Here is a 57,671-nt window from a genome sequence, read left to right on the forward strand (position 1 = left end):
CGGTCCAGCAGCGTGCGCCCGGCCGGGGCGGAGTACGTCAGGAACACCCCGATCTGGCAGTTCTCCACCCGCCCGGCGGTGCCCGAATACTGGCGTGCGACCCCGGCCGAGGCGCCGCCCTTCTTGAGGAACCCGGTCTCGTCGATGATCAGTATCCCGTCGGGATCGCCCAGGTGGCGGTTGACGTAGGTGAACAGGTCATCCCGCACAGCGTCCGGATCCCAGTCGGTGGTCGAGAGCAGCCGCTGCATGCCATCCGGGGTGCCGTGCCCGGCGCGCTCAGAGAGGGTCCAGGAGTTCTTGCGTTCCTCATCCGAAAGCAGCCCACGCACGTAGCCCAAAGCGTTCTCGCGGGGCTCGGAACGGGCGAATCGGTGCCCAATAAGATCGCCAATCTCCTCCAGACCCTCGGCCCACTCTTCTACTTCCGCCACACAAATATCATCACTCACCACCAACGATTAACAGGCTCCGGACCAAAAACCCGGTTAAAACGCCGACGCGGCTAAAATTAAACGCGACTGTAGTACTAGTGTTAATGGCGTGTGAACTTATTGAATAAATCAGATTTATTCAGAAACATTTGACCCGCGCTACTTTCCATGGCACGCGCGCGGTGTAAAAATGTAAGCGCTTGCGCACATATGTCCGACATGTGGCCGATGGGCTCCCAGGCCGCTGGAAACACGAGTTGCGGCCGCATTCAGCGCGCGTCAAGCTTTGAACGGTCCCGGCAAGTCGACGTGCCAGGACCGCAGGATGGGGGCTTCCTAAGAATCCCCCTCCACCCGAGACGATGGCGTTCCTGAGGACGCCATTGGCGACACGGGGACGCCGGAGTTCGGACAAGGGCTTGCGCCCATTCCCCGTAGTCCAACCTCCGCGAGAAGAGCAAGCATGAAATCTCACTCAAACTCCAACAGGCCACGCCGCCGTCTGCGGTCGGCAGCCGCTTTTGCGGCCGCTGCCAGCGTGGCTGCCACGGTCCTCATGGCATCACCGGCAGCCCAGGCAAACCTGCCTGCCGACAAGCCGGCCACCACGATGCCGGCCCCCACGCCGGGATTCCCGCTGCCGACGGTCCACACACAGGAAGCCTTTGATCCCGCAGCAAACTTCACGTCCAAATGGACGCGGGCGGATGCCAAGCAGATCATGGCCCAAAGCAACCCGAACGTGACCCCCGGCCAGAACTCCATGAGCCCTAACGTCACCATGCCTGAGATCCCCAAGGACTTCCCGGCCATGAACGACGACGTCTGGGTCTGGGACACGTGGTCCCTGACCGACCAGAACGCCAACCAGATCAGCTACAAGGGCTGGGACGTCATCTTCTCCCTCGTCGCTGACCGCCACGCGGGTTACGGCTTCGACCAGCGCCACTGGAACGCCCGCATCGGCTACTTCTTCCGCAAGACCAACGCCGACCCCGCGAAGGACAAGTGGAACTACGGCGGACACTTGTTCCTGGACAACACCTCCATCGGCAACACCGAATGGTCCGGCTCCACGCGCCTCATGCAGGGTGACCACGTCAACGTGTTCTACACCGCCACCACGTTCTACGACCGTGCAGAGCGCAACGCGGGCGGCGGCGGGATCGCTCCGGACGCAGTCATCGCCAAGGCCCTCGGCAACATCCACGCCGACAAGAACGGCGTCACCTTCGACGGCTTCCAGCACACCAAGCTGCTCGAGCCGGACGGCAAGCTGTACCAGAACAAGGCCCAGAACGCCGGCTTCGCCTTCCGCGACCCGTACACCTTCGAAGACCCGGCCCACCCGGGCCAGACCTTCATGGTCTTTGAAGGCAACACTGCCGGAAACCGCGGCGCTTACAAGTGCACGGATTCTGACCTTGGCTACCGCCCTGGTGATCCCCACGCCGAAAACACCAATACGGTCAACACCACCACTGGCTCTTGGTTCCAGACCGCGAGCGTCGGCCTGGCTGTCGCAGACAACAAGGACTTGACCCAGTGGCACTTCCTGCCGCCGATCCTGTCCGCCAACTGCGTCAACGACCAGACCGAGCGCCCACAGATCTTCATCCAGAATGAAAACGGCCAGAACAAGTACTACCTGTTCACCATCAGCCACCAGTTCACCTACGCCGATGGCATGCGTGGTCCCGACGGCGTCTACGGCTTCGTTGGGAACGGCGTCCGTTCGGACTTCCAGCCCGTGAACAACTCGGGCCTCGCGCTCGGCTCGCCGACCGACTTGAACCTCGCGGCGAACAACCCGAGCGGGAACCAGTCGGCACAGCAGAACGGTCGTCAGTTCCAGGCGTACTCGCACTACGTCCAGCCCGGCGGCTTGGTGCAGTCATTCATCGACAATGTCGACGGAGTCCGTGGAGGGTCCCTCTCCCCCACGGTAAAGATCAACTTCGCCGGTGGCGTCACGCAGGTTGACCGCAGCTTCGGCAAGAACGGCCTCGGCCCGTTCGGCTACCTCCCCACCAACGTCCGCGTCGGAGGGGAAGGCCTCTACAAGTAGGCCACCGTCAATTCCAGCCGGGCAGGCAGAGGATTTGCTGCCTGCCCGGCAAACATGGGGCGCCCGGTTCACCCCGGGCGCCCCGCGCCACAACCCAGGAAGTCCCATGCTCCACTTTCCCCAACGCCCGCTCCGGCCCGCCCGCAAGGCGGTACTCGCCGTCGTCGCCGTCGTCCTGGCAATGTTCGCGAGCTCCTGCACCCCGACGCCGGACGCCTCGCCGTCCGCGGCGAACCAGCCTTCCGCAAGCGGCACCGCCGGCGGAACGCCCGCCCCGGCTCCGTCCGAATCGGACCCGTGGCGGCCCGCCGCGCACCTGACAGCGTCGCAAAACTGGATCAACGATCCCAACGGCCTTGTCTACGAAAACGGCACCTATCACGCGTTCTACCAGCACAATCCGCACGGCAACTTCTGGGGAGACATGTCGTGGGGCCACTCCACCAGCACCGATCTGGTTCACTGGACCCAGCAGCCGGTAGCCATGGAAGGCTCTGCCAGCGAGGAGATCTTTTCCGGCGCCATCGTTCCTGACACCAAGAACGCCTCGGGCCTGGGCACCGCTGAAGATCCGCCGCTGGTAGCCCTCTACACCAGCTCATACGGCGACGGCGGGGCTCTGCCCAAGGGTAGCCGGGCCCAGTCCGTGGCCTACAGCCTGGACCATGGGACGTCCTGGACCAAGTACAAAGGCAACCCGGTGCTCAGCCTGAAGCCGGCGTCGAACAACTTCCGGGACCCCAAGATCACCTGGTACGAGCCCGGCAAATACTGGGTCATGACCACGGTGGTAGCCGATGCCCAAGTGGTGAAACTCTTCAAGTCCACGGACTTGCTGCACTGGAACTTCCTCAGCGACTTCTCGGGGGTAGGCGCCCAGGGCGGCCTCTGGGAAGTTCCCGAGCTGCTCCAGATAGACGTCGACGGCGGCAGCGGGCTGAAGAAGTGGGTCATGATCGTGAGCATCAACCCCGGAGGCATCGCGGGAGGCTCCGGCATGCAGTACTTCGTGGGCGATTTCGACGGCACCCGGTTCACGGCGGAAAACGCGGCGAAACCAGGTGACCCGCTGACAGAGTCACAGTGGCTGGATCATGGAGCGGACTTCTACGCGGCCAACACCATCAGCGCAGCTCCCGGCGGAAAGCCGGTATTGCTCGGCTGGATGGGGAATTGGGACTTTGCGCAGTCCGTACCGAGCACCCCGTGGCGCGGATCTATGGCCATCCCCCGCCAACTCACCCTCGCAGCTACGGGAAGCCGCTTCGAACTCCATTCCACCATCGCCCAGGCTGCCGCGGATGCGCTCACGAACACCAAGACCAGTGAGGTACATAGCGAAAACCTCACCGTCACTGACTCCACGGAGTCCCTCGGCGGCGACTTTGGGTCCCGAACCCAGCTGATCGAGGCCGAAATTGACGTTGCGGGCTCCGCGGACGCCGGCATTGTGCTGCGGGGTTCACCGGACGGGAAGGCAGGCCTCCGCATCTCATACAACCGCGCAACCCAGACTCTCAAAGTGGACCGCTCGGCGGCCGGAACCTCCAACTTCTCGCCGAAATTCAGCCCCTACCACCAAGCTTCCGTGCCCATGAAGGACGGCAAGGTCCGCCTTCGCATCCTCCTCGATTCCTCGTCCGTTGAGGTGTTCACGCAAGACGGATCGGTGGTCATTTCGGACATCTTCTTCCCGCAGTGGGGCAACACGGGTGCGGCCGCCTTCAGCGCGGGAGGCACCACGAGCTTCGTACTCACGAGCACGCGGATGCAACCCTGACGCCCGGGAACCCAACTGACTCGCATTAGTTGTCGTTAAGACGCCTCATAACGACAACTAATGCGAGTCAGTTGGGGTGGGGTGGCTGTACTGTGACCGTTGACATAGCGCTTGACCTCGGCATTCATTCCCTTTGACGATAGCTTTATCCCTATGACATCGAGCGATGCCGAATTTGAAAAGCTGATATCCGACGCCGGCGAATGGGCTGCCCAGGACCCGGACCCGATCACCGCGGCAGCCCTGTCCGAACTGACCGCACTCGCCTCCAGCGGCGTCGCTGCAGCCCGGCAACAGCTTGAAGACAGCTTCAGTGGAACGTTGCAGTTCGGTACCGCGGGACTGCGGGCAGCCCTCGGTCCCGGTCCCAACAGGATGAACCGCGTGGTGGTGCGGCGGGCAGCGGCAGGTTTGGCGGCCTTCCTCCAGGACGCCGTTGAGGCGGCTTCCCCCGGAACGCGGCCGCGCGCCGTCGTCGGCTATGACGCGAGGCACAACTCGGATGTCTTCGCACTAGAGTCTGCCGCCATCTTCACGGCCGCGGGAATCGACACCTTCCTGATGCCTTCGGCGCTTCCCACCCCGCTGCTGGCTTACACGGTCCGTTCCCTTGATTGCGACGGCGGCGTCATGGTCACAGCGAGCCACAACCCGCCGCAGGACAACGGTTACAAGGTGTACCTGGGAGGCCGGGCCGTGGAGGAAAGCGGCCGGGGATCCCAGATCGTGGCACCTTACGATTCGCAGATCGCCGCAAGCATTGAAGCCGTGGGCCCCTTGGCTTCCATTGAACTCGCTGAATCCGGCTGGACTGAGCTGCCCGATTCCATCACCGGCGAGTATGAGGCCGCGATGGCCGGCCTGGCCGACGTCGAAAATTTCCCGGCCCGTGAGCTGAAGATCGTCCTGACCCCCATGCATGGCGTGGGCGGTGAAACCGCGGTCTCGGTACTCAACGCGGCGGGCTTCACGGACGTCTCGCTCGTGGAAGAGCAAGCAGCACCGGATCCGGACTTTCCCACGGTCAGTTTTCCCAATCCGGAAGAACCCGGCGCGCTCGATCTGGCTTTGGCTGCCGCAGCTCGTTCCGGTGCCGACATTGTGCTGGCCAACGACCCCGACGCCGACCGCGCGGCCGTGGCGGCAAAGGACCCCGATACGGGTGCTTGGCGGATGTTGCGGGGCGACGAAGTAGGCGCCCTGCTCGGGGCACATGTCGTGGCCCGGCATGCCGCGGACGCCCGGCAAGGCGACGCGAGCCGGGGCGTTTTTGCTAACTCAATCGTCTCGTCCCGGTTGCTTTCCCGGATCGCGGCGGCGGCAGGCTTCGTCCATGAGGAAACGTTGACGGGATTCAAGTGGATTTCCCGGGTGCCGGGACTTGTGTACGGCTACGAGGAAGCCTTGGGCTACTGCGTGGCGCCCGAACTCGTCAGGGACAAGGATGGCATTTCCGCCTCCTTGCTCATCGCCGAACTAGCGGCGGCGGCCAAGGCCGAAGGAAAGACGATCTTCGACACCTTGGACGAGATCTACCTGGTGCACGGCCTGCATGCGAGTGACCAGCTCAGCATCCGGGTGGCTGACCTTGGTTTGCTGGACGCCATGATGAACCGGCTCCGGGCCGATCCGCCCGAGTCTTTTGGTGGTTCCGCCATCGAGACCTTTGTGGATTTGGCCGAGGGAAGCGAACAACTGCCGCCGACCGACGGCCTCCTCTATCTGACCAGGGACCTTAGCCGCGTCATCATCCGGCCAAGTGGCACCGAGCCAAAGCTCAAGTGCTACCTGGAGGTCATCAAGTCGGTCGGTTCCGCGGCGGAACTCGCAGAGACCCGGCTCGCCGCGCGGACGACTTTGGACCACATACTCGCCGACGTCCGTGAAGCGCTGGGACTCTGAGCTAGAGTTCGACTTCGATGAAGCCGTCAACCACGCGGGTCTTGAATGCCGGAAGCCGGAGCCCGGGGTTTGAATAGCATTCACCGGTCTGCAGGTCGTAGACCTCCTTGTGCAACGGCGAGGCGATGGTGGGGCGTGATCCCCGGGAACCGGTGATGCCGCGGGCCATGACGTTGGCCAAGGTTGCGGGGTCCTGCTGGGCGACGGCGTAGACATTTTCGGCGTCGACACGGAAGAGCGCCACCTGCACGCCGTCGATCAACGCTGCCTCGCCCCAAGCCGGTTCCAGCTCGTCCAACGGGCATACGCGGTGCCAGCCGGACGCCGTCGGCGCGCTCGTCAGTTGTTCTTCCCGTTCCAGAATGACGGTCATGTCAACCCCTCTCGCTATGCCTGCGCCCGGACAAATGCTGTCCGTTCCTTTCAGACGTCGGCCGCCAGGCGACCATACCTTCAAGGTAGGCGGGGAGTGTTTCACCGGAACGCAGCCAATGTGTCCGGTGCGTAAAAGAGACCTCACACGTCCCGACATCCAATCGTGACCCAGAAGTTAAGACCACGAAACAAAAGGGAAACTGAAGAGAAACTGCGCGTCCGTAGTCTGAAGTGACAAGTTGCGGAGCACGTTCTGCGGCGTATGCGAAAGGCCACCAGTGACCGGACCCACTTCCACCCCAGAAAACCAGCGCCGTATTGTTGTCGCCGGCGGAGGCCCAGCGGCCCACCGTTTTGCCGATGCCATGCATACCCGCGGTCTCGAGGGCTGGCACGTCACGGTCCTGAGCGAGGAAGAGCACGTTCCGTATGACAGGGTCACGCTGAGCAAGGCCCTGACCGATGTGGACTATGACCTCACCCTGGGCGACATGTCCATGTGGGAGCACGAATCCATCTCCCTGCGCACGGGCGAGCGCGTGGTCAGGATCAACCCCGAAGCCAAGTCCGTGGAGACCGCGGCCGGCAACACGTACGACTACGACCACCTGGTGGTCGCCACCGGCTCGGACGCGGCAGAGCTCCCCTTCCCCGGCGGCGAGCTCGCCCATGTCTACCGCACCCTCGACGACGTCTGGGCCATCAACAAGGCCATTACCGAACTCACGGAGAAGCTTGGCAGGACCGTCAAGACCGTGACCATCGGCGGCGGCCTCCTCGGTTTGGAAGCAGCGGCCGGCACCATGGAGTTGGGCTCGCAGGCCACCGTCATCAACGGTTCGCGCTGGCTCATGAACGCCCAGCTGGATGAGGGCGCCGGCCAGGCATTGGGCCGACTGGTCACTGCCAAGGGACTGGAAGTTCTTACGGGAACCTACCCCGCCGAAGTATTGTCCAACGACGACGGCCAGGTCACCGGCGTCCTCATGAAGGACGGCCGCATCATCCCCGCCGATATGGTCATCGCGTCCATCGGCATCCGTCCCCGCGATGAACTGTTCCGCGCCGCCCAAGACCCCACTGATGGCGAAGAAGCGCTATTCGAAATCGGCAAGAAAGGCGGCGTGGTCATCAACGACCACTGCGCCACCCCGGTCCCCGGCATTTGGGCCATCGGTGAGGTGGCGAACTTCGAGGGCATGTGCCTGGGACTCGTGGCACCGGCAAACACGATGGCCGAGATCGTGGCCGACCGCCTGCACGGCGGGCAGGCAACCTTCCCCGGCTTCGACACCGCCACCAAGCTCAAGCTCTCCGGCGTGGACGTGGCCAGCTTCGGCGACGCGTTCGCCACAACCGAGCACTCCTTGGAGATCGTCTACGCCGACCCGGCCCGGGGTGTCTACCAGAAGATCGTCACCACCGACGACGCCAAGACCCTGCTCGGCGGCATCTTCGTCGGCGACGCCACCCCCTACATGAGCCTGCGCCCCCTGCTCGGCCGCGAACTCCCCGCCGAACCCGGCGCCTATTTGACCGCCGCCGGCGGCGGGGACGCCCCGGACACCGAACTGCCCGACGACGCGATCCTGTGCTCCTGCAACAACGTCCCCGCCGGGAACATCCGCGACGCCATCAACGGCTGCGGCTCCTGCGAGGGCAACGCCCCCGTCCGGGAACTCGGCGAACTGAAGACCTGCTCCCGGGCCGGCACCCAGTGCGGCTCCTGCGTGCCGATGCTCAAGAAACTCCTCGAAGGGGAACTGACGAAGTCCGGCATCGAGGTCTCCAAGGCGTTGTGCGAGCACTTCAGCCTCTCCCGCCAGGAACTCTTCGACGCCATCCGCGTCCTGGAACTGGACTCCTTCGAGGACATCCTGGCCAAATACGGCACCGGCGCCGGCTGCGACATCTGCAAACCCACCATCGCCTCCATCCTGGCCAGCCAGAACAGCGAATACGTCCTCGGCGCCGGCCGCGGCACCCTGCAGGACACCAACGACCGCGCCTTGGCCAACATGCAAAAGGACGGCACCTACTCCGTAGTCCCGCGCATCGCCGGCGGCGAAATCACGCCGAAGGGCCTGGGCGTGATCGCCCGCGTTGCCGAGAAGTACGGTCTCTACACGAAGATCACCGGCGGGCAGCGGATCGACATGTTCGGGGCCCGCCTCGAACAACTCCCCGAGATCTGGAAAGAACTCGTCGAGGCCGGCTTCGAGTCCGGCCAGGCGTACGGCAAGAGCCTGCGCACCGTGAAATCGTGCGTGGGCTCGACCTGGTGCCGCTTCGGCGTCCAGGACTCCGTCGCCATGGCCATCAACCTGGAAATGCGCTACCGCGGCCTGCGCAGCCCGCACAAACTCAAAATGGGCGTCTCCGGCTGCGCCCGCGAATGCGCCGAAGCCCGCGGCAAGGACGTCGGCGTCATCGCCACCGACAAAGGCTGGAACCTCTACGTCGGCGGCAACGGCGGATTCCTGCCCGCCCACGCGCAACTCCTCGCCCAGGACCTGGACGACGACACCCTGATCAAATACATCGACCGCTACCTCATGTACTACATCCGCACCGCGGACCGGCTCCAGCGCACCGCCCGCTGGCAGGAAGAACTCGACGGCGGCCTCAAACACATCGAGGACGTCATCATCCACGACTCCCTCGGCATCGCCAACGACCTCGAAACCGCCATGGCGCGCCACATCGACACCTACCAGGACGAATGGGCCGAGACCCTCAAAGACCCGGAACGGCTCCGCCGCTTCCGCTCCTTCGTCAACGCCCCCGACCAGAAAGACGAAGCCATCACCTTCGTCCCCGAACGCGGCCAGATCCGCCCCGCCACCAACGAGGAAAAGGGCGGCGTCCTCATCGCCAGCACGATTCCCGTTCGCGGCCAGGTCTAAGGAGCAAGAAGCCATGCAGCTCACCATCGACCTCACAGGCCGCGACGTTCTGGTCACAGGCTCGGCCCACGCCGCACGGCAGGCCGTCCGGCGCTACGAAGCCGCCGGCGCCGTCGTCCATCGGCTCAGCGCCCCCGACGGAGCCGACGCCGACGGCCCGCTGCCCGAACGCCCCTTCCTGGTCGCGGCCGTCGACGATGGGCAGCCCGGCTGGGAACTCCTGCTCGAACGCTGCCGGAAAGCGGGGATCCCCGTCGCCAGCGAACCGCCCGCAGGCGAGTCAGGCCAGGTCACCCTGGTTGGCGGCGGTCCCGGCGCCCTCGATCTACTGACCATGGGCGCGGTCAACGCGCTGCGGGACGCCGACGTCGTCTTTTACGACCGGCTCGCCCCCTACGCTGAACTGGCGCAATTGACGTCCGCGGAAATGGTGGACGTCGGCAAGCGCCCCGGGCACCACAAAGTAGCCCAATGCGACATCGAAAAACTCATGGTCGACGCCGCCCTGGCCGGGAAGAACGTGGTGCGGCTCAAAGGCGGTGACCCCTATGTGTTCGGCCGCGGCGGCGAAGAAGTCAGCGCGTGCGTGCAGGCGGGCGTCCCCGTACGCGTCATCTCGGGCGTCACGAGCGCCATCTCGGTCCCGGCCGCCGCGGGCATTCCCGTCACGCACCGCGAGGTCAGCCACATGTTCACGGTTGTCTCGGGCCACGCACCGCTGACCGAAAAGGAGCACACGCACCTGGCCGGCCTCGGCGGGACAATCGTGGTCCTCATGGGCATCGGCACCCTCCCCCAGCTCGCCGCCGGGCTCCGCCGGGCCGGGATGGACCCCGCAATGCCCATGGCCGTTGTCGAACGCGGCTACCGCCCCGGACAACGCACTACCATCGCCGAACTCGGCACCATTGAAACCGCGGCCGCAGGCTGCACCAACCCGGCCGTCCTGGTCATTGGCGAAGTGGTCCGGGTGGCCGAAGCCAACCGCAATCACACCGAAGCCACCGCAGAGCTCAACCTACTCGCAGCTTCCCTCCTTGAAGCCTGAAAGAACACACATGACTACGTTGAATGCCCTTGATTCCATCGATGCAGGCTCGCCGTTGGCCACCCCCGTACCAACCGACGATGCGCCGCTGGACGGTTTCCGCATCGGGGTGACTTCACACAGGCGTTCACGGGACTTGATCGAGGCGCTCGAACGGCGCGGCGCTTCCGTGCTGCACGCCCCGGCTTTGAAGATCGCGCCGGTCCAGGAAGACATCACGCTCATCCAGGACACGAAAACGATCATCGCGGCCAAGCCCGATATCTGCATCGCCACCACTGCCTACGGCATGCGGCGCTGGTGCGAGGCCGCGGACTCTTTCGGCATCGGCGAGCAACTTCTCGACGTCCTGGCTGCCTGCCGCATGTTCGTGCGGGGACCAAAAGCCCGAGGTGCGGTCCGTGCGGCGGGCCTTGCCGACGTCGGGATCAGCAGTGACGAAACCACCGCCACGCTGGTGGACATGCTCCTTCAGGAAGGCGTCCGAGGGAAGACCGTCGCAGTGCAATTGCACGGCTACACCGATGTGCGCCAGTTGGAACGCCTCCGGATGTCCGGCGCGACGGTCCTCACCGTCACCCCCTACCGCTGGGTAAAGCCCGACGGCGAAGACAAGCTGCCGCGCCTGATCGAAGCCGCCTGCAGTGGAGACTTGGATGTGCTCACCTTTACGAGCGCGCCCGCGGTAGACGCCATGTGGAGCACTGCCCACGAAATGGGCATGTACCGCCAGCTGATCGAGGCCCTCAAGACCCAGGTGACCGTGGCCGCCGTCGGGCCCGTCACCGCACAGCCGCTAATCGACGCTGGGCTCGCCCCCCTCATCCCGGACCGCTACCGCATGGGTGCGCTCATCCGGCTCGTCACCGAACATCTGGCCCTGAACCATGTGCGCCGGCTCGACACTCCCGCAGGGAACATCGAGCTGCGCGGCCGCTGTTTGAAGATCAATGGTTCCGTGGTGGAGCTGGCCCCGGCTCCGCTGCTCCTGCTGCGAGCGCTTTTGGGAGCCGGGGGCGCAGTGCTGTCCCGAGAGGCGCTTTCCGATCTTCTGGAACTGCGTGGCTCGGTCCATGCCCTGGACATGACGGTGAGCCGTTTGCGGTCCTCGCTCCCGGACGGAAGGCTCGTGGAAACCGTGGTCAAACGCGGTTACCGGCTCCGCGTCTAGGTCCCTCGAGTGGCACGTGCCAAACCCGCCCCCGGCCGTCGGGCCGCGATGTCGCACCGCGGGTCCGACAGGATGTGGATCAGGCTCGACGGCGCCGGATAGCGATCGCGATCACGGCTCCGGTGAACACGAGCAGCGTGCCGAGCAGCCATAGCCCGGCCATGCTGAATCCTGTCGTGGCGAGCCCGCCGTCCCTAGTCAAAGTCGTCGTGACCACGGGGTCGGTACCGCCGTCTCGGACGGTCACAGTCAGTGATCGCGCCACTTCCACGTTGCCTGCGCGGTCTGTCGAGCGGTACGAGACCGAATGGCTTCCGGCCTTGTCGAACTTCACCCCGTCCGCGGGCGCCGCACTCCACTCCTCCTCGCCGATTCGATACTCGGTGAATGCAACGCCGGAGAGGGCGTCCTCCGCATCGAACACAAGCTTGACCGTCGTAGCCTTCGCATCGGCGACGGGCAATTGAACGGTGGTCACGGGAGCGGTCATGTCGATTGCCACACGCGCGCGTGCGATCTCCGAGATGTTGCCGGTCTTGTCGATCGCGCGCGCCTCGAGAATGTGAACGCCATCCGCCGCGAAGAGGATCTCCGCGGTGTACGGCTGCCACTCGCCGCCGTCGAGACGAGTCTCGATGCTCGGCGTCCGGGAGTCGTTGTCATCCGCGGTGGCCGAAACGGTGACCCCGGCGGTATGCCAGCCGGATGCCGGAGTCACCGGCGCCGTGTTCAACCGCACCGTTGGCGCAACCTCGTCGACGACCGACGAGCATGGAGCCTTCGGGCGGTCGGCGCTAGCCTCTCCCCAGGTTGTGGATGCGTCGGCGGTGAGCGTCACCTCGAGCGTTCCGCCCTTCTTCAACCGATCCCAGTTGGTGTAGCTCGCGCTTTGTGGAGTGCCGTTGAACGAGACTCCGTCGATGTATTGCAGTTTCGATCCATCGGCGCCGTCTGCCTTGATGGTCAGAGTCGTGTCACCGAAGTCGAGGTCCAGCCGCGGAAAGCGTGGAGCGTGCAACAGCAGATCACCAGAACCGGGAACCGAAGGATACATGCCGAGCGCAGAGAATGCGTACCAGGCCGACATGGTTCCGAGATCGTCGTTTCCGGTGACACCGTTCGGCTTGTTGGTGAAAAGCGTTTGGGCCGCCCGGTTCACCGCTGACGCCTTCGCGGGTTCCCCGTAGAAGTTATACATCCACGCAGCGTGCAGGTTCGGTTCGTTGTTCGGGTTGTACTCGATCCGGTTGTAGTCAAGCGCTCCGGTGACCCAGGATCCCCTCGCGGCACCGGCCGGATCGGTGAAGACGCGTCCAATGTCGAAGAATTTGTCGAGGCGGCTGATGGCCTGACCGACTCCGCCGATGGCCTCCGCGAGTCCGTCCGCGTCCTGCCAGGCAAGCCACTGGTATTGCCACGCCGTTCCTTCCTGGAATCCCCCGGTGTTGCCGCCCCAGCTGCCGTCGGCATTTCTCTCGCGCGGGAAGCCTGTGTATCCAGTCTCGGTCGCGGCCCGGTTCCACACGTTCTTCCAGTTGCTCGCACGAGAGGCAAGACGCACAGCCGTGGCGTTGTCGCCTAATCCCTCCGCGACGAGCGAGACGGCGCAATCGCCGACCGCGTACTCCATGGTCGCCGAACCGCCGTGGTGTTCGTCGGTGTCCATGCCCTTCTTCGGGGCCCAGCGGTTGGCGGGCACGTACCCCTTCGCGATGTAGTCGGCGATAGCGGAGCGCCCGGCGAACTGGCTCCCGGCGGGAGGCGCAGTGTCGATGTTCTCCAGCAGCGCCGCGAGCAGAAGCTTCTCATCGAGTTCGACCGCCGTGCCGGACAGGGTGTCCTCAGCGCCGAGCGTCACCCCGCCCTGCACCGCCCCGAACCGCCAGAGGTCGGCGAGGAAAGGGGAAGCCGGATCGCCCGTCATGACATTGGCCTCGTAGTTCGCGTACGCCCAGCGCGGCAGCCAGCCACCCTGCTGCTGAATCGTCAGAACGCTTCTGGCCATATCCTGCGCGCGTTCCGGCTGCAGCATGGCGAGCAGTTGGTTCTGTGAGCGGTAGGTGTCCCACAGCGAGAACCACTGGTAGTAGGTCCAGCCGTCCGCCACGTGGTTCTTGTCGTCGAAGCCGCGGTAACGGCCATCGAAGTCTGTCGAGGTGATGGGCTGGAGGAAAGCGTGGTAGAGCGCTGTGTAGAAGGTGACGTTGTCGTTGGCGGTGCCTCCGTAGGTGGTGGCTTTCCGAAGTTCGGTGTTCCACTCCGCGACCGTCGCATCCTTGACGGCGTCGAAAGGGATGATGGCCCCATTGTCATCGAGTCCCTCCTCCACGAGGTTGGCGATCGCACCGGCCATGCCCGTGAAGGAGAGCCCGGTCGAGAGCTGAACCGTGCGGTTCTCGCTGGTGTCGAAACTCACCCAGGCGCCCTTCTGCCCGGCACCGGATGGCTGAGCGGTCGACCCTGGCATGCCGCCGGTCTCATTCCAGGTTCCCGAGGACGCGAAGGGCCGGTCGAACCTCGTAGCGAACCAGGTGGTGTACTCGAAGTCCTTCCCCGAGCAGAATCCCTGCACGCGGATCTCGCTCACGACGGTGCGGTCACCGACGATCGTGATCGAGGAGTTCTTCACCTTGAGAGTTTGATTGGCCTGACCGGTGTTGAGGAACACATTGGCGTTGCCGGTCGCGGGGAAGGTGTATCGCTGCACCCCGACGCGGGTGGATGCGGTGGCTTCGACGTCGATTCCACCGGAGGAGGTGAGCCTGGTCCGGTAGTAGCCGGCGGTACCGATCTCGCCGTCATGGGTGAGGGTCGCGGCATATCGGGTGTGATCGAAGGTGCGCCCGTTGGAGGTGTCGAACGACTTGCCGGGGCCGACCTCGCCGGTCGTGGGGAGCACGGAAAGCAGACCGCCTTGTTCCCAGCATCCGGCGCCCGAGAGGTAGGAATGACCGAAACCCCGAACCGTCGTGTCATCGTATTGCCAGCCCGCGAAATGTTTGCCAGTCGGACTCACCTGGGCCATGCCGAACGGCGCCGACGCACCGGGGAAGGTGTTCCCTTCGTCCTTGGTGCCGATGAAGGTGTTGACGGATGCCGCGGGGTTGGCTATGGGTCCAGCCGCGGAGGCCGGCTGCGCCACAAGGGCCGGGCCGATCAGTCCCGCGACGAGGGCGATCGCAAGGGATGCCGCAGCGTGCGACTTCATGCGTCTGGCCCGTCTCGCCAGGATACGGATCTTCATTTGCTGTGTCCTCCTTGACATAGCCAGAAAGCGCATGGAAACGTTTCCAAGAGACGGTATCCCAGTATCCACGTAGCGTCAATCATGTTCGCGCCGGCCGTCTGACGGCCCGCCGTCGAATCCGCTCCGCACCCGCAGACAGGCGTTGTTGGCGCGATCATTAAGCGCTGACGGCAGTCGTGGCCGCCGAACAGGTTCTTCACAGCCTGCTCGGCGGCCACGGCGTCGCCTCTTTGCGGTCACGACGCTGAGGGGTGAAGTAGGAGGCGATGGCGCGAATCGCAGCGACAGACCCGTCTCACCCGACGGCTCCGACTACAAGACCAGGAACGTCATCGAACGTCGCTACTGCCAGATCAAGCTGCCGCGCCAGTCCCTCACCGCTGGGCTACGAACCGACCGGTCCCGGGTTCTTGTGGACCAAGTAGATGGCACCGGTGGTGACGTCTTCCTCGAGTGCTTCCAGGGTGCGGCCACGGGTTTCGGGGACCTGCTTGACGACGAAGACCAGGGCCAGCGCCCCGACGACGGCGAAGAGGAAAAATGTGCCGGTGATCCCGACCCCCGCGACCAGCGATGGGAAGAACAGCGAAAGGAAACCGTTCACGACCCAGAGGAAGAAGATCGAGACGCCGGTACCGAAGCCGCGCATGTGCAGCGGGAAGACTTCCGACAGGTAGACCCACACCGCGACGTTCAGGAACGTCTGCATGGACCCGACGAAGGCAACCACCAGGAAGAGGATCACGTACGGGCGGATCGGGTTGCCCACGGGCAACATCATTGAGGCGAACCCGATGAGCAGGTGGCAGCTGGTGGTCAGCGTGAGGCCAAGGATGAAGGTCTTGCGACGGTCGATCCGGTCCATCAGCGACAAGGCGATGACGCCGCCGACCACGGCAATCACGCCGGGCGCGATGTTCGCGATGAGCGCGCCGCTCTCGTTGAAGCCCGACTCGACAAGCACCGTCTGGCCGTAGTACATGATCGAGTTGATGCCGGTCAGCTGTTGGGCGACGCCCAGGCCGATGCCAACGAGCAGAATGCGGAACAGGTTCTTGTTGCTGAAGACCGCACGCCAGCCGATCTGCTGGCTCTCCTGCTCCTCCTTGGCGACATTCTCGACCTCACCGAGCTCCGCAAGCGCGCGGTCCTCGGAGCGGACGGACCTCAGCACCGCGAGGGCCTCATCGTGCCGGCCCTTCTCCACGAGCCAGCGCGGCGACTCGGGCACGCGGAGCATACCGAAGAACAGCGCGATCGCCGGCAACGCGCAGACCGCAAGCATGATGCGCCACACGCCGGGGACGTCACCCCACACGATGCCGATGATGGCGTTGACCACGAAGGCCGCCAGCTGGCCGACGACGATCATGAGCTCGTTGCGGCCCGCGAGGGAGCCGCGGATCTCATACGGGGCCATCTCCGCCAGGAACACCGGAACCACCGCCGAGGCGCCACCCACTGCGAGACCGAGCAGGACGCGGCCGACGACGAGCACCCCGAAGCTCGGTGTGAACACGCACACCAAGGTGCCAACGAAGAACAGCACCGCCAGCAGGATGATCGTCTTGCGACGCCCCCACCCGTCGGAGATCCGTCCGCCCGAGAGCGCGCCGAGCGCCGCGGCGAAGACGAGCGAGCTGGCAACGATGCCCTCGGTGAACGGCGTCAAGCCGAGTTCGGCCGTCATTGGCCTCAATGCGCCATTTATGACACCCGTGTCATAACCGAACAGCAGGCCACCGAAGGTGGCGATCAGGGCGACCAGGCCAAGGCGCTTGCGGTGCGGCCCGTTGGTCAAAGGTGGAAGCGCGACCGCGCTGCCGGCTCTACCGTGACTTTGAGTAGCAGACATCAGGACTCCTTTGTCATGTGGTGCGGGTCATACACCCGCTCTGAACACCAGACTAACGCGCGAAAGACCCAAATGTAAGGTCAAACTAACAAATGACTTAATTGAGGCTTCTTCGCCGTGGGAAGATGAGGCATGGGTCCTGACTGGCAACTCCGTCCCGCAACACAGAGCGATGTGGCTCGCGAAGTCGGCGTTTCCCGCACGCTCGTGTCCTTCGCCTTCCGAGATGCTCCCGGTGTCAGCGACGAGACCAAACAGGCCATCTTCGACGCGGCGAAACGTCTCGGCTACCGGCCCAACGCGGCCGCCGCCGATCTGGCACGCAAGCATCGCTCCGCCGTCGGGCTCTATTTGATGGACATCCACAACGAGGTCTATGCAGATATCCTCAGCGGCGTAAGGATGGCACTCCCCCAGGCCCGCAACCGCCTCATCCTCAGCGTCTCCCAGTCGATCGACGGCGTGGATCCGGGAGCCGTGGACTCGCTGATCGAGGCACGGGTGGGGATCATCATCGCCGCAACGCTGCTGGACCCGGACGAACGAGTGCGGGAACTGGCCCAAATAGTCCCCATCGTCAGCGTCGCGCGGCCGGTACCCGGCGTCGACAGCGTATATTCGGACGACGACGCCGGCGCCCGCGCCGCCACCGAACACCTCCTCAGCCTCGGACACACCCGGATCGCCCACCTGGCTGGACCGGATTATGACGGCCACACGGTCCGCCGAAGAAGCTACGAGAAGACGATGCTCGGCGCCGGCCTGGTTCCTTGGACCGTACCGGCCGATGACTTCACGCAAGATGCCGGGCAGCGTGCCGCAGCTCAACTGCTCGACGGCCAGGACCGCCCGACGGCCATCTTCACCCACAATGACCAGTTCGCCTTGGCGGCACGCGAAGCCGCCTACGCCAGGGGCCTGGCCATTCCCGGGGATCTGTCGTTGGTGGGCTATGACAATTCACGGACAGGCCGGCTCCACGGCATCGACCTGACGTCGGTCGACCTCCACGCGATGGAACTGGGAAGCGTTGCCGGAGCAGTGGCCATGGACCGGCTCAAGAATCCCGAGGCTCCCATCGCGGACGAACGCCTCACTCCCTCGCTGGTAATCCGCAACTCAACGGCGCCCGCCGCGCGGTAACTCCACATCATGGACAGATTCCCGACCCGGTGGGAACATGGCCGTACATTCGCTCTTGGTCCGGAGGAACGGCCATGAAAAACTTCGCACAGCTGCATGCGGCGATGCACAGGTCCCTCCACGGCTTGCTCCCCTCCCCGGTCCCACGCCGCCAGATCAAACTCGGCGGCCAGTATGCAATAGTGGACGGCATCAATCACGTGATGCCGCTCACTTCGAACAACTCCCCCATGCTGATGGCAGCCTTTCCCATCAACAAACGCGCCGCCGCCGGGCTGCTCCCAGGCAAGGAAATGCGACCCTTCAGCCTCGGCGGCAAAGGCCTGCTGATGGTCATGGTGGTCAACCACACGTCGACGGACATCGGCAAATACATCGAATATTCCCTGGCCATTGCCATCACCCACGGCAGCCGGCCCGCCCCGCCGTTCCTGCCGCTCATCTTCCAGAAGTCGTCCAAGCTTGGCCAGTTCGTGGTGGACCTGCCCGTCAGCACCGAAATCTCGGTCAAGGGCGGCAAGGGAATCCAGGGCATGCCCAAGCACCAGGCCAACCTCGACTTCGTCGTCACGGACGCCACCGTCTCGGCCCAGTACGACCAGGACGGAATGCTGGGCAGCTTCATCGAAATCGAACAGCCCGCTCCGGTCGGGCTCCCGGTGAGGCTCGCGGTCTCCAACTACTGCGCCTTCCGTGGAATGCTTTGGAAGTCGGACACCTATGTCGAGGGCACTGCGAACGTCGCCTACGGCAGGCAGGCCAAGGCGCGGCTCATCCTGGGCGGCGCTCCCGGCGTCGCGCCCTTGAAAACCCTCCACGTGGCACCCAAGCCAGTGTTCACCGCGTGGCTTCCCGAAGCTCGTAGCCTCCTGGACGACCACATCGAGGCGTGGTTCCTCACGGCTTCCACGGAAGCAGGTGCGGCCACCCTCCGCGGCGGAGGCACGATGGACAGCGTAGTCGGGCTTGGCCAGAGCCAAGAGTGGTTGGCGCCTCCGGACCGCTCCCGCACGGCGCACTAGCCGCGCCGGGTTTAGCGCCGGCGGCCGCATGTGACCCAGCTCATTACCGGCTGGTAACCATCAGGGAACGGGCCACCGCCAAATGGCAACAACAGGGAAACACCACCGAAAAACCCCGCGCCTACGCTGGGGACAGGCACATCCACCACAGCTCAGTTCAGCGAAGGGACCCATCATGTCCATCACCCCGTCCGCAGGCTCCATCCACCTCGTCATCGCAGGAGCCGGGCCCGCAGCCCAGGCCCTGGTCCGTCAGCTGACAGGCAGCAGCACTACTTCGCGACAGCCCGGAACGGCGGCGTTCATCGGCACCATCACGGTGCTGAGCAACCGCGACGAGTGCCCCGATGCGCTCCTGGAGCTAGCCGCCCTCCCCCAGGTCTCCGTGCGTTTCGGCCAGGCCGCGAGCTTCATCGATGTCCAGGCCCGCACGGTCACCACCACCGAGGGCCTCGAGTTCCCCTACGATCAGCTGGTGATTGCCACCGGCTCCTCCCCCATGTACCCGCCGGTCCAAGGCTCAGCACGCAGCCTCAGCTACTCAACGATCGACGACGCCGAGCAGATCGGCACCGCGGTCAAGGACATCACCCGGGTGCTGGGCCGTCGTCCCCTGGGGATTTTGGTTGGCACCGGTCCGGCAGCCGGCCAGGCGGAGGCTGTCCTGCGCGCCCGCGGAGTCCGTCCCGTCCGTACCACGTTGCGTCCAGCTGCCGTCATGCCTTCCGTCGCCGGTTCGGTCCTGCCGGCTACCGGGATCGTCTTCGAGGACGGGAGCAGCATGAACGGCGATCTTGTGGTGCTCGCCGAGGAACGACTCCCCCGCAACGGGCTCGCTGAAAGTGCAGGCCTGCAAACAGCTCCCGACGGCGGCATCAGGGTGGGGCACGACTTCGCCACTTCGGTGCCCGGCATCTGGGCGATCGGCGACGCCGCCTCCCGCGACGGCATGCGCCTCGGGCTCGTCTTTTCCTCGAATGCCGCAGCGGCACACTGCGCCGCCCGGCTTGAGGAAGACGCAAGGCTCCGCATTTCCAGTCCCACACAGTCCCCGCGTTCCGAACGCTCCGCCGCGGCCTGAGGCGGGCAAGGGGCCTGAGGCGGGCCAGGGACCTGCGGCGGGCTGGGGAGGGAGTTTCCGGGGCCCCATACCCGGCCCGCCGGCCCCTCTGAGGGAGCCGCCCCGGCAGCAGGACAGTGTGGCAAGATGGTCATTTGACGAGCCGCGACCCTTGCGGCACACCGGGCCCGCCACGGAAGGACCTCCATGAGCAACGAAGCCTCCAGCGCACTGGACAACAGTGCAAGCATCGCTTCATACATCGACCACACTCTTCTCAAGCCGGAGGCCAGCGAAGCCGAAGTGCGCCAAGTCTGTGCCGAGGCTGCCGAGTACAAGTTCAAGTCGGTATGCGTCAATCCGATTTGGGTCAAGATCGTGACGAAGGCCCTCAAGGGTTCCGGAGTCCTCACCTGCTCGGTTGTCGGCTTTCCGCTGGGCGCCACTCCCAGCGACGTCAAGGCTTTCGAAGCACGCGGTGCTGTGTTGGATGGTGCGGATGAAATCGACATGGTGATCAACATCTCCGCGGCCCGTGCCGGAGACAAAGGCGCATTGGTGGACGACATCACGACCGTAGCGGAGGCGGTCCACGCCGGTGGCGCCATCCTCAAGGTCATCATTGAGACTGCGCTGCTGAATGACGAGCAGAAGGTCCTGGCTTGCGAGGCATCGGTGGAGGCCGGGGCGGACTTCGTAAAGACCTCAACCGGTTTCAACGGTGGCGGCGCCACGGTGGAAGACGTGGCCCTCATGCGCAAGACAGTGGGCCCGGATCTCGGCGTCAAGGCCTCCGGTGGAGTACGTTCCCTGGCCGATGCACAGGCTATGATTGCTGCTGGTGCAACACGTATCGGTGCGAGCTCCGGAATTGCCATCGTCAAAGGTGAACAAGGTTCATCCGCGTACTGAGTTTCCCGGCAGCCGCCATAGTTTTTGAGCCCCCCGGGGCCGAGGAGGAAAGCATGTCCCAGAACGCCAGCCAGCCCATCGAAAAAGAGAACCCCTTGGGCCAGAGCATTCTGCTCTTTGTGATCAGCATGGTCCTGTTCCTCGGCGCCATCTACTCCCTGGCTTTCCTGACGCTGGAGAACACGTGGCCGATGGCCATCTGCCTGGTCCTCTTTGGCCTTGCCTTCTGGATCCCGCAGACCATTCTCGGCCGCTCCAACTCGGCTGGCGATAGCTAAGAAACCAACTGCAAAAGCTGTGGCCCCGGACTTTTCAGTCCGGGGCCACAGTGGTTTAAATGTGGTCCACCACTTCTGACCTCTTTTGAACCCCAAACGACGGCGACACGCCCCAAAACGGGGTGTGTCGCCGTCGTTGTCCCACCAAAGAAGGTCAGAAGTGGTGATCGAAACCAAGTAGCACCACTCGTATTGGACTGCGAAAAACGGGTAACACCACTCTTTGTTCGTTAAACACAGCCATGCCAGCATTTGGTCATCGAATGAATGGGCAGTCCAAGCAGGATTGGTAATTGCGAATTCCTTGCCACTGTCGCCTGTTCCGAGGAATACCAATTCAAAAGGAGTCTCATCATGAGTAAATTGAGCAAAAAGGGAAAAGTCTACGCGGTTGCAGCATCAATTGCCCTCGTAGCGGCTAGCGGCGGAGTAGCCTACGCCTACTGGTCCACCACAGGTAGTGGCTCTGGCTCAGCGGCCAACTCGGCTGGCGGAGGCACCGTCACCCTTCACGCAACCTTCAACGCTGGCCTGGCACCGGGCAACTCCACCGCGGTGGCTTACACCGCCGACAACTCCAGCAACACGAGCACGGTGGTGGGAGCTCTCTCAGCAACGGTAAGCACCAGCGATCCCGCCAATTGCCTCGCCTCTTGGTTCACAGTCACTGCCACGACGTCCAACTCGACGGCCGCGCCGAACTCAGTGGGCACGTCAGTGGGTAGCGGCACTTTGACCTTCGCCAATAGCGCCGTCAATCAAGACGCTTGCAAGAGCGCCACGGTTACCGTAACCGTCTCCAGCCTCTAGCTGTCCAGCTGGTGGGCCCGTCACAGGCCCACCAGCTTGCCCCTGCCCGGTCGCTGTAGAACAGATCCACGTAGAGCAAATCCAAAGGAGGCAAACGTGCCGAGCATTCCGGAGTTTTTCCGCTCATCGTTTCGCACCGTCCGTGGCGGAGCGAGAGTGCTTCTGGCAGGCCTTCTTTTGGTGGCCCTCACGGCGGGGGTACTGCTCTCGGTGAACCAGCCCATCGAAGCGGCCAAGCAGAGCGGAAGCCAAGGGAACTCCGGAAATTCCGTACCCTCGGATATTTCCCAGGCTTCGGGAAACAACGGGAACACGGGCAGCGGGAGCAAAGGCACCGGCTCGCAAAAAGGCAACGAAGGCGCTGGCCCAAACGGTAACCAAGGCAACAGCGGCAACGAGGGTACGGGTAAAAACGGCAAGCAAGGTACCGGCGACAACGGCAACCAAGGGAACCATAGCACCGGCAACAACCAAAACGGCCAAAAGGGCATCTCTCTGCAGCCGGCACCCACCAGCAGGTCCGTCACGCAGGGCGGGACGGCAAGCTACAACGTAGTGGTCAAGGCCACGGGCGGCTTCACCGGATCGGTGTCGCTCTCGGTTTCCGGGCTGCCCGCAAACACCTCGGCGTCGTTTTCGCCTACGACTGTGACCATCGGACCCGGAGCCTCGCCCGTGGACCTCAACGTATCCGCCACTTCGTCGACGGCACCCGGAACGTTCTCGCTAAGCCTCAAGGGAAGCAGCGGGACCGTGCAGTCGGCCGTCGTCGTTGTTTCCTTGACAGTGACCGCAGTCCAACACCAGCCGTTCTCCATCTCAGGCGGTCCGACCGGCCTCTTGGGACCGGGCTACACGGTTCCCATTGATCTTCAGCTAGCAAACCCGAACAACGTCAGCCTCAGCGTGACCAACCTGATCGTTTTCATCACGGGAATCACCCGGACAGCAGAGGCTGTGGCGAACAACCGGCCTTGCAATCCCTCGGACTACGCTGTGACCCAGTTCAGCGGCAGCTATCCGTTCATAGCTCCGCCAGGCAGGTCGTCGCTCTCGGGAAGAGGCGTACCGGCGGCTCAATGGCCGCAGATAAAGATGCTGAACACCTCGCTCAACCAGGACGGTTGCAAAGGCGCCACGCTGCAGCTTTCCTACTCCGGATCGGGACAGGGAAACTGACATGAAAGCGAATAGGTGGATGAAGGCCGGTTCCCTGGTCGTAGCCAAAGCAGCCGGCACGGCCGCCGCGCTGAGTCTGGTACTGGGAGTCGGAACGGCCTACGCTTACTGGTCCACCACAGGGATCGGCAGCGGTTCGGCGGCCAACTCCGCCATGCAGACAGTGACCGTGGACGCCTTCATCGCCGGTGACACTCCTGCAACCACCTTGGTCCCCGGAGGCAGCGCCGAGGTGATCGTGCGGGCAACCAATCCAAATGCCTTCGCCGTGCAGGTGTACAGCTTCACCTCCAACGGAGCCGCCACGGCAGATGCGTCGCATCCTTCGTGCACCACCACAGGCGTCACCTTCAACGCCCCGGCTGCTCCTTTGGCCCCCACAGTTTCCATACCGGCGAATACTTCAATCCTGATCACGCTGCCCGGCGCCGCGTCAATGTCCGGGGCCTCGCAATCCAGCTGCCAGGGCGCCGTGTTCCACCTTCCAGTGACGATGGCGGTGCGCAAATGACTAGGCCCAAGCACTCTGCAGGCCGCGGGCGCAGGCATGCACTCCGGCGTCGGGTGACGTGGACGCTCCTGGCAGTGCTCTTCATCTCCTGGGGCGGGCCAGCAGCCAATGCCTTCTGGCAGTCCCTCAGCAGCAGCAATTTCGCGGCAGCGAAAGCCGACACCCTACCGCAAGGCAGCACCCCGGCAAGATCACTGAGCGGCACGAATGTCACCGTCAGCTGGGCAGCCGTCACCACTTCGGTCGGACACGCAGTATCGGGCTACGTCGTTGCCCGCTACTCCTCACCATCCGGTGGCACGAAGGTCGCCGCTGGTGGCGGCTGCGCTGGTACGGTAGCCAGCCTTAGCTGCGTTGAGCAAAGCGTGCCAAGCGGCACCTGGTACTACGCAGTCACGCCGGTCATCTCACTGTGGACGGGTGTTGAAAGTGCGCGCAGCACCGGAGTCATCGTTGACACCACTCCGCCCACCATCAGCGTCACCTCAATTTCCCCGACGCCGAACGGAGCGGGCTTCAACAACACCAGCCCAGTGACCGTAAACCTCAGCGCAGTGGACAACACAGGTGGGTCCGGCGTCGCGTCGATCAAGTACACGGTCGACGGTGGCAGCACAGTGACGGTCAACGCGGCCACGGCCGCCGTGAATGTGAGCGGCAACGGCACCCACACAGTGTCCTACTTCGCCACAGACGTCGCAGGGAACGCCAGCACTCCGCAGGCTCAAACAGTCAAGATCGATACCGTTGCTCCCGGTGCCCCCACGATCTCGGCACCGCCATACGTCAACATCGCCAACAAGAGCAATGTTTCCGTCACCGGCACCGCAGAGGCTGGGGCCTCCGTAACCCTCACTGTCACCGACGCAGGATCGGTACATTCGACCAACCAGACCGTCACGGCCAACGGGTCCGGCGCCTGGAGTGTCACCGGCCTGGACCTCTCGACGTTCAATGACGGAACCATCACTTACAGCGCATTTGCCCAGGACGCGGCGGGCAATACGGGCCCGGCGGCCAACGCCACCTCGCCCAAGGACACAGTGGCACCCACGGTTTCGTCTATCACGATGGCCAACGGCGGCGGAGGCGGGAATGCAGGACGCGCAACCACTGGCGACACGCTGACGATCGTCTACTCAAGTGACATGAACGCGAGTACCCTCTGCAGCAGCTGGAACAACAACACCTCGGGCACGCAAACAATATCGGGGGCCACTGTCAGCATCAGCGCCGCCAACGACACACTGACGCTGGCAGCCAGCGGAAGCTGCTCGGGAACCGCCTTCGGAAGTGTGCTCCTCAACGGGGACTACAACACCCACGCCAGCCAGGCGCGGACGTACACAGCCACGATGAGCTGGACGAAGTCCAGCGGGACTCTCGTCATCACGCTCAGTGACAACGGCAGTGGCGGTATCCGAGGGGACAATGTTCCGGCCAGCAAGCCGGTCTACACCCCGCCGGCAGGGGCGGCAGACATTGCGGGCAACCCGATGACTGGGACCTTCACGGCCGGCGCCGCTTCGAGATTCTAAAACACCACCGTCATCCACCCAACCCCAACATGAGGGCCATGAGTGCCGGCCACTGGTTTCGGACCAGTGTCCAGGCCGCCAGGCCAAGGCCAACCATGGCGTAACCGCTCACGGGAATCAGGACCAGCCACTCCCGCCGCGAACCGGCTTTGCCAAGCAAGGGGATGGAGAATGCGCCGTTGGCCCGCCAGATTCCGCTGACCAGGGGCAGCTTGCGCCAGAACTTAGGCGGCTTGATGACGATGGGCCACAGCAGCGGCACTCCCCCGGTGGTGATCATGTCGCCCACAATGTGGATCCCGACGCCGGTGAGCATGGACAAGGGCAGCCAGCTCCACTGATGCGGGGCGAACCACGTGACCAGCCCGGCCATGGCAAGAGCGAACACCCAGTTGGCGATCCACCCGGTATTCGGGAACAACTTGAGTGCTTTGGCCGCCAGATTGATCATGAACATGCACAACAGCCCGGCGCCCACCGACAAGCGGCCCACGGGAGTATCCAGTTGGAACTGGGCGGCCATGGCGGCGAGCACCACGAAAGCCGAGGCGCCCAGCAGTGAATGGGTTCCCTGCCGGTGCCCTCCGCTGGCCTTCTCGATCCCGACGGCGATCACGTTGGACAGCGGCGGCAGCGATTGGGCGATGGTGCTTGAGCGGTGGTCCCAATCGCACACCAAGGCAGTTCCCGCCGTCGTCATCGCTCCGATGAGGATTCCGGTGGCGTCCAGCGGGTACCAGCCCAAGGCGTACGGGCCGGTTGATGCGATAGCTATCCACGCCGCGGCCCCGGACGCGGCGTGGTGTCCTCCCATCATCGCTTAGCCTGCGGTCTGCGAAGCGGGCGCGCCCGCGAAGATAGCTTCGATCACGGTGTTGGCCCACTCCAGGATCTCGGCGTCCTGCAGGTCGCGGCCGCCGATCCTCGCCGTCTTGGGCTTGGGGAGCAGCACGGCGTCGAGGGCCGGTTTGACCTGCGAGCCGGGGTACATGCGGTTGAGCCGCATGACCTTCGATTCGGGCAGCTGGGCGGGCGAGAAACGGATGAAGTTGCCTTGGAGCGCGACGTCGGACAGTCCGGCTTCGCGGGCACCCACCCTGAAGCGTGCGACGGCGATCAGGTTCTTCGCGGGCAGCGGCGGCTCGCCGTAACGGTCCACGAGTTCAGCCAGCACTTCGTCGATGGCCTCGTTGGTGATGGCCCCGGCCAGCTTCCTGTAGGCCTCGAGGCGCAGGCGTTCGCCGGGCACGTAGTCGTGCGGCAAGTGGGCGTTGACGGGCAGCTCGATCTTCATGTCGGCGGCCTTCTCTTCGGCCTCGCCACGGTATTCGGCCACGGCTTCGCCCACCAGCCGGATGTACAGATCGAAGCCGACCCCTTGGATGTGCCCGGACTGTTCCCCGCCGAGCAGGTTGCCGGCGCCGCGGATTTCGAGGTCTTTCATGGCCAACTGCATGCCCGCCCCGAGCTCATTGTGGGCCGCGACGGCTTTGAGCCGTTCGAGCGCCACTTCGCCCAGGGGCTTCTCGGAGGGGTACAGGAAGTAGGCGTAGGCGCGTTCGCGGCCTCGGCCCACGCGGCCACGCAGCTGGTGGAGCTGGGAGAGGCCGTACTTGTCCGCACCGTCCACAATCAGGGTGTTGGCATTGGAAATATCCAGGCCGGTCTCAATGATGGTGGTGCAGACCAGGACGTCAAAGCGCTTCTCCCAGAAGTCCACGATGATCTTTTCCAGGCGGCTCTCGGACATCTGTCCATGCGCCACTTCAACGCGGGCCTCGGGGACAAGCTCCCGGATCTGGGCGGCGATGCGCTCAATCGAGGACACACGGTTGTGGACGAAGAACACCTGCCCTTCGCGCATGAGTTCACGCCGGATCGCCGCGGAGGTCTGCTTGTTGGTGAACGGCCCTACATACGTCAGCACCGGGTGCCGCTCCTCCGGCGGTGTGGCCAGGGTGGACGTTTCGCGGATACCGGTGAGGGACATCTCCAAGGTACGCGGGATGGGAGTGGCGCTCATGGCGAGGACGTCCACGTTGGTGCGCATCTTCTTGAGCGCTTCCTTGTGCTCTACGCCGAAGCGCTGCTCCTCATCGACGATCACCAAGCCGAGATCCTTGAACTCGAAGTCCTTGGACAAGAGGCGGTGCGTGCCAATGACCACATCCACGGAGCCGTTCTTGACTCCCTCTATGGTTTCCTTGGCTTCCTTCGCACCTTGGAACCGGGACAGCGGCTTGACGCGCAACGGGAACCCGGAGAAGCGCTCGGTGAACGTCTCATAGTGCTGCTGGGCGAGCAGCGTGGTGGGAACCAGCACGGCGACCTGTTTGCCGTCCTGGACCGCCTTGAACGCAGCCCGGACCGCGATCTCGGTCTTCCCGTAGCCGACGTCGCCGGAGACCAGGCGGTCCATGGGGATCTCGCGTTCCATGTCGGCCTTGACCTCGTTGATGGTGGTGAGCTGGTCCGGCGTCTCCACATACGGGAAGGCTTCCTCAAGTTCCCGCTGCCACGGCGTGTCCGGAGCGAAGGCATGCCCGCGGGAGGCCATCCGGGCGGAGTACAGCCTGATGAGCTCGCCCGCGATTTCCTTGACGGCCTTGCGGGCCTTGGACTTGGTGCTCGCCCAGTCCGCCCCGCCCATCTTGCTCAACGACGGCGTGTCGCCTCCGACGTACCGGGTCACCTGGTCCAGCTGGTCGGTCGGCACGAAAAGCCGGTCGCCGGGAGCGCCGCGCTTGGACGCCGCGTACTCGAGCACGAGGTACTCGCGAAGACCTGCGTCTCCCCCGGAGGGACCGGAAGAGGAGCCCGCCACCTTGCGCTGGATCAGCTCCACGAACTTCCCGATCCCGTGCTGTTCGTGGACCACGAAGTCGCCGGCCTGCAGCTGGAGGGGGTCGACGGCGTTGCGCCGCTTGGAGGGCATGCGCCGCATGTCCTTCGTGGACCCGGCCGATGTGCGGCCCAGGAGGTCGGCTTCCGTGAGCAGCCCCAGCTTGAGGCCGTCCAGGACAAAACCGCGTCCGACGGCGGCAGTGGTCACCTCGATGATCCCGGCCTGCGGTTCGTGGGCCAGGGATTCGACTCGGGAGCACGGGATATCTGCATCATGGAATAACTCGGCGAGACGCTGGGCAGGCCCGGGGCCATCTGTCGCCACCACGATGCGCCATTGGTCCCGCACGTGGGAACCGATGAATTCGAGCATCTCCGCGACGTCGCCCTGGTACCCGCGCGGTTCACGGGCGTGCAGGTTCAGGACGTCGATGTCGAGGACCAGTTCTTCGTCCGTGGCCAATGAGGTGATGGACCACCAGGAGACACCGTGGGCCAGCGCCGCGCTCCGGGTGTCCGTCAAGGATTGGAAGCTGGCCGCATGCAATGCCGAAGCGGCTTGGGAGCCCAATACTGAGTCGAGATCGAGGGGCGCCGACCCGCCGTCTGACGCCGTGGACCAGGCCGCCTCGAGGAACTCTTCGTTCGTGGCCGCGAGGTCATGTGCGCGGGTGCGGACTTTCTCCGGTTCGATGACCACACCGATGGAACCGGCCGGCAGCTGGTCCACGAAAGGCACCATGGCGTCCACGAGGACCGGAGCCAGGGACTCCATACCCTCGACGGCGATGCCGCCCGCGATCTTTTCCAACATGTCCGCGGCGGCCGGCATGTCGGCCTTGAGCTTGGCGGCCCGGGACATGACCGACGGCGTGATGAGGATTTCCCGGCAAGGCGGGGCGTGCAATTCGCTGGGGTGGTGCACGGCCGGGCCGGAGAGTGAACGCTGGTCTGCCACCGCAAACCAGCGCATCTGGTCCACCTCGTCGCCAAAGAATTCCACCCTGATCGGGTGGTCCTCGGTGGGTGGGAACACGTCCAAAATACCGCCCCTGACGGCGAATTCACCACGGTGGGTAACCATGTCCACGCGCGAATAGGCAGCGTCGGCAAGGCGGCGTACCACGTCGCTGAAGGGCATTTCCTGCCCCACCTTCAACGTCACCGGGACCAGTTCTCCCAGGCCCGCCACGACCGGCTGGACCACGGCGCGAACCGGTGCCACGACCACCCGCAGGGGACCCGCCGTCGAGCTCTCCGGGTGGGCCAGGCGGCGAAGGACCGCGAGCCTGCGGCCCACCGTGTCCGAGCGCGGGGAGAGCCGTTCGTGCGGCAGGGTTTCCCAGCTGGGGAAGGCCGCCACCGCGTCCGCGGGAAGATAGGCAGCCAAGGCCTCGGTGAGGTCCTCGGCTTCGCGACCCGTTGCCGTCACGGCCAACACCACAGCGCTGTCTTCAAGATTTTGGGAGGCGAGGCCGTCTGCCATCTCCGCCAGCAGAGCCGCCCTCAAACCGGTGGGCGCGCTGATCTGGTAGTCGCTGCTCCGTTCGCTGAAGGCCCGCGAAGCCTCGGGCCTGACCCGCGCGAACGTCCGGTCCTCACCCAGGGCACGGCGCAATCCATCAAGGGACGGGACCGTGCCGGCAGGGCTGATTCCGGAGTTGACCGCAGACGGTTGGCCTTTGGGGCTCATTGTTGGCACTCCTCGGGAGAGGGAAGTCGGATAGGGGAAGGCAGCACGAAAACCCGAAATTCTCTCGAATCCCGGGGCGTTCCTAGCCTACCCCGACCACACCGTAGGATGTTTGGGAGCCGCAAGAGCTTTCAACCGAGATATTCACGGAGGACCCCCATGGCCCTGAACGCATCCACCACCCTGCCCTACGGCGTCGACCGCGTAGCCGCAACCTTCATCGACGAAGACTTCCTGCGCCACACGAGCGAGTATGTCGGCGGCACTTTGGAATCATTCCAGATCGACGGCGACACCTCCGGCGCATTCACGACCATCACGGTCCGCACCCTGCCCACCACGCGCCTCCCGGAGATCGCCCGCAAGTTCGTCGGCGAGAAGCTCACCGTCACCCAGACCGAGAAGTGGGACGCCCCGACGGCCGATGGCTCGCGGACCAGCAACATCTCCCTGAAGATCTCCGGCGCCCCGCTTGACGTCACCGCGGTGCAGAGCCTGGTGGCCGACGGCGGCAACACCCGCGTCGAGCTCGAAGGTGCCGTCACATCGTCGGTTCCGTTCCTCGGCGGCAAGATCGCCGAAGCAGCCGAACCGATGGTTGGCAAGGCCTTGAACATCCAGTCCCAGCAGGCCCAGGCCTGGCTCGAAAGCCACTAGCGTGAAGCTGGCAGCCGGGCTGTCGATTGTACTGATCGTCGCGGGAGCATGGTCCCTGATCGTTTGGCCGCAGTTCCTGCGCCGCGTCATGGCAGACTCCCGCGCCCGCGACGCCAAGGGGAAAGCCACGAAGTTCCTCACGGTCCACGTCGTGTTGGTCACCATCTCCATGGTCCTCGGACTCGCGACGGCGGTCATCGGGATCACGGCGCTACTCACGTAACGCCCCTTCCGGGCCCAACTGACTCGCAGTTAATGTCGTTTTGACGCCTCATAACGACAACAAATGCGAGTCAGTTGGGGGTCTCGGCGGGGCGGGCGGTCCTTCGGCTAAAATGGAACACAGGTGCGCCGGGAAGTCTGGTCGGCAACAGTTTTGTCGACCCCATACTCCCCAAGGAGCCACATGGCGAACCGCCCGCACCCCGCTGCCCCTTCGAAGGTTTTCAGCCGCTCCAGCTTCCCCGAGTACCAACGGATCCTGGCTATTCTCCGCACTGAAACCGTTGGTGGCGCACTTTTGCTCGCCGCCGCGGTGGCCGCGCTCGTCTGGGCAAACTCACCCCTTGCCAATGGCTACTTCGCACTGCGCGAAGTTAAGATCGGCTACGCTCCCTGGCATCTGGAATTGAGCTTGGGCCACTGGGCCTCGGACGGGCTTCTGGCCGTTTTCTTCTTCATCGCGGGGCTCGAGCTCAAGCGGGAATTCGTGGCCGGGGAACTGCGGAAGCCCGCAAAAGCGATCGTCCCGGTGGCCGCAGCGGTGGGCGGCGTGGTCCTTCCCGCGCTCATCTACGTGGTCATCAACCTCGGCCCGGGCGCGGAAACACTCAAGGGTTGGGCCATCCCTACCGCCACTGACATCGCCTTCGCTTTGGCGGTCCTGGCGGTCATCAACACGCATTTGCCTGCGGCGTTGCGGACCTTCCTGCTGACGCTTGCAGTGGTGGACGACTTGATTGCCATCGGCATCATCGCGTTCTTCTACTCGAGCGGCATTGAGCCCTTCATGCTGCTGGCCGCCGCCGTGCCGCTGGCCCTCTTTACGCTTCTGGTCCAGAAACGGGTCCGCAGCTGGTACCTCCTACTCCCCCTGGCCGCCGCCACATGGGCTTTTGTCCATGCCTCGGGAATCCACGCCACCGTCGCCGGGGTCCTGCTCGGATTCGCCGTGCCGGTCGTGGCCTCAGGCATAAAAGGTGAGCCAGCGGCCGGGCTCGCCGAAAGCTTCGAACACCGCTTGCGTCCCTTCTCCGCAGCCTTTGCGGTGCCTGTTTTCGCGTTCTTCTCCGCCGGCGTGGCTTTGGGCGGCGCCGAGGGACTGGGAGCCGCCCTGCTCGATCCCGTGGCGGTTGGCATCGTCCTGGCCCTCGTGGTGGGCAAGACGGCGGGAGTCTTCGGCACCACATTCCTTATCACAAAGACCACCCGCGCGCGGCTGGATGACGGCCTGGCATGGATCGACGTCGCCGGGCTGGCCATGCTGGCGGGCGTCGGTTTCACCGTCTCCCTCCTGATCGCCGAGCTGGGCTTCGGCACCGGTTCCCCGCACGATGACCGCGCGAAAGTGGCCATCCTCGCCGGTTCCCTCACCGCAGCGGTGCTTGCCGCCGTCGTGCTCAAAGCCCGTAACCGGCACTACCGCCGCGTGGCGCGGGAGGAACAAAGAGACGACGACGGCGATGGCGTGCCTGACGTTTTTACCCGCGCCTGAAGTGCCGGGGCCGCATACGAGTAGCCCGCATTTTAATTGGAGTAATGCCGCTTTCAATTGGGGTGGTTGGCACGCTGTTTGGCCGGTATCGGCAGGAATAACTTGCTGCTATGGACGCGAATAGTATGGAACGAGTGTGGCATGGGGCCCACAGGAAAGCCCAAGAGAAGAAGAATTGGTCATTGATCTATGTTTGGGCAATTCTCGGTATCATGTCGATTTCGGTGCTCATCGCAGCGGTACCCAAATGATGCGATGACTAGGCCAACGGTACAAAAAAGCTCGGACCGGTTTTTGCGGGTCCGAGCTTTTTTGTACCGTACGGTTTTCCAATCTATAAATAGTCAGCCGTGAATGCCGCAGCATAGCTGCGTTGGAGCATTCGGCCCTTACTGCATCAGTCCTGCGACGGCGGCAAGAATTGTCGCGGCGACGAGGGCGAGCAACAATCCCACAACGACGAATTCCGCCCGGCGGACCCGATGCTGGCTCCGGCGCCATTCGCGCCTGCTCTCCAAGGTAATCATGCTTCGAGGCTAAGTCCGGACCACTGCCCGAAATAGAGTGGACGGTACTCGACCTCGACCCACCCGCTTTAGAGAGCCTGGGACACCCCTTGGCTCGCCTCGGCCTGACGCAGCGCGTCCTCCGCAGCAACCCACGCGAGCATGGCGCACTTTACCCGGGCAGGATATTTGGCAACCCCGGCCAAGGCGGCAGCGTCTTGGAGCAGTTCTTCATCCGCTTCCAGCTTGCCGCGCGAACGCATCAATTCCCGGAAGTGATCGATCATGTGGCGAAGGGACGCCGGGGACATGCCCGGTGCCATTTCACTGAGTATGGACGCCGACGCCATCGAAATGGCACAGCCGTCGCCGTCCCAATGGATTTCCGTGACGGCCTGCCCGTCTCCGGCGGTGCCGAGACTCAGCCGGAGGGTGATTTCGTCCCCGCAAATGGGATTGAGCTGGTGGCTCTGACCTGTGGAGCTCTGTTCTGTGGAGCTCTGTTCCGTGCGGCTCTGTCCCGTGGTGGGGGCACCCGCTGCGGCGGCCGGAAGCTTGGCAAGGTCTCCGCCGCTGCGGGCCTTGGAATGCTCCAGGATCAGTTGCTGGTACAGGGAGTCCAAGCCGCTCATGATGTGGCTCCAGGAGCCGTTACGCCAAAGTAGGGCCTGATCTGGGCAACCGCCTCAACCAGCAGCTCGACTTCCTCGAATGTGGTGTACAGGTACGTACTGGCCCGCGTGGAGGCGCTCAGCCCCAGCCTGCGGTGCAAGGGCTGGGCACAATGGTGACCCACCCGGACAGCGATGCCCAGGTCGTCGAGGTACTGCCCGACGTCGTGCGCGTGCACTCCGGCGACGTCGAACGCGGCAAGCCCGGTCCGTTCTTCCCCCGGCCCGGGGCCCAGCACACGCACGCCCTCGATGGCGCTGAGGCCGGTGACAAGCCTTTGGCCGAGCTCCGCCTCACGAAGAGCGATCCGGTGCATTCCTGTTTCGCTGAGGTAGTTTGCTGCGGCAGCGAGGGCCACAGCCTGCGAAATAGGCTGGGTTCCGGCCTCGAAACGCTGGGGGGCAGGCAGGTATTGGGCTTCTTCCATGGTCACCGTCGTGATCATGGAACCGCCGGTCAGGAACGGTGGCATGGAATTGAGCAGTTCGCTGCGGCCATAGACCGCGCCGATTCCCGTGGGCCCAAGCATCTTGTGGCCGGAGAATACGGCGAAATCGACGTCCAGCGCCTTGAAGTCCAAGGGTAGGTGCGGTGCGGACTGGCAGGCGTCCAGGACCACCAGGGCGCCCACTTCCCGTGCCATTGCGACCAACACGTCCACGGGGTTGATATTGCCGAGCACGTTGGAAGTGTGGGTGAAGGCCAGGATTTTGGTGCGCGCGCTCATGAGGCGTGCTGCTTCCTCGAGACGCAGCGCACCGGCGTCGTCGAGGGGAATGTACTCGAGGCTCGCTCCGGTCCGCCTGCACAGTTCCTGCCACGGGATCAGGTTGGCGTGGTGTTCCATTTCGGTGACAAGCACTTCGTCGCCCGGTTTGAGGGCAAAGCGCCCGGCTTCTCCACCCGCCCGGCCTACGCTGGCGTTCGAAAACGAATAGGCCAGGAGGTTCAGCCCCGCGGTGGCGTTGGCAGTCCAGATCAGCTCATCGTCCTGCACGCCCACAAAACGTGCCACGGTGGCACGCGCCTCTTCGAAGGCATCCGTGGCCTCTACAGCAAGGTGGTGCGCGCCGCGATGGACGGCGGAGTTCCGCTGTTCATAGAATTCCTGCTCAGCCTCGAGCACGCTCCGGGGGTTCTGCGAGGTAGCTCCCGAATCCAGGTAGACCAGCGGTTTGCCATTGATTTCCTGCTCAAGAACGGGGAAGTCGTTGCGGATGCGACGGACTTCATCGTCATCGAGTGCGGAAACCTGGGCATCTCCCCGTGCGGGGGTGGAAACCATTGTCAAAACCGGTGCTCCTTGTTAGGACTACGTGGCAATCGCCAGCGGCTAACCGCCTGGAGTGGCGGCGTCACCTAGTAATTGTCCCACCAATCGGCTTCACTGCCTTCATCCGGGGAGCGTTGGCCCTACTCCTCCGGCTTCGCCAACTCGTCCCACAGTTCGGAAAGCTTCTGCCTGCGCGACACTCCGAGCTTGCCGTAAACCCGCTGCAGGTGGGCGTTGACCGTGTTCACGGCGATACCCAGCCGGGCAGCCACCTCCGCGCTGCTCAGCCCGGATGCCACCAAGGCAGTCACTTCGCGTTCACGCTGGGAAAGCTTGACGACGCCGGGAAGGACCGAGGACCCTGCCTCCGGACTGGTCGGGTGGGGCTCGTCAAAAACGAACGCCTCCTCCTGGTCTGACGCTTGCTGAGGTTCACCTTTGCTTAGCTGTCCTGTTCCCATTTCCTGTCCTGCTTCCTGTCCCGACGGCACGCCGGACTCGACACTCCACACCAGCTCGGACACTCCGGCCCCCAGCTGCCGGTCCCCTCGGCTGCCAGTACGGGCCGCGAGGCCGAGATTCAACATTTCGAGCGCCCGGTGTCCCTTCTTGGCGGCAGAACCGGCAAGTTGCAGCAGTTTCCGGTGCGAGTGTTCAGCGCCAATCAGCACTGACCGGGCGGCGGACGAATAGCTTTCGGCGAGCTGCGAGGCAAGATAATTCCCTCCGCTGGCCCGCGAATCGTAGGCCGTCAAGGCGCGACGCACCTGGTTGACATCGCCCAGCAACCACGCAGCCGCGGCAAGTCCGCCGAGGGCCGGTGGCAGGAGTCCCTCAGGATCGGCTTCATCCAGCCGGGCCTTGGCCTGGCGGAATTGTTCACACGCCAGCTCCAGGCTCCCTTGCCTGGCAAGTACGAGTGCCCTGTAAAGATGCGCAGACCCGCCGAAATAGCTCATCCGGTTGCTGAAGCTTGAACTGCCGGCGCAGAACATTTCGGGGCCACCCCATTGCCCTCGCCAGATCAGATTGGACCCGTGGATGGTCAACACAGTGGAGTGGAAGTCCACGGGGCACCGTGGCAGCCGCCCCACGGCTTCGAGGGCCAGGGTCGACAGGGCGACGGCGTCCGCGAACCGTCCGCTGACGGCCAGCCCTTGGGAGACGAGCGCCATCAACAGCACGCTGGCTTGGGTGGGCGGTGGTGGATGGCGCTCCGTACGCAATCCAGGATCGACCAATTGGCTATGGCAAAGCCTTTGGAAGAGCTCACTGTTGGCAGAAGGCCAGCTACCGTTCTGGGCTTCCAGATACAGCTGGAGAACATCCAGTTCGTCCCGGACGGCAGACTCGTCAAGATGGGCTGGGTCTCCCGGCTGAATGCCGACGGCGGCAGTCTCCAGCCGCCGTCGGGCATCCTGGAGAACCGCCTGCAGCACATTGGCTCCGGGCGATGTCGGCAAAAGCGCATGCAGCAGAAGCCATACCGCGTGGGCGAAGTCCACAGTCAGGACGTCGGGGGTGTTTGCCACCAAACCCTTCAGGACCGTCACAGCCCCGGGGAAATCCCTTGTCTGGTAGAGCGCCCTTGCCAATTCCACACCGGCAACCAGTCCGAGTTCCGGCGCCCGCACCGCTTCCGCAGCCCGCCGGGCCCTCCGATTGTCGTGAACGTCGTTGGCGGCAATGGCCACGGCCAAAAGATCGGCTTCGGGCACCGGCAACCCGCTTGCCTGTTCAAGGTCCACGCGACGGAACAGCGTCCAGAGCGAGTCATCAGCAACGGGTGAGGACGTCGCGTAGATGCTCCGTCGAAGTTCGAGGATCCGTTCAGGTCCGAGCTGCTGCCGGGCCAGCCTCGCTTCGATGGCGTGGCTGAGCGTTGCCGTCTCCTGGCCGTCTTTCAGGACTCGGATCGTTCCGTCGGCCCGCAGCGCTTCGATCGGCCGCTTTTGGCCAAGTTGTTCAAGGACGGCGAGCGGTATCGGCTCCCCCACTGCCAGAAGGTCCACGACCTGCCGTTGCGGCACGGAGTAGCCCTCAAGCCGGTGGCGGGTCAGCTCGAGCGCTTGCGAACCGTCCAAGCGGATCGGTCCGGACAACATCCAGGAATCAGCCTGCTCCACGATCTCGCCACGCGCCGCGGCTTCGTCCAGCAGCAACCTCGCGGTCTGCAGGTTTCCTCCCGTGAGGGCATGGACGTCCCGGACCAGGCTGCGGGCAGCGCGTCCGCCGAGGCGATCATCGAGGAATTCGCGGAGCTGCTCCTGAGTGAGATCGTCCAGTGTCACAACGGACAGCTGCCGCGAAACCACGGATTCCATGAGTTCCATTCTCAAGGGACGGTCGGAGCGGTGGGTTGCAATCAGGCGGATGTCCGGCTCAACAAGCAGCTGGCTCAGGAGCCAAAGAGACATGTCATCCAGGAAATCTATGTTGTCCAGCACCAGCAAGGCCGCGGATCCGGATGTCGCTGCGGCACGCACTGCCGTGCGGCAAGCCGCCACGATGGAACCGGGCCACACCTTGGCCCTGGCCGGCAGGTCCGGAACAAGTGCCATGGCGATTCCAAACGGAATGTCCGCGAATGACTCCGAGACGTTGTGGGCGATCACGCTGAAGGAACCGCTCAGCACTGAAGCCGCTGCGTCCAGGAGGGTGGTCATTCCGGAGCCCCCCGGCCCCGAGATGACTATCCCGGCCGGTTCCGGCACTGACAAGGCAATAGCAATCTCCTGGAGCTCCGCTGCCCGGATAATCGGGGGCGAGGTGTGGGTCCCTTCGGTATCGTCCATGGTCCTGTCTCATCTTCGGGCCGCCGGACACACGTTCCTGACGGCTGTGGCACGGACCGGTGTCATTTCCAAACGTTACCTTCGGGTTTCAGTCCTGGATTGAGTGGTAACTACTTGGTTTTTGGGGGCTACTTGCACGAAACATCCCCGCTCCACGGAGCCTCCCTGCGAGGTGCCACGGCGTCGCTTCCAGCCCGGTTTTCCCGCCGGATTTGCACCCTCTGTTACCACTCTGTGATCTGACTGTGTAAGCTGGTGCCGCAAGAGTAAGTTCCGGCTGGCTACTTCTGGGGAGTTGAAGCACAGCCGATTTTCGTAACAACTCTGTCGTGACACACCATTTGGCCGTGTACGACGCTGCGGCGTGTTCGGCTGCAGCTCGCCTTATCCATTGCCCAGGTCTCGTATGTCTATGTCCCCAACAGATATGTCACCCAAAATATGAAACACCTGTTCACAGCACTCGTCGCCGTGGCGCTCCTTGCCTTCGGCGGGTTCGCCACCATCTCCGCTGTCCAGTCATCACACAAATCCTCCTATCAGGCCGGCGACCGCAGTTCATATTCGCGGCCGAGCTCATCGCCTTCCGCTTCAACCGCGCCAACGCGGACCGCCACGCCGGCGCCGACGTCGACGCCCAGCAATGTTCCGGCTGCGGCGCCGTCGAGCACGCCGGCTCCAGCCGCGCCCGCTCCAGCAGCAACAGCCGCCGGAGCGCCCGCACCAACGGCAGCGCCCCTGCCTGTCACGGGAACATACCCCCTGCACACCAACATCGTGAGCACCACCTTCTGGGTGGGCGAGATCTTCAACGCCAGCCTCTCGGACGGCTCCCAGGTCTGCTCCACCTACAACGGCCAGTGGGCTTTGCAGCACACTGGCGTCAACATGGGAGCCACTCCGTCCAGCGCGAGCGGTTGCCCGGGCAGCACTTACGGCGGTTGTGACGGAGTCAGTTCCGGCACCGGCACGAGCTTCCAGTGCGCCACGGAACAGCGCGTAGCCAGCAATGGGTACTTCCCGCTGCACCAGCCCAAGCCTTTGCAGAACCCGTTCTACTTGGATCTGCCTTACGACGACGTCAATGACAGCGTCGCTTTCGCCGAGCGTTGCAAGGTGATTCCGTGGGCCGCTGCGGACAACGCCAAAACAGGCGTCAACCACTGCGCGGACTCGAGCTACAGCTACATGAAGAACGCATGGGTCCAGATCACCGGCCCCAATGGCGGCGTTTGCTACGGACAAGTTGAAGATGCCGGCCCCTCCAGCGGTTCGCTCTACCACGATTCCGCCTACGTCTTCGGCGCGAACAACGCCCGTCCGGCCAACAAGTCCTTCTCCGGCGACCCGAGCCAGGGTGCAGGCATGGACGTGTCCCCTGCCCTGAACGGCTGCCTGGGCTTCGCTGAGCTGAACGGCGACAATGACCACGTATCGTGGCGTTTCGTTGACCGCGCCAGCGTGCCGGCCGGTCCGTGGCTCAACGTTGTCACCACTTCGGGAGTCACCAACTAATATCCCCGGACCCACGGGTCAGCAGGACCCTACGCACTCCGGGAGTGTCGGACGCCCATGCCACACAGCCGCAATGGCTGCCTGGCGTGGGCGTCCGCGTGTCCGCTCACTCGGCCAGCGACTGCGCCCTAGCCGGTCCGCACGACGGAAGGCCCCGGCGTCGCGATTTCCTGAGGTTGGCGTTGGATCCTCCGGACCGGGCTGACCCAAACTCCCGACGAATTCGCCGAGTACGCCCTGGGCAAGACCTGGAGGCAGATGACCGCGTCCAGGATCCGCATCAGCGGAAAGAAGGGAGCCATCAACAGAAGGCGCGGGCTGCGCATCGAAACAGCGGCAAGGACTGTCAAGAAGAGGTCCGGCAGGAAGACTCCAATGAGAACGTCCTGAGGCCGCAGGACGCCCGACAGAAAGATGAAAACCTCCGATCGATTCCCAAGAATCCACACCTCGACCGCAGCGAGGGACGATAGCAGGAATGCGGGCACCAGAAGCACGAAGAAAAGGCAGCTGGCTACGAGTTCAACAATGTACAACCCCAGGACAAACCAGAATCTGCTGAACTGCAGGCCGTGCCGCCTGACGGTCTGCCAGAAACCAAGAATCCACCGCCGCACTTGCTTGATATAGTCCTTCAGGTTGTCCGGATCCTGGGTGTACGCAACAGCGGCGGAGGGATGGAATGCGATCCGTCCCAGTTTCTTTGCATGGATTTCAAACGTCATGTTGAAGTCTTCGATCACCAGTCCGGGCGCCAAGACCTCTATTTTTTCGAGGGCGCTGGTTCTGTACATGCTGGCAAATCCAGGCACGATGGAGACGACATTGGCGCCCTGCGCTGCCTGGCCGTACTTGAGCAGCAGTTGGACCACAATGTACAAGCGCTCCCGGTAGGCCACCAGGAAGCGGCCGATCGCCGTCGGAGGTGCCGGGCTCATGATCGACTTGGCGCGTCCTGCGACGGCGACCACGGCGGGATCGTCAAACAGCGGCAGCCCCGTTTCGAGGTAATCCGGCGTCGGGCGAGTGTCTGCGTCGAGGAGCATGACCACTTTGAACCGCTTGCACAGATCGAAATGGGCGATGCCAGCCGCGAGCGCGCCTGCCTTGCCACGGTTCGGTTCAAGGTCAAGGACCTTCACCCCGGCAGCCCGCGCAATAGCAGCGGTGTCATCCGTGGACATGTCCGAAACGACGTGGATGTTGCGTCGAGGGACCAAAGCGGACGCGGCGAGGATCGTCTCCCTGATGACCAGGGCCTCGTTGTGGGCGGCCACGAGGACCGCGACATTCGCCGGGTCGATCCGCACTCCCTTCGAACGATGGCGGGCCCGTTGACTCCGAGGGATCGGTACCTTGCCGCCGTGCAGCAGGGCGATCCACCCGCGGATCCGGGTGGACAACCCGTGGACCCGCCACGACTCCTCACCCGCCAGGCGGACCAGCCCGGCAATGGACCAAAAGATCGTGCTTACCCCCAGAACCAAGAAGATCGAAAGAACTATCACGGCGACGGAGCTCCCACTGTGTCGTACATTTCGTAATCATCGGTAGCAAGCTGGCCATCGCTGAAGAGGTTCATTCCAAAGCTGATGGCCTCGGCTCCTGCCGGAACGGGCGGCGTATCCCAGATCGCCTGCTCGTAACTGGTGTTGGCCGCGAACCACGGACTGGCCGTCCAGTAGGTCCACGTACCCAGCTTGTTGCGGTAATACACTTCGAACTGCGTCTTGGCGGTGGACTGGTACCACGCCCTGAGCGAATAGCTGTGGCCGGTACTCACGCTCGGAGCGCATGCTCCCAGATCGAGGACGGGAAGCAGTTTGGCATCACCGGACGAGTATTCGGTCACGTCCAGGCGACGAGCCACCGCACCAGTGTGTCCCGGGGTCAAGGTGCTCAGGACTGCGGTATTCGTGCCGTAGGACGCCACCTGCCAGCATTGCGGTAAGCCATACTTTCCAGCGGTTTCCAGCCCCGGATTCCGAAGGGCGTTCTTTCCTGGCGCTGCCGGCGCGGCCACGGGACCGTTCACCACGGGTTTTGCCACGCCGCCGATCACGTCATGTACCGTGCGCACGGCCATGGTCCCTTGTTGGGTTCTGGCCGCCAGCCAGGTGGCGAACTGTTCGAACAACGCGGGGCTGATGGAGCGGGGACTTCCGCTGTTGTCGATGTCGTAGAAGGTCAGCTGCAACCAGCCCCCGGCCTTTTCGGCCTGGGCTACCGTCGCCTCAAGATCGGCCAACGTCCACTTGCCGCCGACCTCTGATGTTGCCCGCGTCCGGAACAGGTCGGCGGGGCGGACAGTTTCCGCTGCCGCGCAGCCCGCGCAGTCAATGGGGGTGGTTATCGCGCCGAGGCCTCGCGCGCTGTTGTAGCCGCATCCAGCGACCAGCTCTTCCGACTTCGGCGTTGAAGCCGCAAACGGATAGGCAAAGGAGGTGATCTTAAAACCCCAGTCCGTGAGGTTCACCCGATCGTTGCAGATCTGCCTCGACGCTTCGTCCGGCTCTACCGAAGTCACATCGGCAAGGGTTACCGTATGGCCACCGATTTCATTCTGGTCCGCGGCCAGGCTGTGGAGATTGTCCGTTGTCATGTATTCAGGTGCGCCAACAAAGCCCGAATCGATGAAAAAGGTGCCCCGGAGGCCGTGGTCCTTCAAGATCCGGGCCGCCTCCATCTGGCTTGACCGGCCCGCATCAAACGTCAAGCTGACGGATGAGAGCGGGGCGGCAGAAGGTGTGGGTTTGGCGTTCCCTGACCCGAAGGGAGCCTGGCTCCCGTTGATCAGCGAGGTGGCGCCCGTCAGCAGGAGCAGCACCGAAACCCACGAGGCAGCCCATAGACCTGCCCGCTTCCTCGAAGTGCGGATCGGGCCGGATGCGATGCCCTTCCCCCGGGGACTCATCGCCAACCCGCGCTGCCATGGTTCCTGAAGGGGCCGGTGGCGACTGGGGGAAGCCTCGGTCTCAAAGGCTTATTCACCACCGGCCCCCGCTCAGGGGCCCTCTCTATGAGGGCGTGCTGCCGTTCGGCAGCACCGTCAATTGGCGCAGGGTCTATGGGAGGGACCGTGCTGAATCCCCCAAGAGCAGGCTCGAACTCCAGGTAAACGCCTTCTCGGATAAATCCGCCGCGTCCTGTTGCCGCTCGGACCAGAGCGTCCGTTTCCATTGTGAGACCTGTCTTTCCCCCGTTGCCCTCCACCAACTGACACCATCAGCGTATGAATTGGGGCGACGACGGACACGAGTAGGCTCTACCCGTCTTTACACTCAACCTTGAGGTCCGGACATCGCCACTACTCGTGCGCTGCACGCGAAAACACCGGGATCAAACCCCGGGGCGCGGTCCGGGGGCGAATCCGATCTGTTCGTGGTCAAATGGTGCAATCAGGGCAGTCGGAGTTTAAGGATGGCGGAAGAGAGTGTCCAGGAAACAGGGAAGCGGCACTTCCGTTGCGCCTGAGGAAGGCAGTGCGGGCGACATCCGCCGCTCGCCCTCCCCCGCCAATGGACCTCGCCGCCGGCTGTCAGCCCTCGCCCAGGCTTGCATCGCCGCAGCCCTGGTGGTGGTGGGCATCGGAGGCTTGCTCGTGTGGCGGTTGACTTCGGACGCAAACGGTTCTCTCGAACCACCGTGGTTTTCAGGCTATGTCGACGTCACCGTGGTCCCTCAGTACCCTTTCGAAACACCGATGGGCGAGGGCACCAAGAACGTCACGCTGGCGTTCGTAGTGGCAATGGCGGGACAGCCCTGCACACCCAGTTGGGGCAGCACCTACAGCCTTGATGCCGCGAAAAATTCGCTCAAGCTCGAGGAACGCATCGCCAAGCTGCGGTCGAACGGCGGCGCGATCGCTGTGTCTTTCGGCGGCTCAGTGAACAGTGAGCTCGCCAACTCCTGCCAGAATGCAGCCGATCTGGAAAGGGCCTACCGGGCCGTCCTTGAGCGCTACAACCCCGCAACCATCGACTTTGATATCGAAGGCGACAACCTGGCGGACGGCGCAGCCTGGCAGCGCCGCGCCGCAGCTATCGCTTCCCTCCAGAAGGAGCGGAGCAAGGAAGGGCATGCCCTCTCAATCTGGCTGACCCTTCCGGTGACCCCGCAAGGACTGACCGACGCCGGAACCTCCGCTGTTGACCAGATGCTCGCCGCCGGTGTCCAGTTGGCGGGGGTCAACATCATGACCATGAACTACGGTTCAAGCCGTAGTCAATCGCAAAGCATGCTCGATGCCGGAACCTCAGCGGCCCAGTCCACCCACGACCAGCTCAGCATCATCTATCAGCGTGCAGGAATGACCCTCAACAGCGAGCAGATCTGGAGGAAGCTGGGGTTGACCCCCATGATCGGCCGGAACGACCTCCCGGGCGAGATATTTGACCTTGATGCGGCTCGGGGGTTGAACTCCTTCGCCATCAGCAAGGGGGTTCAACGAGTGTCCATGTGGTCCTTGAACCGCGACATGTCGTGCCCGCAGGACACTCCGGAGGATCCGGCCAGCCATGTGTGCAGCGGGATCGATCAAGGAACCCAGCGCTTCTCCGATTTGTTGAGTGCAGGATTCCACGCCAAACTGCCTTGACCCCGCCGATTAACAGAGGATCATGCCTGGCTTGGACGTTCCGCCCTGTTCTGGTTCTTGGCTTCGGCCGGGCGGGCGAGGTGCCTCCCGTTGCCGTGCCGAAACAGCTTCTTAAGCCACTGCATGGATACCTCCAGTTTTCGAGGGACTGCCCGTACCGGATTGCTTGGACGGCCCCGGCGGCCGGCGCTACTTCACTTGGCTGACCGTGACGACTTTCAGCCACGGTCCCGCGGGAACCTGGTCCCGTGGCACGAACTGCCAGTCGACTTTGTCCGACTCGCCATCAAGCTCGGAGAAACCAAGGCACCCGTTGAGGGCGGGCGAGACGTCCATTCCGGCTCCGTTGAACTTCTTGTTGGCTGGACGGGCATCGTTGGAGCCGAAAACGTAGTCCTTGTCGTGATATTGGCCCGGACCGGCATCTTCAATCTGTCCGTAGCATTCGCGGTTGCCCATCCGAATCCTGACCCATTGGTTCTTCATGTAACTGAAGGAACGGTTCTGGGCATTGCCTGCGAAACCCGGATCGTTGGCCCACGGGATGACACTCGCCCGTTCCGCAAAGGCGGTGGGATCGTTGATGTCATCGTAAGGAAGATCGAGGTAGAACGGGTTCTCCTTTGGAGTCATGCTGGTCGGCGCGAAGCCTTTGGCCTGCGTTCTCGCCTCGGTCTTGCAGCCGTTCGTCACGACGCCGTCACAGCCTCCGTAGCTCTGCATCCATTGGGAGTCGTAGGTGGACATCACTTGGCTGCCATCTGCGGCGTTGGGGTCAAAGATCTCGCCAACCCAAAAGGTCGTGGACACGATCCCGGTGTGCCAGGGATATCGGCCTGCTGTCGTGGCTGATTGGGTCGGACTCGGACTCGGACTCGGGCTCGGTCCACCGCACGCTGCCGTCAGCAGGGTCAAGACCGCAAGTGCAGCCACCCCGCCCCGGCTATGATGCCTCGGTCCGGATGCTGAGCGATTCACATCGTGCTCCTGGAAAAGGGTTCGTCGGATCTTTCCTTGGACAAGGGCAGGCGACCGGTTAGCGCATACTCCACTCTCCCAGCCGCCTGTCCTTACGCTGTAGGTTATCCCGTCCCTTCGTTCACGACGCGAGGGTGATCTTCCAACCTGCGGGATCCAGGACTTTTGCCGGCTTGTAGTCGGCCGCGACGTTGAGGATGATTTCATCCAGGGTGGTCTTCGGCTCGAAGCCAACAAGCCCAAAGGACTTGCTGTTGTCCGGAACCCGCCGGCGCATGTCCTCGTAGCCTTCCGAGTACGCCTGCTCATAAGGCACCAAGGTGACGGCGCTGCCGCTCCCAAGGAGTTCAACAATCCTTTCGGCCAACGTCAGGATGGAAATCTCGTAGCTGCCGCCGAGGTTGTACGCATTTCCGTAGGCAAGCGGTTCCTCGGAAATGCGGACGATGGCGGGAACGATGTCGCCGACGTAGGAGAAGCACCTGGTCTGGTGGCCGTCTCCGTATACGGTCAGGGGCTCACCGACGAGCGCCTGCCGCACGAGTCGCGGAACAACCATTCCATAGCGGCCCGTCTGCCGCGGACCGACCGTGTTGAAGAGCCGCACGATGGCAACCGGCAACCCGAATTGGCGCCAGTATGCATGGGCAAATGCCTCGTCAATACCCTTGGCCGCAGCGTAGGTCCACCGGGATTTCAGCGCGGATCCCAGGATGCGGTCCGCTTCCTCCGAGAGGCTGTCCGAGGTGTTCTTGCCGTAGATCTCGCTTGTGGATGCCAGCAACAGCGAGGCCCCTGATTCCAGGACCGAGTCCAGGACCACTTCGGTGCCATGGATATTCGTGCGGAGGCTCTCCAACGGGTGGTCGACAATCAGATTCACGCCAACCGCGGCGGCCAGATGGAAGACCCTGTCGGCACCCTCCACCACCTTGTCCACTGCGTCACGGTCGAGAATGGTGCCCTCGACGAAGTGGAAGTTCCTGTGGCCGATAACGCCTTTGAGATTCTCCAAGCGTCCGGTCGACAAGTTGTCCAGCACGGCGACTTCGTCCCCGGCCGCCAACAAGTACTCAACAAGGTGGCTTCCTATGAACCCGGCACCGCCGGTTATTGCTGTCTTCATTACTCCTGCTTCCGTCGAAAACCTGGTGGATCTAGAGGCGCGTTACGTTGTCGGCCTTGGGCAAGCGGTACGTCGTGTCGAGGACTGCTGGTGCTTCGGCCAGCCAGTCAAGTTCCATCTGGCTGTGCCTCGTGTGCAGGATCACCAGATCCGCACCCCAGTCAGCAGGCGATTGCTCGGATTGGAGTGTCCCGCCGTGACCGTCGGGAGCCGTCTGGCACCAAGGATCGGAGAATGCCACTTCCGCCCCGTCGGCGATCAAGGCGGCAATGATTTCCAACGCCGGGGATTCCCGGAGATCTTCGACGTCGGGCTTGTACGCGACCCCGAGCACCATGACCCGGGCACCGGCAACACCGTGGTTGCGGTCCGACAGGATACGCCGGGCCTTCTCCACCACCTGGTGCGGCCTGCCTGCAATCCCGGCCATCGCTTGCTCGATCACCGGGGCCGTCAAGCGGGCCTTGCGCAATTGCCACAGCAAGTAGTGGGGGTCGCACGGTATGCAGTGTCCGCCGACTCCGGGACCGGGGGTGAAGGCCATGAAGCCATACGGCTTCGTGGAGGCCGCATTGATGACGTCCATGACTTCCATGTTGAGTTCGTGGCAGATATCAGCGAATTCGTTAGCCAAGGCGATATTGACGGCCCTGAAAGTGTTCTCCACCAGCTTGGTCATTTCGGCGACATCCGCCGATGGCACCACGTGTACCAGCTTGGTGCTGGCGCTCAGCAGCCGTTCGGCAACTTCGCCGCAGGCCGGGGTCACTCCGCCAACTACCCGGGGGACGTCTTCGTGTGAGAACGAATCCACGCCGGGGTTGATGCGCTCGGGCGAGAAGGCCACGAACACGTCATGGCCTGGAATGAGTCCCCTGGCAGCCAAGGGCAAAGCCAGAAGGTCGCGCGTGGATCCGACGTAGGTCGTAGAGGTCAGCATCAGCAACTGGCCAGTGGTGGCGAAATCCACCACCGAGGCACAGGCCGCCCGGAGAATCGAGAGGTCCGGGACCAAGTACTCGTCTACGGGGGTGGGAACGCACACAACCACTGCCGCCGCGCGGGCAAGCAACGACAAATCGCTGCTCAGCATGAAGGTCGGGTCCAGCAGCGCGTTGCTGAGCCGCTCCCTGTCGGAGTCCAGAAGATCTGCCCGTTGCTCCCGGATCACGGCCAGGCGGGCGTCGGACACGTCAAGGCCGAGAACACGCCGACCCGAGGCGTTGATGGCCAGGGCCGTGGGCAGGCCGACATAGCCCATGCCTACGATCGCCACGTCGAAAGTAAAAGCCTGGTCCTGTGTGGTTGTCCGTGTTCCCGCGCCCTCCGGCCAAGCTGGTGCCTGCGTGTGCAAGGACTGCGAGCTCCCGCTGGGCTCTGCCTTAAGGGTTTTTACCTTCGTGTTCGGTGCCATGGTCAGTCGACCTCCCGGTGCCTGTTGTCTCCAGTGTGAAAGAAAGCCGGCGACGAAACGGGACGTGCCCTGGTCTCAGAGGGCACATGACCGCCCGCCGCCGGCTCGATTGTGGGGGTACCCGCCGAATGCGGGAGACCGGTTGCATTGGAGTTGACTTCTCGCTGGATCACCGGGTGGTTTTCCTGTAGCAAAGAATTCTTCCTGCGTTTCATCTTGAGACCCACTTATCCCCAAATGAGTGGCGGTTGCCATCAGGAAAAGCGTATTAACGAACCCCTAGGGCGGGCGCGAGTGGGCTCTACCCGTCTTTGGATGCGCGGTCCGTTCCGGGGCCATTGACTACCCGTCCGAGCGCTTTTAACCACTCGATTCAGTACTCGCTTTTAGGCCTCGCGCCCTTTGCGTGCCTCTTATTTGAGCGCACGACGGCGGAAGGCGGCTTCCGGGAAGCGGTCACCCCATCGCAGGGGGCCTATGAGTCGCGCGGGCGGCTAGCCCACGCCCTGCGTGCCGTGGGCACCGTTCATCAAGTCTTCCCGGTGGCTGATGCCAAGCTTGGCAAACATTCGGTACAAGTGACCTTCAACGGTGCGCAATGACAGGCCCAAGCTAAGCGCAATGTCCTTATTGCTCGATCCCGATTGCACGAGCGTTGCGATTTCCTGTTCGCGCCGGGTCAGCTTCTGGAGATCCGGGGAGCCCCCTTCAACGGCCGGGCCGGCCTTGTCGAGAGCAGCTGTGCGGCGCTTGAGGAGTCGTTGTCCCTCGAGCTGGCGCGCCTTGTCCCCCCTGCTTTCCAGGATCCGTAGGGCGTGGCTGGCGCAGTCCGCTGCGGCAAGCTCCAGTCCGTCCCTGGCTGCCGAATCACTCAGCTCAATGAGGCGATCCGCGTCCTTGTGCGCAAGGGCAAGCCCGACGCTCAAGGCGAACTCCGCAGTGCGGCCTTCGCTGCCCTCGGCCACCGCTATCAGCCGACGCGCCACACCGGGGTCTCCCAGTCTCAGGACCAACATCAGGATGTCGATCTCAGCGCCGATCGCTCCGTCCGCGGCCGCGGAATCCGCAAGGGACATGAGTCTCGAGATCGCCGTTTGCGTTCCGGTATGCTCGGCCCGCGCCACGGCCGCATGACCTTGTGCCAGCAGCGACGGATGCACACCTTCCCGGATCAATGCGTCGTATTCGCTTGAGTAGGTCATCGCAGTTTCCCGGCGTTTCAGGATCGACGCCGCGTACGCGGCGGCAGCAACGGCGTCGGGCAGGTCGCTTCCCATGTCGGAGACCCGCAGCATGCTGACCGCCTGGCGGAGCCGTGGCAGCGCCACCCCCAGGTCTCCCCGGCGCAGGTCCACCATTCCGGCGGCCAAGTGGAGCATCCCGCCTGAATAGATCAGGGAGTTCGGTGCTTGGGAAACATGGTTCTTGAGGAACGTTTCAAGAACGCCGAACTCGCCTGCCTGTTGCAAGGCCAGGATGTAGCGGCGCATCACCATTCCTGCGTACTGGAGGCTCCAGTCGCCGCTCGTGGCGACCATATCCTGTATCTCCATCAGAATCTGGATGGCGGAAACCGGCCGTCCCGCGACCGCCATGGCCTCTGCGAGGAGGGTGCCCGCCACCAGACGGGACTCGTCGTCGTCCGCTTCTTTCCAGATTTGACGGAGTTCTCGCTCAGTCTCGATGTAGTGGCCTTCGGTTTGGAGGCCTTCCAGCGAAAGGAGCCTGCTCCCCAGCTTCCCGCGTTCCAGCTCATCAGGGTCGATACCCTGACGGGATTCGGCGAGCCTGGCCAGGGCCGCCTCCCATTCGTACGCTGCCTGTTTGATGGCGTTCGGCCCGACGCCTTGCCGCCCGGCAAGCTGGGCCGCAAGCATAGATGCCTGCCGGACCGTCCGCGGATCATTTGTCCGATCCACGACCCCGGCAAGCGAGGACACCGATCCCCTGATGTCGCCCCGGTACCATTTGGCCCGCGCCACTTCCACCTGGGCTGCCAGTCTCAGGGACGGATCCTTGATCGCTCCGGCTACGCGTTCCACGTAGCTGGGGATGAACAACCGGTTGGCCAGCTGGGCCGCTTCCAGGATCTCGGAGTCCGGAACCTCGGTGCCCGACTCCAATCCCCAGGAGACGTAGCGCAGCAGTCCGTCCATGGTCTGCGGCTTGGACTCCATGAGGTTCACGATGCGCCGCCGGATGGTCATGCTGTGGGCGGTCGGGACCAGCTGGCGGATCACTTCGCCAACCAGCGGCTGGGCCAGCCGGACATGCCGGGCGGGGTCGGACGCGATCTCGATGAAATGCAGCTCCTGCAGTTCGTCCACGGCGCTGGAGTCGCTCGCCTGTTGCACTACGTTCAGCGGGACAGGCTCCGCCAGTGCGACGGTCTCCAGGGTTTCGCGCTGCGCGGCGCCCAGCATCAGGATCTGGTTCCGGACAAGGTCCATCAAACGTACGCTGGTGCCCCGAAGCTCGCCCGAAAGCATCCAGGCGTCGTTGCGGCAGACCAACTGGCCCAAGGACTTGGCGTGCTCGATGAGTTCCAGCAGGAACATCGGGTTTCCGCCGGAGTACTTGCAGAGGACGGCGCTGGTGCCCTGGACGACGGGAGCATCCAAGGCCTGGGCGCAAAGTTGGTTGACTTCCTGCTCGTTGAGCGGCTGCAAGTCGAATCGGTCCACGAGCCCCTCGGACCACATCGAGAAAACCTCTGCTGGCGGCGCGGGATACGGACGGCACAAGAACACGACTTTGGCGGCTTCCGCCGCCGCCAACTGGGCCAGGACAGCCACGCTGCTGTCATCGATGTGATGTGCGTCCTCGACGATCAGGACGGCTGGTGCCGGATGCGGCTGGCCTGCCGGGTTCAGCGCCGCTACTACGGCCCTCAGGACCGACAACGGTTCATTGATCTGGCTTGGGGTCAAGGCTGTCAGCAGTGGCGCCAAGGCGGCAAACGGTACCGAGGCCAGGGTGGGACCGGCAAAGACCCTGAAGGGGCGGACACGTTGCCCCAGTTCATGGACCACTTCGTTAATCAGTGCCGTCTTGCCGATGCCTGCGTCGCCGAAAAGCAGGACCCCGGGGCCATTCACATCGAGAAGGCAGTCGACGACGGCTGCCATCACGTTGAATCGTCCGACGAGCGCATCGGCCGCAACCACCTCAGTCATTTCGCACCACCTTCGACGTTGCCAAGAGCAAAGCTCAGCTCGGAGCGTTCCACGATTTTCAGCTTGCCGAAGATCTGGTAGAGGTGCCCCTCCACCGTGCGTACTGAAACATGGAGCTTCGCGGCGATACCTTTGTTGCTCTCCCGGTTCGCCGCCAGCCTGGCGATCTCCATCTCGCGGGCCGTCAGCTTCAATCCCTCTTGGTTGCCGCTTTGCGGGGTGCGCAAGCGCTGCCGGCACGTCTCCGCGAGCTGCCGCGCCTTCCTGAGTGCCGTCTTGTCCAACTGAACCTGGTCCATGTGCAAGACGGTCTCGGCAATATCGAAGGCGAACCTGTCGTTCTGCATGTCTTCGGCCAACCGTGCTGCCTCAAGAAGAAGCTCCGCGCTTCCGGACATCGTCGCCCGTGCGTACGCAACGCACAGTTCGGCGAATCGTCCCTGGCCGCGGACGGCCGAGTCCAACAGCCGTGGAGCGGCTGCCACAGCGCCAAGCCGAACGGCTGAACTGAGGCAAAAGATCTCGTGACCGGGGGCACCCTCGTCCCGGTCGGCGTCGGCCAAGCGGAGGAGCTCCTCGACGGCGGCCTCCGGGCCGTTGACTCGATCCCGGGCCAACGCGGCGAGGTACCTCTTCGTCCGCTCCTTCCGCCACGTCGGCCGGCGCAGCTGGGTGGAAGCTTCCTTCAGGTAGCGCAGGGCCTGCTCATGCTCACCTTGCAAGGCGGAGGCGTAGGCCGCTGCCGTGCAGGCGACATCCAGCATGCCTTCGTTGTCCTGGACCCGCAACTGGCTTATCACCGGAATGAGCGATTCCAAACCGTCCTGGCCGCGTCCCTGGAGGCACCGGAAGATCGCTTTGGGAAGATCGATCGCTGTAGGCAGTGCCTCGGCCGCGGAGACCAAGAGGTCATCGCCGGGTTGGACCATCTCCCCCTCCTTGTCCCACCGTCCGGCAAGTACGAAGGCGAACCGCAACCGCGATGTGGCGCGTCGGGCTGCGGCGACCGAAACAGCGGGATCATGGCAGTCAGCCGTCAGCTGTTCCGCCATGTCCGCCGCCTCGGATTGCCGTCCCGTCAGTGCCCATGCCTCGCACAGCCAGCTTCCGGCCAGGAGGCGGAACTCGGTGCCGTGCGATTCAAAGTCTTGAAGGACCTCTTCCAGTCTTGCTGCCATCTCAGCGTAGGAACCCGAATAGCTGGCTGCCTGCGATTCGGCCAGGACAAGTTCCTCCCGCAGCGTGGCGATGTCCTGCCCTTCGCCTGCGATGATCGTTTCGTCTTCGAGCCGCCGACGGACGTGTGCCAGCGTTTCGCAAGCTTGGGCCGTGGTTTCGGGAAGAGCCAGAAGGACCGCGGCCTCGGCCAGCTTGAGCCGGACCCATTCGGCAAGGTTGGCTTCATCCCCGGGTTCATCCAAGTGAAGACTCAGCAGGTCCCGGGCCCCGGCGACGTCACCCAGTGTCATCATCGCACGGGCTTCCTCGGCTACTGCCCCGGGCACCGTGGAGTGGCCCGGGATGGACCGGACCAAGCGCAGGGCCAGCCGCGCATCAAGTTGCCGGTTCGCCATCGCGGCAGCTTCAAGCGCTTCTTCCCTTCCCAGCTTGGCTCCGCAGTCCAATGCCCAGGCGGCCATGGATAGCAACATCGAGCGTTGGCCAAGGGCCGGATCCCTCGACTTAAGGAGCAGGCCCCGGAGTTCGTTGCTGCGGCCAGGGGGAACGTTCGCCCGGACCACGTCACCCACAAGCTGGCTTTGGAGCCGAGCCATCCTGGGCAGCGAATCGTCGACGACGAGGACGCTCCTTTTTTCAAGGGAGTCCACATCGTCCGCCGATGCGAGCGCCAACAGGGATTCCAGGGGCACGGCCCTGGCCAGTGAAAGGATCTCCAGGACTTTGCGCTCACCGTCACCCATTCGCCCAAGCCGCGTGGTGATGAGATCGGTGATTGCCCTGCCGTGCTGTTCGCTCCGGGATGTCAGGACCCAGACGCCGTCGCTTTTCAGGAGCGAACCCGATTCGGCGAGCTCCGCCGCGAGCATCTTGAGGTAGTGGGGGTTGCCCCCGCTGGCTGTCCACAGGGCATGGGCGCCGGACGGAGAGACCTGTGCTCCCAGCCCGGCCTCGAGCCAGGCGTGCGATTCCTGGAAAGTCAGTGGTTTGAGGTCTATCCGGTGCAAGAACCCATCGCCGCAAAGCCTCGTGATTTCGCCGCAGAGCCGCTGCGGGTCGGTACAGGTGAGGACAAGCTGCGCGGTGCCGTTCCTCGCGAGTTGGGCCACTGTCATCGCCGCCAACTCATCAAGCTCGGCCGCGTTTTCAATGACCAGGTACACCGGCTTTCCCTCGGAGCGCTCACGGAGCAAATTGGTGAGCGCCGACAACACCAGGACGGGATGGGCCAGGTATCCCGGATCAAGATCGCTCAAAAGGATATTGAGGGCGCCGTACGGTGATCTCGCCAACGCTGCGCTGCCGCGGATGACGACGACGAACGAGCGTCCGCGTAGTTCGTTCACGGCGCGAGTAGTCAAGTAGCTCTTGCCGCTCCCCGACGGCCCCGTAACAAGGACGCCACCTTTGGAAGCTGCCAGCGCAAGGGCGATGTCCTCGACAGCGGCTCTAGGTCCAATCGGCGGCCAGGCCATCGAAATTACCGATTTGCCTTCGGTTCCATCAGGCGAGGACGGAGCTGAAGATGCGTCGAATGCCTGGTACCGGGACCCGGTCCCGGACCGAACGGCATGGACCGTAGATGCACTGCCTGCTGTCAACATGAGCGAGACCCCCAGTGATCGAGTGGTGACACCCCCCAATTAACCAGCTGGCCGTCAGGCCCACACCAGTAGTGAGTACTCGACTTTCATACTGCCGGATACTCGTATGCGGGTGTGAGTACCTTTGCCCCTGGTGGCGGGTACTCGTCGCCGGCAGTGGCCCTCGTTCGAATCGAGAGTGCACTACTACTGCCCTGCGGCCATCCCACGCTTCAGCTTGTACTCGATGTTCCCTGTGCGACGGCGGCGGCCCCGGCAAGTTCGTCCCTGCCGGTGATCCCCAATTTCGAATAACACCGGTACAGATGCCCTTCGACGGTGCGGACCGAGATAAGCAGCGTGTCCGCAATCTGCCGGTCGGTGAGGCCCTGGACCGCCAGATTGACAATGTCCCATTCCCTCCTGGTCAGCTTCGGAACGACGGACTCGCTCTGTGTTTCCTCGCTGCCCTGGCCCAGTTCTTCGTTGCAGCGCGCCAGCCCCGCGCGCGCAACGGCACTGAGCTCTTTGGTGCGGCTGCGATCCGGTGCTGCCAGCGCCAGACCATAAGCCTTCGCGGCTAAATGGTAAACGGTGGCCGCCTGCAGCTTCTCTCCTGCGGATAGATACCGGGCAGCACCCCCGAACTTAAGTGCCCGCCCGTATTCGGCGAGCGCTTGCGCCCATTCGCCCTCCGTTTCAGCCGCGGTTTCACAAAACCGGTCCAGCCTGCTGATGTCTCCCAGACCAAGTGCAAGCTCCAGGGCATGAAGTTCAAGGTACGTGGCGTTTTCCTTCGCCGCGTTGTCAGCGTTGCGGTGCAACGCCTCCAGGCCGGAGCCGTCAGCGTTGAGGAGTTCCAGTGCGGCGTCGAAAAAACTGCCTGCCTGTGACGCGAGAAGGTGGGTGCTGTGTTGTCCCCAGGCCTTGTAGTCCGCCCGGAACCGTTCGGCTTCAGGCAGCCCGGCGCCGGCTGCGGCATAGAAAGCCATGGCAGCACACAGTCCGAAGAGATTCTGCGGATCGCTGTCCCGCAAGGCTTCGAGTCCCGCAGTCAGCAACGGCAAGGCGTCGCCGGATTTTCCCTGCCTGATGGCGATGTACCCGGCCACCACGTAGGCCGCCCCGCCGAAGGATGCCATCGAGACACCCGACGATTCGTAGTACCTGTCGAGGAGCTTTTGTGCGTCGGCCCAGTCACCTACAGCCAATGCGCAAATGACGAGGCGGGCGGAGATGAACTCGGGGACGAAGAAGACATCGTTCTCCTGCGGCTGCACCAGGGCGGCAGCCTCGAGAACCAACAGCCTTGCCTGACGCCCGCGGCCCAGGGCGCATAGCATTTCTGACTTCAGGGCCAGCGCCAGGGCCCTCAAGAGTGGGGCCAAAGCGCCTTCCACTGTTCCCGACTGAAGAAGCACGCGCTCCAGTTCAGGGCCCATCCTCCCGTAGTCGCCGTCCACGGAGCCGGCAAGCAGCCCGATCACGGTGACGGCGAGCGGCACCGAGGCTTTCGCGTCCGGCGTCCTCTGGCCCTCGAGGCCGGGTTGCTGTTCGCCCCATTCGCGGAGGACCTCGGCCTCTGCCCGGATCAAGGAAGCGGACTGCCCGACGGCGGCACGCGTGACTGCGCGCAGAAGGCTGGCTGATACTACGTGGGAGGGTCCGGCGTCGCCATCCACCGTTTCCTGGACCAAGACTGCCGCGGCCTCGTCCCGGCGGCCGAGATTGAAGTATGATCGGGCCATAACCGCCTGAGCAACCGATTGCCATTGTGTGTCCCGCACCGCAGCCGCCATGCGCAATGCCGTCTCGCTCTGCAGTAGCCTGGCCGAAAGGACCGCGGCCCGGATCAAGAGACGATCTGGTACGTCCGCCCCGCAGTCAAGTGACCACGTCACCATCCGCAACAAGGAATCCGGGTTGTCCTCCAATACATCCATCCGGGAGATCAGCTGCCGATGCAGTTGGAGGCTCTGCGCGGCCGGGACGATGCTTCTGAGCACCTCTCCGTAGACCGGATTGACGAGCCGGAGGGTTGGCAACCCATTGCCTGCTGGCTTGATCAAATGCTGGTCCACCAGCTCCTGGACGGACGCTTCTCCGGCCACAACGTTAATCAACGTCTCGTCCACCGGTTCTGCTAATGCAATCAAGCTCAAGGCTTCCCTGCCCGCGGCCGAAATGCGCATCAGCTGAAGTTTGACAACGGCCTCCAGCTTCACCGTGTGGACCGGTGTTGCGGCCGTCTTGAGCCAAACGCCGTGTCTTTGGACGAGGGTACCCGAGCTCTCGGCTTCGCGGACAAGGGTCTTCAGAAGAAGGGTGTTGCCCCCTGCCTCGGTCCAGAACCCATGGCTCGTGCTGTTCAGGACGATTCCCCCCAGTAATGCCTCGCACAGTTCGTGGCCTTGCTCTGCAGTCAACGGCTCCAGGTCAAACCACTCGGCAGTTCCCTCGTGCCACAATCGCAGGAGCGGCCCGGGAACTCCCGGCCGTGGAACGCACGCGGCCACGATTTTTGCCCATCCGGCCTGGACAAGCTCCGTCAGCATCGCGCACGTGGCATCGTCCAGGTAGTGCGCGTCATCGACGAGCAGCAAAGCTGGTCCGGTACCTACGCGGATGCCCTCGAGGTGATCCCAGAGTGAGCGAAGCACAGCGACCCGGGAAGATATGTCGGCGAGTGAAAGATGGGAAAGAAAAGGCGCTAGTACCCCATACGGGACAGCGGTCAGTGACGGACTTCCGTGAATCGGGACTACCGCAAGTTCGCCGCCAAAGACGCTGCCCAGCTGGGCCAGGAGAGATGACGCGCCGAGTCCGGAATCGCCCACAATGAAGACGGCCGAGCAATCATCGGCACGGATGGCGGCTGTGATTCCAGGAAGCAAATGCCCATAGTCGAGCCACGGTTCAGGCGGCCTTGTACCGCTTTCTCCGCCATGACGATGTACCATCGCAGCGTTGTCATGACTGCGCGGTTCCTTCAAGCTCGCTCCTCGATGAGATTCCCATTTTCGTGAAGATTTGGTAGAGGTGGCCTTCGACTGTGCGCACGGAAACTTGCAACTGGTTGGCTACCTCTTTGTTACTCAACCCTTGACTGGCCATCTTTGCAACCTGACGCTCCCTTTCCGTCAGTTCGGGTCCGAAAGTGTGTGGTGTCAGGGGCAGTACCGGCACGGTACCCACCAAGCGATCCAGCCGTTGCTGGGCCAGCCTCGCGGACGCTGAATCGCCGGCTTCCCGGGCGATGTCCAAGGCCAGGACGGCACAGCGCGACTCCACCGCATCCAACTTCAGTTCCTGGGCAACCGAAGCGGCAAGAAGCAGCGTCTTCGGGTCCTTCTTGCGGGTTCCCTCCGCCACCATCCGGTTCACTGCGGCCATCTTGCCCTGGCGACGGGATGAGACCTGCTCCAGGAGCAACAGTTCCTCCTCGGTGCCGTGGACGGTCGCGCCGAAGAGGCTGATGGATGCCGTGGTGATCCGTCCCTTCGCCAAATCCCGGTTGGCCGACTCGATGAGACTCTGCTTCGCCCCGGGATCCTTCAGCCAGCGCCTTGCCATCTTGACGCAGAATTCGGCCATCCAGGCGGGGAACCACGCAGTTTCCCCTTGTCCCTTTTCAGCCAATTCGAGAAAAGTCCGGGATTCCCTCACGTCGCCGGCCTGGGCGTAGGCAAAAGCGAGCGCGGAGTAGGCCAACGCTGGTCCGTAGTAGTTGCGCCTGATTTCCAACTGCGCCTGGGCCCCCAGCAGGGTGTCGATCGCGACTGAAGCCCGTCCGGCATAGGTGTAGGAAACGCCCAGGGCAAGTTCGGCGGCGCCGCCAAGGTAGTGGATGTTCTTTGGTTGCTGATCGAGGGTCGCCGTCAGCATCCGGGCCAGTTCTTCCCACTGCCCGCTGCAAAGGAGTGCGGCAAACAAGCCCTCGGACAACCAGTTGTGCAATCTCGGCCGCGCCTTTGCGCGCTGTATCTTGTGCTTCAGCTCGCGCGCCAGCTCGATGGCCTCCATTTCCCTGCCAAGTACTGCCCAGGCCATGGTCAGCAGGCTCCCGCAACTCAACCTTTGTTGAAGATCATTGCCATCCCGGTACTCCTGCTCCAAGGCCTCTGCAACTTCGGAGTACTCGCCCTGATGGACCTGGAGCTCGAAACCCGCGACCCTAAGCATCCCGGATGCCCGTTCAATTTCCGTGGCATCCGCTCCGACCTCTTGCGACCGGCGTGAAAGATCCTCAAGGGCCTCGGCGATCAGGCCGGGTATCTGGAGGTGCCCACCCGGAATCCACAACAGCGCACTGCAGAGCTCCTGGACATAGTCCGCATAGTCATAGGCCGGGAGGCGCCGAAGCTGCTCGGGCGTCACATCCTTCAAAGCGGCCACCGCAGCCTCGTGCTCAGCCAGAATGACGTGGGAAACGCAGCGTTGCTGGGCGGCAGCCACCCATTCCTTGTCCTCGCGCCCGATCTGCCGGGCGCATTCCAAGGCGAACCAAGGATCGAATTGCCTGTTCGCTGCCGTCGCAGCCGCCAGGGCCACTCCGGGTTCAAGAGTTTCGCGGACGTTCAGCGTCGAAGAGGCAAAGCCCAGGAGTGCCTCGGCATCCAGGTCCCAGGTAATGCTGCCGATCACCCCGGCGGCGAGCCGCCGCAGTTCATTCCGCCGTGGCAGGTCCATCCAGCCCCGAATGACCTCACC

General features: G+C 63.7%; 41 protein-coding genes (1 of these 41 running past the window's edge). 21 read left to right on the forward strand and 20 right to left on the reverse strand.

The features are described from left to right. Positions 1-434 (reverse strand): IS701 family transposase (locus ABH924_RS12900; protein WP_404499338.1); only part of this gene is annotated, 434 nt, incomplete at its 3' end. Between the two features lie 463 nt (positions 435-897). Here ABH924_RS12900 and ABH924_RS12905 point away from each other — a divergent pair. From ABH924_RS12905 to ABH924_RS12915, 3 genes are all read left to right on the forward strand, one after another. Further along, positions 898-2,502, forward strand: coding sequence for a glycoside hydrolase family 68 protein (locus ABH924_RS12905; protein ID WP_404499340.1), 1,605 nt, complete (start codon positions 898-900; stop codon positions 2,500-2,502). Between the two features lie 106 nt (positions 2,503-2,608). Then, positions 2,609-4,282: a glycoside hydrolase family 32 protein gene (locus ABH924_RS12910; RefSeq protein ID WP_404499342.1), complete on the forward strand. Its 1,674-nt coding sequence runs from the start codon at positions 2,609-2,611 to the stop codon at positions 4,280-4,282. 153 nt (positions 4,283-4,435) lie between these two features. Further along, a complete protein-coding gene (locus tag ABH924_RS12915) occupies positions 4,436-6,184 on the forward strand; it encodes a phospho-sugar mutase (protein ID WP_404499344.1) in 1,749 nt (582 codons plus the stop codon). A gap of 1 nt (position 6,185) precedes the next feature. Here ABH924_RS12915 and nirD read toward each other — a convergent pair whose 3' ends face one another. Then, on the reverse strand, positions 6,186-6,557 hold the full coding sequence (gene nirD, locus ABH924_RS12920; RefSeq protein WP_404499346.1) for a nitrite reductase small subunit NirD: 372 nt from the start codon (positions 6,555-6,557) through the stop codon (positions 6,186-6,188). 280 nt (positions 6,558-6,837) lie between these two features. Between nirD and nirB the strand changes: the two genes are divergently transcribed. The 3 genes from nirB to ABH924_RS12935 are packed head-to-tail and all read left to right on the forward strand — an operon-like array spanning position 6,838 to position 11,684. After that, entirely contained in the window at positions 6,838-9,465 is a 2,628-nt protein-coding gene (gene nirB, locus ABH924_RS12925) for a nitrite reductase large subunit NirB (RefSeq protein WP_404499348.1), read from the forward strand. Positions 9,466-9,478: 13 nt separating this feature from the next. After that, positions 9,479-10,513 (forward strand): uroporphyrinogen-III C-methyltransferase, encoded by a 1,035-nt coding sequence (cobA, locus tag ABH924_RS12930; protein ID WP_404499350.1) that lies wholly within the window; start codon positions 9,479-9,481, stop codon positions 10,511-10,513. A gap of 10 nt (positions 10,514-10,523) precedes the next feature. Beyond that, the gene (locus tag ABH924_RS12935; protein ID WP_404499352.1) at positions 10,524-11,684 is read left to right on the forward strand and encodes a uroporphyrinogen-III synthase; all 1,161 of its coding nucleotides are present in this window, start codon (positions 10,524-10,526) and stop codon (positions 11,682-11,684) included. 79 nt (positions 11,685-11,763) lie between these two features. Here the strand turns inward: ABH924_RS12935 and ABH924_RS12940 are convergent, their stop codons facing one another. Together ABH924_RS12940 and ABH924_RS12945 are read right to left on the reverse strand one after the other, a co-directional pair. Beyond that, entirely contained in the window at positions 11,764-14,928 is a 3,165-nt protein-coding gene (locus ABH924_RS12940; protein WP_404499354.1) for a GH92 family glycosyl hydrolase, read from the reverse strand. Between the two features lie 388 nt (positions 14,929-15,316). Further along, positions 15,317-16,786: a sugar porter family MFS transporter gene (locus ABH924_RS12945; protein ID WP_404499356.1), complete on the reverse strand. Its 1,470-nt coding sequence runs from the start codon at positions 16,784-16,786 to the stop codon at positions 15,317-15,319. A 132-nt stretch (positions 16,787-16,918) separates the two neighbouring features. Between ABH924_RS12945 and ABH924_RS12950 the strand changes: the two genes are divergently transcribed. The 9 genes from ABH924_RS12950 (at position 16,919) to ABH924_RS12990 (ending at position 25,239) form a co-directional block, all read left to right on the forward strand. Continuing rightward, on the forward strand, positions 16,919-17,929 hold the full coding sequence (locus ABH924_RS12950) for a LacI family DNA-binding transcriptional regulator (protein ID WP_404499358.1): 1,011 nt from the start codon (positions 16,919-16,921) through the stop codon (positions 17,927-17,929). Positions 17,930-18,003: 74 nt separating this feature from the next. Further along, positions 18,004-18,951: an acetoacetate decarboxylase family protein gene (locus ABH924_RS12955; protein ID WP_404499360.1), complete on the forward strand. Its 948-nt coding sequence runs from the start codon at positions 18,004-18,006 to the stop codon at positions 18,949-18,951. Positions 18,952-19,126: 175 nt separating this feature from the next. Then, positions 19,127-20,032 (forward strand): FAD-dependent oxidoreductase, encoded by a 906-nt coding sequence (locus ABH924_RS12960; RefSeq protein ID WP_404499362.1) that lies wholly within the window; start codon positions 19,127-19,129, stop codon positions 20,030-20,032. Positions 20,033-20,218: 186 nt separating this feature from the next. Further along, entirely contained in the window at positions 20,219-20,923 is a 705-nt protein-coding gene (deoC, locus tag ABH924_RS12965; protein ID WP_404499364.1) for a deoxyribose-phosphate aldolase, read from the forward strand. A gap of 53 nt (positions 20,924-20,976) precedes the next feature. Further along, positions 20,977-21,201, forward strand: a complete 225-nt coding sequence (locus ABH924_RS12970) for a hypothetical protein (protein WP_404499366.1) — start codon at positions 20,977-20,979, stop codon at positions 21,199-21,201. A 354-nt stretch (positions 21,202-21,555) separates the two neighbouring features. Continuing rightward, positions 21,556-22,011 carry a hypothetical protein gene (locus tag ABH924_RS12975; protein WP_404499368.1) on the forward strand — a complete coding sequence of 152 codons (456 nt, stop codon included), beginning with the start codon at positions 21,556-21,558 and terminating at the stop codon, positions 22,009-22,011. Between the two features lie 96 nt (positions 22,012-22,107). Further along, entirely contained in the window at positions 22,108-23,190 is a 1,083-nt protein-coding gene (locus ABH924_RS12980; RefSeq protein ID WP_404499369.1) for a hypothetical protein, read from the forward strand. A gap of 1 nt (position 23,191) precedes the next feature. Beyond that, positions 23,192-23,701, forward strand: a complete 510-nt coding sequence (locus ABH924_RS12985; protein WP_404499371.1) for a hypothetical protein — start codon at positions 23,192-23,194, stop codon at positions 23,699-23,701. Beyond that, positions 23,698-25,239, forward strand: a complete 1,542-nt coding sequence (locus ABH924_RS12990) for an OmpL47-type beta-barrel domain-containing protein (protein WP_404499373.1) — start codon at positions 23,698-23,700, stop codon at positions 25,237-25,239. Before ABH924_RS12985 ends, ABH924_RS12990 begins: the two co-directional genes overlap by 4 nt. Before the next feature lie 10 nt (positions 25,240-25,249). Here the strand turns inward: ABH924_RS12990 and ABH924_RS12995 are convergent, their stop codons facing one another. Beyond that, positions 25,250-26,056, reverse strand: coding sequence for a metal-dependent hydrolase (locus ABH924_RS12995; protein WP_404499375.1), 807 nt, complete (start codon positions 26,054-26,056; stop codon positions 25,250-25,252). A gap of 3 nt (positions 26,057-26,059) precedes the next feature. After that, the gene (gene mfd / locus ABH924_RS13000; RefSeq protein ID WP_404499377.1) at positions 26,060-29,776 is read right to left on the reverse strand and encodes a transcription-repair coupling factor; all 3,717 of its coding nucleotides are present in this window, start codon (positions 29,774-29,776) and stop codon (positions 26,060-26,062) included. A gap of 159 nt (positions 29,777-29,935) precedes the next feature. On the opposite strand from mfd, the gene ABH924_RS13005 reads away from it, so the two are divergent. The 3 genes from ABH924_RS13005 to nhaA all read left to right on the forward strand — a co-directional run bounded on the left by ABH924_RS13005 (position 29,936) and on the right by nhaA (position 32,147). Beyond that, on the forward strand, positions 29,936-30,433 hold the full coding sequence (locus ABH924_RS13005; protein WP_234750844.1) for a DUF2505 domain-containing protein: 498 nt from the start codon (positions 29,936-29,938) through the stop codon (positions 30,431-30,433). Between the two features lies 1 nt (position 30,434). Continuing rightward, positions 30,435-30,656 carry an SCO4848 family membrane protein gene (locus ABH924_RS13010; protein WP_234750845.1) on the forward strand — a complete coding sequence of 74 codons (222 nt, stop codon included), beginning with the start codon at positions 30,435-30,437 and terminating at the stop codon, positions 30,654-30,656. A gap of 183 nt (positions 30,657-30,839) precedes the next feature. After that, positions 30,840-32,147, forward strand: coding sequence for a Na+/H+ antiporter NhaA (nhaA, locus tag ABH924_RS13015; protein ID WP_404499379.1), 1,308 nt, complete (start codon positions 30,840-30,842; stop codon positions 32,145-32,147). A 389-nt stretch (positions 32,148-32,536) separates the two neighbouring features. Here the strand turns inward: nhaA and ABH924_RS13020 are convergent, their stop codons facing one another. The 5 genes from ABH924_RS13020 to ABH924_RS13040 form a co-directional block, all read right to left on the reverse strand. After that, positions 32,537-32,674: a hypothetical protein gene (locus tag ABH924_RS13020; protein ID WP_404499381.1), complete on the reverse strand. Its 138-nt coding sequence runs from the start codon at positions 32,672-32,674 to the stop codon at positions 32,537-32,539. A gap of 68 nt (positions 32,675-32,742) precedes the next feature. Next, the gene (gene sufU, locus ABH924_RS13025) at positions 32,743-33,285 is read right to left on the reverse strand and encodes a Fe-S cluster assembly sulfur transfer protein SufU (RefSeq protein ID WP_404499383.1); all 543 of its coding nucleotides are present in this window, start codon (positions 33,283-33,285) and stop codon (positions 32,743-32,745) included. Beyond that, a complete protein-coding gene (locus ABH924_RS13030) occupies positions 33,282-34,616 on the reverse strand; it encodes an aminotransferase class V-fold PLP-dependent enzyme (protein WP_404499385.1) in 1,335 nt (444 codons plus the stop codon). The genes sufU and ABH924_RS13030 overlap by 4 nt, the downstream gene beginning before the upstream one ends. A 122-nt stretch (positions 34,617-34,738) precedes the next feature. After that, positions 34,739-37,393, reverse strand: coding sequence for a LuxR C-terminal-related transcriptional regulator (locus ABH924_RS13035; RefSeq protein WP_404499387.1), 2,655 nt, complete (start codon positions 37,391-37,393; stop codon positions 34,739-34,741). A gap of 539 nt (positions 37,394-37,932) precedes the next feature. Further along, positions 37,933-38,142, reverse strand: a complete 210-nt coding sequence (locus tag ABH924_RS13040) for a hypothetical protein (protein WP_234750851.1) — start codon at positions 38,140-38,142, stop codon at positions 37,933-37,935. 28 nt (positions 38,143-38,170) lie between these two features. Here ABH924_RS13040 and ABH924_RS13045 point away from each other — a divergent pair, with 28 nt between their 5' ends. Further along, positions 38,171-38,908 (forward strand): hypothetical protein, encoded by a 738-nt coding sequence (locus tag ABH924_RS13045; RefSeq protein WP_234750852.1) that lies wholly within the window; start codon positions 38,171-38,173, stop codon positions 38,906-38,908. Positions 38,909-39,036: 128 nt separating this feature from the next. On the opposite strand, the gene ABH924_RS13050 is transcribed toward ABH924_RS13045, so the two are convergent. Together ABH924_RS13050 and ABH924_RS13055 are read right to left on the reverse strand one after the other, a co-directional pair. Further along, positions 39,037-40,416 (reverse strand): glycosyltransferase family 2 protein, encoded by a 1,380-nt coding sequence (locus ABH924_RS13050; RefSeq protein ID WP_404499389.1) that lies wholly within the window; start codon positions 40,414-40,416, stop codon positions 39,037-39,039. Further along, positions 40,413-41,594, reverse strand: coding sequence for a polysaccharide deacetylase family protein (locus ABH924_RS13055; RefSeq protein WP_404499461.1), 1,182 nt, complete (start codon positions 41,592-41,594; stop codon positions 40,413-40,415). The genes ABH924_RS13050 and ABH924_RS13055 overlap by 4 nt, the downstream gene beginning before the upstream one ends. Between ABH924_RS13055 and ABH924_RS13060 the strand changes: the two genes are divergently transcribed. Continuing rightward, positions 41,542-41,850, forward strand: coding sequence for a hypothetical protein (locus ABH924_RS13060; protein ID WP_404499471.1), 309 nt, complete (start codon positions 41,542-41,544; stop codon positions 41,848-41,850). The two genes, ABH924_RS13055 and ABH924_RS13060, sit on opposite strands and share 53 nt — an antisense overlap. 491 nt (positions 41,851-42,341) lie before the next feature. Further along, positions 42,342-43,505 carry a chitinase gene (locus ABH924_RS13065; RefSeq protein ID WP_404499391.1) on the forward strand — a complete coding sequence of 388 codons (1,164 nt, stop codon included), beginning with the start codon at positions 42,342-42,344 and terminating at the stop codon, positions 43,503-43,505. A gap of 189 nt (positions 43,506-43,694) precedes the next feature. Here ABH924_RS13065 and ABH924_RS13070 read toward each other — a convergent pair whose 3' ends face one another. The 7 genes from ABH924_RS13070 to ABH924_RS13100 all read right to left on the reverse strand — a co-directional run. Then, complete coding sequence (locus tag ABH924_RS13070; protein ID WP_234750855.1) at positions 43,695-44,315, reverse strand: hypothetical protein; 621 nt, start codon at positions 44,313-44,315, stop codon at positions 43,695-43,697. 289 nt (positions 44,316-44,604) lie between these two features. Then, positions 44,605-45,609 (reverse strand): dTDP-glucose 4,6-dehydratase, encoded by a 1,005-nt coding sequence (locus tag ABH924_RS13075; protein WP_404499393.1) that lies wholly within the window; start codon positions 45,607-45,609, stop codon positions 44,605-44,607. A gap of 31 nt (positions 45,610-45,640) precedes the next feature. Beyond that, positions 45,641-47,023, reverse strand: a complete 1,383-nt coding sequence (locus ABH924_RS13080; RefSeq protein WP_404499395.1) for a nucleotide sugar dehydrogenase — start codon at positions 47,021-47,023, stop codon at positions 45,641-45,643. 494 nt (positions 47,024-47,517) lie between these two features. Continuing rightward, a complete protein-coding gene (locus ABH924_RS13085; protein WP_234750858.1) occupies positions 47,518-50,199 on the reverse strand; it encodes a LuxR family transcriptional regulator in 2,682 nt (893 codons plus the stop codon). Beyond that, positions 50,196-52,982: a LuxR C-terminal-related transcriptional regulator gene (locus ABH924_RS13090; protein ID WP_404499397.1), complete on the reverse strand. Its 2,787-nt coding sequence runs from the start codon at positions 52,980-52,982 to the stop codon at positions 50,196-50,198. The genes ABH924_RS13085 and ABH924_RS13090 overlap by 4 nt, the downstream gene beginning before the upstream one ends. Positions 52,983-53,194: 212 nt before the next feature. After that, positions 53,195-55,855 (reverse strand): LuxR C-terminal-related transcriptional regulator, encoded by a 2,661-nt coding sequence (locus ABH924_RS13095; RefSeq protein WP_404499399.1) that lies wholly within the window; start codon positions 55,853-55,855, stop codon positions 53,195-53,197. A gap of 76 nt (positions 55,856-55,931) precedes the next feature. After that, positions 55,932-57,671: the 3' portion of a LuxR C-terminal-related transcriptional regulator gene (locus ABH924_RS13100; protein ID WP_404499401.1), read on the reverse strand. 981 nt of this gene lie beyond the right edge of the window; 1,740 of the gene's 2,721 nt are visible here — the last part of the coding sequence; its start codon lies off the right edge, out of view; its stop codon occupies positions 55,932-55,934.

The sequence above is a fragment of the Arthrobacter sp. GAS37 genome, from assembly GCF_044908325.1.
Classification (GTDB): domain Bacteria; phylum Actinomycetota; class Actinomycetes; order Actinomycetales; family Micrococcaceae; genus Arthrobacter; species Arthrobacter ramosus.

Coding starts and splice junctions, on each gene's coding strand:
- ABH924_RS12905 (WP_404499340.1), top strand. CDS start 898: ATGAAATCTCACTCAAACTCCAACAGGCCACGCCGCCGTCTGCGGTCG.
- ABH924_RS12910 (WP_404499342.1), top strand. CDS start 2,609: ATGCTCCACTTTCCCCAACGCCCGCTCCGGCCCGCCCGCAAGGCGGTA.
- ABH924_RS12915 (WP_404499344.1), top strand. CDS start 4,436: ATGACATCGAGCGATGCCGAATTTGAAAAGCTGATATCCGACGCCGGC.
- nirD (WP_404499346.1), bottom strand. CDS start 6,557: ATGACCGTCATTCTGGAACGGGAAGAACAACTGACGAGCGCGCCGACG.
- cobA (WP_404499350.1), top strand. CDS start 9,479: ATGCAGCTCACCATCGACCTCACAGGCCGCGACGTTCTGGTCACAGGC.
- ABH924_RS12935 (WP_404499352.1), top strand. CDS start 10,524: ATGACTACGTTGAATGCCCTTGATTCCATCGATGCAGGCTCGCCGTTG.
- ABH924_RS12940 (WP_404499354.1), bottom strand. CDS start 14,928: ATGAAGATCCGTATCCTGGCGAGACGGGCCAGACGCATGAAGTCGCAC.
- ABH924_RS12945 (WP_404499356.1), bottom strand. CDS start 16,786: ATGTCTGCTACTCAAAGTCACGGTAGAGCCGGCAGCGCGGTCGCGCTT.
- ABH924_RS12950 (WP_404499358.1), top strand. CDS start 16,919: ATGGGTCCTGACTGGCAACTCCGTCCCGCAACACAGAGCGATGTGGCT.
- ABH924_RS12955 (WP_404499360.1), top strand. CDS start 18,004: ATGAAAAACTTCGCACAGCTGCATGCGGCGATGCACAGGTCCCTCCAC.
- ABH924_RS12960 (WP_404499362.1), top strand. CDS start 19,127: ATGTCCATCACCCCGTCCGCAGGCTCCATCCACCTCGTCATCGCAGGA.
- deoC (WP_404499364.1), top strand. CDS start 20,219: ATGAGCAACGAAGCCTCCAGCGCACTGGACAACAGTGCAAGCATCGCT.
- ABH924_RS12970 (WP_404499366.1), top strand. CDS start 20,977: ATGTCCCAGAACGCCAGCCAGCCCATCGAAAAAGAGAACCCCTTGGGC.
- ABH924_RS12975 (WP_404499368.1), top strand. CDS start 21,556: ATGAGTAAATTGAGCAAAAAGGGAAAAGTCTACGCGGTTGCAGCATCA.
- ABH924_RS12985 (WP_404499371.1), top strand. CDS start 23,192: ATGAAAGCGAATAGGTGGATGAAGGCCGGTTCCCTGGTCGTAGCCAAA.
- ABH924_RS12990 (WP_404499373.1), top strand. CDS start 23,698: ATGACTAGGCCCAAGCACTCTGCAGGCCGCGGGCGCAGGCATGCACTC.
- ABH924_RS12995 (WP_404499375.1), bottom strand. CDS start 26,056: ATGATGGGAGGACACCACGCCGCGTCCGGGGCCGCGGCGTGGATAGCT.
- mfd (WP_404499377.1), bottom strand. CDS start 29,776: ATGAGCCCCAAAGGCCAACCGTCTGCGGTCAACTCCGGAATCAGCCCT.
- ABH924_RS13005 (WP_234750844.1), top strand. CDS start 29,936: ATGGCCCTGAACGCATCCACCACCCTGCCCTACGGCGTCGACCGCGTA.
- nhaA (WP_404499379.1), top strand. CDS start 30,840: ATGGCGAACCGCCCGCACCCCGCTGCCCCTTCGAAGGTTTTCAGCCGC.
- ABH924_RS13020 (WP_404499381.1), bottom strand. CDS start 32,674: ATGATTACCTTGGAGAGCAGGCGCGAATGGCGCCGGAGCCAGCATCGG.
- sufU (WP_404499383.1), bottom strand. CDS start 33,285: ATGAGCGGCTTGGACTCCCTGTACCAGCAACTGATCCTGGAGCATTCC.
- ABH924_RS13035 (WP_404499387.1), bottom strand. CDS start 37,393: ATGGACGATACCGAAGGGACCCACACCTCGCCCCCGATTATCCGGGCA.
- ABH924_RS13060 (WP_404499471.1), top strand. CDS start 41,542: ATGAAAAAGGTGCCCCGGAGGCCGTGGTCCTTCAAGATCCGGGCCGCC.
- ABH924_RS13055 (WP_404499461.1), bottom strand. CDS start 41,594: ATGGAGGCGGCCCGGATCTTGAAGGACCACGGCCTCCGGGGCACCTTT.
- ABH924_RS13075 (WP_404499393.1), bottom strand. CDS start 45,609: ATGAAGACAGCAATAACCGGCGGTGCCGGGTTCATAGGAAGCCACCTT.
- ABH924_RS13080 (WP_404499395.1), bottom strand. CDS start 47,023: ATGGCACCGAACACGAAGGTAAAAACCCTTAAGGCAGAGCCCAGCGGG.
- ABH924_RS13085 (WP_234750858.1), bottom strand. CDS start 50,199: ATGACTGAGGTGGTTGCGGCCGATGCGCTCGTCGGACGATTCAACGTG.
- ABH924_RS13090 (WP_404499397.1), bottom strand. CDS start 52,982: ATGTTGACAGCAGGCAGTGCATCTACGGTCCATGCCGTTCGGTCCGGG.